At 70.1% G+C, this 57671-nt stretch carries 47 protein-coding genes and 3 pseudogenes (2 of these 50 cut by a window edge); 36 read left to right on the top strand and 14 right to left on the bottom strand.

Going from position 1 to position 57671, the window contains the following annotated elements:
- Positions 1–1245 carry the 5' portion of a DUF4978 domain-containing protein gene (locus tag ADK36_RS16710; protein WP_078942645.1) on the bottom strand. The gene continues 756 nt to the left of window position 1, outside the view, so 1245 of the gene's 2001 nt are visible here — the first part of the coding sequence; its start codon is at positions 1243–1245; its stop codon lies off the left edge, out of view.
- Between the two features lie 468 nt (positions 1246–1713).
- Between ADK36_RS16710 and ADK36_RS16715 the strand changes: the two genes are divergently transcribed.
- From ADK36_RS16715 to ADK36_RS51460, 8 genes are all read left to right on the top strand, one after another.
- Complete coding sequence (locus ADK36_RS16715; protein WP_159029103.1) at positions 1714–3525, top strand: RICIN domain-containing protein; 1812 nt, start codon at positions 1714–1716, stop codon at positions 3523–3525.
- 273 nt (positions 3526–3798) lie between these two features.
- Positions 3799–4827 (top strand): LacI family DNA-binding transcriptional regulator, encoded by a 1029-nt coding sequence (locus ADK36_RS16720; RefSeq protein WP_048580133.1) that lies wholly within the window; start codon positions 3799–3801, stop codon positions 4825–4827.
- 552 nt (positions 4828–5379) lie between these two features.
- Entirely contained in the window at positions 5380–6693 is a 1314-nt protein-coding gene (locus ADK36_RS16725) for an ABC transporter substrate-binding protein (RefSeq protein WP_048580054.1), read from the top strand.
- A 55-nt stretch (positions 6694–6748) separates the two neighbouring features.
- Complete coding sequence (locus tag ADK36_RS16730; protein ID WP_048580134.1) at positions 6749–8809, top strand: beta-galactosidase; 2061 nt, start codon at positions 6749–6751, stop codon at positions 8807–8809.
- Between the two features lie 32 nt (positions 8810–8841).
- The gene (locus ADK36_RS16735; protein WP_048580055.1) at positions 8842–9753 is read left to right on the top strand and encodes a carbohydrate ABC transporter permease; all 912 of its coding nucleotides are present in this window, start codon (positions 8842–8844) and stop codon (positions 9751–9753) included.
- 1 nt (position 9754) lies between these two features.
- A complete protein-coding gene (locus ADK36_RS16740) occupies positions 9755–10651 on the top strand; it encodes a carbohydrate ABC transporter permease (RefSeq protein WP_078916069.1) in 897 nt (298 codons plus the stop codon).
- A 151-nt stretch (positions 10652–10802) separates the two neighbouring features.
- Entirely contained in the window at positions 10803–10940 is a 138-nt protein-coding gene (locus ADK36_RS51455; protein WP_425315465.1) for a hypothetical protein, read from the top strand.
- A complete protein-coding gene (locus ADK36_RS51460) occupies positions 10937–11218 on the top strand; it encodes an alpha-galactosidase (RefSeq protein ID WP_425315286.1) in 282 nt (93 codons plus the stop codon). The genes ADK36_RS51455 and ADK36_RS51460 overlap by 4 nt, the downstream gene beginning before the upstream one ends.
- A 246-nt stretch (positions 11219–11464) precedes the next feature.
- On the opposite strand, the gene ADK36_RS16750 is transcribed toward ADK36_RS51460, so the two are convergent.
- The 3 genes from ADK36_RS16750 to ADK36_RS48870 form a co-directional block, all read right to left on the bottom strand.
- Positions 11465–12649 (bottom strand): ROK family transcriptional regulator, encoded by a 1185-nt coding sequence (locus tag ADK36_RS16750; protein WP_048580056.1) that lies wholly within the window; start codon positions 12647–12649, stop codon positions 11465–11467.
- Between the two features lie 250 nt (positions 12650–12899).
- Entirely contained in the window at positions 12900–13187 is a 288-nt protein-coding gene (locus ADK36_RS48865; RefSeq protein ID WP_159029104.1) for a hypothetical protein, read from the bottom strand.
- 33 nt (positions 13188–13220) lie between these two features.
- A complete protein-coding gene (locus ADK36_RS48870) occupies positions 13221–13361 on the bottom strand; it encodes a hypothetical protein (RefSeq protein ID WP_159029105.1) in 141 nt (46 codons plus the stop codon).
- 18 nt (positions 13362–13379) lie between these two features.
- Here ADK36_RS48870 and ADK36_RS16755 point away from each other — a divergent pair.
- From ADK36_RS16755 to ADK36_RS16765, 3 genes and pseudogenes are all read left to right on the top strand, one after another.
- Positions 13380–14582, top strand: a pseudogene (locus ADK36_RS16755) (alpha-N-arabinofuranosidase); the annotation flags it as partial.
- Between the two features lie 73 nt (positions 14583–14655).
- Positions 14656–16161 (top strand): RICIN domain-containing protein, encoded by a 1506-nt coding sequence (locus ADK36_RS16760; RefSeq protein WP_048580057.1) that lies wholly within the window; start codon positions 14656–14658, stop codon positions 16159–16161.
- A 277-nt stretch (positions 16162–16438) separates the two neighbouring features.
- Positions 16439–18406, top strand: a complete 1968-nt coding sequence (locus tag ADK36_RS16765; protein WP_234329783.1) for a glycoside hydrolase family 97 protein — start codon at positions 16439–16441, stop codon at positions 18404–18406.
- A gap of 150 nt (positions 18407–18556) precedes the next feature.
- On the opposite strand, the gene ADK36_RS46300 is transcribed toward ADK36_RS16765, so the two are convergent.
- Positions 18557–18949: a MarR family transcriptional regulator gene (locus ADK36_RS46300; RefSeq protein WP_234329784.1), complete on the bottom strand. Its 393-nt coding sequence runs from the start codon at positions 18947–18949 to the stop codon at positions 18557–18559.
- A gap of 359 nt (positions 18950–19308) precedes the next feature.
- Between ADK36_RS46300 and ADK36_RS16770 the strand changes: the two genes are divergently transcribed.
- Entirely contained in the window at positions 19309–19782 is a 474-nt protein-coding gene (locus tag ADK36_RS16770; RefSeq protein ID WP_053198084.1) for a DNA repair ATPase, read from the top strand.
- Here the strand turns inward: ADK36_RS16770 and ADK36_RS16775 are convergent.
- The 3 genes and pseudogenes from ADK36_RS16775 to ADK36_RS47950 all read right to left on the bottom strand — a co-directional run bounded on the left by ADK36_RS16775 (position 19770) and on the right by ADK36_RS47950 (position 21769).
- A complete protein-coding gene (locus tag ADK36_RS16775; protein ID WP_048580058.1) occupies positions 19770–20678 on the bottom strand; it encodes a pirin family protein in 909 nt (302 codons plus the stop codon). The two genes, ADK36_RS16770 and ADK36_RS16775, sit on opposite strands and share 13 nt — an antisense overlap.
- A gap of 123 nt (positions 20679–20801) precedes the next feature.
- Positions 20802–21313 (bottom strand): annotated as a pseudogene (locus tag ADK36_RS16780) (pirin family protein); the annotation flags it as partial.
- Positions 21314–21421: 108 nt separating this feature from the next.
- Entirely contained in the window at positions 21422–21769 is a 348-nt protein-coding gene (locus ADK36_RS47950; protein WP_048580059.1) for a hypothetical protein, read from the bottom strand.
- Between the two features lie 670 nt (positions 21770–22439).
- Between ADK36_RS47950 and panD the strand changes: the two genes are divergently transcribed.
- The 3 genes from panD to ADK36_RS16800 are packed head-to-tail and all read left to right on the top strand — an operon-like array spanning position 22440 to position 23898.
- Positions 22440–22862: an aspartate 1-decarboxylase gene (gene panD, locus ADK36_RS16790; protein ID WP_048580060.1), complete on the top strand. Its 423-nt coding sequence runs from the start codon at positions 22440–22442 to the stop codon at positions 22860–22862.
- Between the two features lie 53 nt (positions 22863–22915).
- The gene (locus ADK36_RS16795) at positions 22916–23260 is read left to right on the top strand and encodes a GNAT family N-acetyltransferase (protein WP_048580061.1); all 345 of its coding nucleotides are present in this window, start codon (positions 22916–22918) and stop codon (positions 23258–23260) included.
- Positions 23260–23898, top strand: coding sequence for an aspartate/glutamate racemase family protein (locus ADK36_RS16800; RefSeq protein ID WP_048580062.1), 639 nt, complete (start codon positions 23260–23262; stop codon positions 23896–23898). Before ADK36_RS16795 ends, ADK36_RS16800 begins: the two co-directional genes overlap by 1 nt.
- A 349-nt stretch (positions 23899–24247) precedes the next feature.
- On the opposite strand, the gene gndA is transcribed toward ADK36_RS16800, so the two are convergent.
- Positions 24248–25687, bottom strand: coding sequence for an NADP-dependent phosphogluconate dehydrogenase (gene gndA / locus ADK36_RS16805; RefSeq protein ID WP_053198085.1), 1440 nt, complete (start codon positions 25685–25687; stop codon positions 24248–24250).
- Positions 25688–26034: 347 nt separating this feature from the next.
- On the opposite strand from gndA, the gene ADK36_RS16810 reads away from it, so the two are divergent.
- Positions 26035–27252, top strand: a complete 1218-nt coding sequence (locus tag ADK36_RS16810) for a transglycosylase family protein (RefSeq protein ID WP_048580139.1) — start codon at positions 26035–26037, stop codon at positions 27250–27252.
- On the opposite strand, the gene ADK36_RS16815 is transcribed toward ADK36_RS16810, so the two are convergent.
- Positions 27242–28414 carry a DMT family transporter gene (locus ADK36_RS16815; RefSeq protein ID WP_053198086.1) on the bottom strand — a complete coding sequence of 391 codons (1173 nt, stop codon included), beginning with the start codon at positions 28412–28414 and terminating at the stop codon, positions 27242–27244. The two genes, ADK36_RS16810 and ADK36_RS16815, sit on opposite strands and share 11 nt — an antisense overlap.
- A gap of 210 nt (positions 28415–28624) precedes the next feature.
- Here ADK36_RS16815 and ADK36_RS16820 point away from each other — a divergent pair, with 210 nt between their 5' ends.
- From ADK36_RS16820 to ADK36_RS16850, 6 genes and pseudogenes are all read left to right on the top strand, one after another.
- Positions 28625–29395 carry a (2Fe-2S)-binding protein gene (locus ADK36_RS16820; RefSeq protein ID WP_048580065.1) on the top strand — a complete coding sequence of 257 codons (771 nt, stop codon included), beginning with the start codon at positions 28625–28627 and terminating at the stop codon, positions 29393–29395.
- Between the two features lie 41 nt (positions 29396–29436).
- On the top strand, positions 29437–30597 hold the full coding sequence (glgA, locus tag ADK36_RS16825) for a glycogen synthase (RefSeq protein ID WP_048580066.1): 1161 nt from the start codon (positions 29437–29439) through the stop codon (positions 30595–30597).
- 51 nt (positions 30598–30648) lie between these two features.
- Complete coding sequence (gene glgC / locus ADK36_RS16830; RefSeq protein ID WP_048580067.1) at positions 30649–31869, top strand: glucose-1-phosphate adenylyltransferase; 1221 nt, start codon at positions 30649–30651, stop codon at positions 31867–31869.
- Positions 31870–31953: 84 nt separating this feature from the next.
- Positions 31954–32920: pseudogene (locus tag ADK36_RS46320) on the top strand (hypothetical protein); the annotation flags it as partial.
- A 145-nt stretch (positions 32921–33065) separates the two neighbouring features.
- A complete protein-coding gene (locus ADK36_RS16845; RefSeq protein ID WP_048580068.1) occupies positions 33066–34403 on the top strand; it encodes a wax ester/triacylglycerol synthase family O-acyltransferase in 1338 nt (445 codons plus the stop codon).
- Positions 34404–34526: 123 nt separating this feature from the next.
- Entirely contained in the window at positions 34527–36044 is a 1518-nt protein-coding gene (locus tag ADK36_RS16850; RefSeq protein ID WP_048580069.1) for an SDR family oxidoreductase, read from the top strand.
- A gap of 103 nt (positions 36045–36147) precedes the next feature.
- Here ADK36_RS16850 and ADK36_RS16855 read toward each other — a convergent pair whose 3' ends face one another.
- Together ADK36_RS16855 and ADK36_RS16860 are read right to left on the bottom strand one after the other, a co-directional pair.
- Positions 36148–36948, bottom strand: a complete 801-nt coding sequence (locus ADK36_RS16855; RefSeq protein WP_053198088.1) for an SDR family oxidoreductase — start codon at positions 36946–36948, stop codon at positions 36148–36150.
- 25 nt (positions 36949–36973) lie between these two features.
- Entirely contained in the window at positions 36974–37369 is a 396-nt protein-coding gene (locus tag ADK36_RS16860) for a hypothetical protein (RefSeq protein WP_053198091.1), read from the bottom strand.
- A 474-nt stretch (positions 37370–37843) separates the two neighbouring features.
- Here ADK36_RS16860 and ADK36_RS47955 point away from each other — a divergent pair, with 474 nt between their 5' ends.
- The 4 genes from ADK36_RS47955 (at position 37844) to ADK36_RS16880 (ending at position 40465) form a co-directional block, all read left to right on the top strand.
- Positions 37844–38017 carry a hypothetical protein gene (locus tag ADK36_RS47955; RefSeq protein ID WP_107086874.1) on the top strand — a complete coding sequence of 58 codons (174 nt, stop codon included), beginning with the start codon at positions 37844–37846 and terminating at the stop codon, positions 38015–38017.
- Positions 38018–38082: 65 nt separating this feature from the next.
- A complete protein-coding gene (locus ADK36_RS16870) occupies positions 38083–38565 on the top strand; it encodes a GNAT family N-acetyltransferase (RefSeq protein ID WP_048580073.1) in 483 nt (160 codons plus the stop codon).
- A gap of 101 nt (positions 38566–38666) precedes the next feature.
- Positions 38667–39245, top strand: a complete 579-nt coding sequence (locus tag ADK36_RS16875; protein ID WP_048580074.1) for a TetR/AcrR family transcriptional regulator — start codon at positions 38667–38669, stop codon at positions 39243–39245.
- Between the two features lie 23 nt (positions 39246–39268).
- Positions 39269–40465, top strand: coding sequence for a GDSL-type esterase/lipase family protein (locus ADK36_RS16880; RefSeq protein ID WP_053198092.1), 1197 nt, complete (start codon positions 39269–39271; stop codon positions 40463–40465).
- Here the strand turns inward: ADK36_RS16880 and ADK36_RS16885 are convergent.
- Positions 40462–41841, bottom strand: coding sequence for an amidase (locus ADK36_RS16885; RefSeq protein ID WP_048580076.1), 1380 nt, complete (start codon positions 41839–41841; stop codon positions 40462–40464). The genes ADK36_RS16880 and ADK36_RS16885 overlap by 4 nt on opposite strands.
- 248 nt (positions 41842–42089) lie before the next feature.
- On the opposite strand from ADK36_RS16885, the gene ADK36_RS16890 reads away from it, so the two are divergent.
- The 3 genes from ADK36_RS16890 to ADK36_RS16900 are packed head-to-tail and all read left to right on the top strand — an operon-like array spanning position 42090 to position 46643.
- The gene (locus ADK36_RS16890) at positions 42090–43928 is read left to right on the top strand and encodes a family 20 glycosylhydrolase (RefSeq protein ID WP_053198095.1); all 1839 of its coding nucleotides are present in this window, start codon (positions 42090–42092) and stop codon (positions 43926–43928) included.
- A 10-nt stretch (positions 43929–43938) separates the two neighbouring features.
- Entirely contained in the window at positions 43939–45480 is a 1542-nt protein-coding gene (locus ADK36_RS16895) for an alpha-L-fucosidase (RefSeq protein ID WP_053198097.1), read from the top strand.
- A 56-nt stretch (positions 45481–45536) separates the two neighbouring features.
- Entirely contained in the window at positions 45537–46643 is a 1107-nt protein-coding gene (locus ADK36_RS16900) for a serine hydrolase domain-containing protein (RefSeq protein ID WP_048580079.1), read from the top strand.
- Positions 46644–46686: 43 nt separating this feature from the next.
- On the opposite strand, the gene ADK36_RS16905 is transcribed toward ADK36_RS16900, so the two are convergent.
- Positions 46687–47733 (bottom strand): LacI family DNA-binding transcriptional regulator, encoded by a 1047-nt coding sequence (locus ADK36_RS16905; RefSeq protein ID WP_048580080.1) that lies wholly within the window; start codon positions 47731–47733, stop codon positions 46687–46689.
- Positions 47734–47950: 217 nt separating this feature from the next.
- Between ADK36_RS16905 and ADK36_RS16910 the strand changes: the two genes are divergently transcribed.
- The 7 genes from ADK36_RS16910 to ADK36_RS16940 all read left to right on the top strand — a co-directional run.
- Complete coding sequence (locus ADK36_RS16910; protein ID WP_048580081.1) at positions 47951–49243, top strand: ABC transporter substrate-binding protein; 1293 nt, start codon at positions 47951–47953, stop codon at positions 49241–49243.
- Between the two features lie 6 nt (positions 49244–49249).
- Entirely contained in the window at positions 49250–50143 is an 894-nt protein-coding gene (locus tag ADK36_RS16915) for a carbohydrate ABC transporter permease (protein ID WP_048580082.1), read from the top strand.
- Positions 50140–51051, top strand: a complete 912-nt coding sequence (locus ADK36_RS16920; RefSeq protein WP_048580083.1) for a carbohydrate ABC transporter permease — start codon at positions 50140–50142, stop codon at positions 51049–51051. Before ADK36_RS16915 ends, ADK36_RS16920 begins: the two co-directional genes overlap by 4 nt.
- Before the next feature lie 65 nt (positions 51052–51116).
- On the top strand, positions 51117–52373 hold the full coding sequence (locus ADK36_RS16925; RefSeq protein WP_078916074.1) for a glycoside hydrolase 5 family protein: 1257 nt from the start codon (positions 51117–51119) through the stop codon (positions 52371–52373).
- The gene (locus ADK36_RS16930) at positions 52370–54385 is read left to right on the top strand and encodes an endo-beta-N-acetylglucosaminidase (RefSeq protein WP_053198099.1); all 2016 of its coding nucleotides are present in this window, start codon (positions 52370–52372) and stop codon (positions 54383–54385) included. The genes ADK36_RS16925 and ADK36_RS16930 overlap by 4 nt, the downstream gene beginning before the upstream one ends.
- A gap of 35 nt (positions 54386–54420) precedes the next feature.
- Positions 54421–57438: an alpha-mannosidase gene (locus ADK36_RS16935; protein WP_053198101.1), complete on the top strand. Its 3018-nt coding sequence runs from the start codon at positions 54421–54423 to the stop codon at positions 57436–57438.
- Between the two features lie 97 nt (positions 57439–57535).
- On the top strand, positions 57536–57671 hold the start of the coding sequence (locus ADK36_RS16940) for an N-acetylmuramoyl-L-alanine amidase (protein ID WP_048580087.1). The gene runs 680 nt beyond the window's last position; 136 of the gene's 816 nt are visible here — the first part of the coding sequence; its start codon is at positions 57536–57538; its stop codon lies beyond the right edge, outside the window.

The following is a 57671-nucleotide window of genomic DNA, read 5'->3' on the forward strand; positions in this document are numbered from 1 at the left end:
GTGGATCTTGTTCAGCGCGTGATTGAGCCGGGCGACCTTGTCCGAGACGGCCTGGCGGGTGACGACCTTGGTGGTGGGGTTGAAGTCGTACAGGCCATGGTCGCTGCTGCCCGTGCTGGAGTCCGGGTCCAGGGCGGCGTACAGATTGTGGGCGGTGTTGCCGGCGATGGCGTTGAACTTCTCGACGTCCGCTGCCGGGGTTCCGCCGAAGTTCTCCATGATCATGGGGAAGTTCTTCCCCTGGGCCCAGATAGAGTCCCTGCCGTAGTTGTAGAGCGTGTCGAGGCCCGTGGTGTACGGGTCCTTCCCGAAGAAGTCGATGGTCGCCGTCCCCTGAGCCCTGAGGACCTCGTTCTCGGCGACCGGCACCGTGTCCCCGCTGCCGGCGATGTTGGTCCGGGTGTACACCGAGTGGTCCGACTGCTTGATCACCTGTCCCAGCTGGGTCAGGTAGTTCAGCAGCACGTCCTTGCGGAACTTCGTCGCGTCGGTGTATCCGCCGCTGTTCCACAGGTTGGTGCTGTAGGTGCTGTAGCTCCGGTCGATGGACTGGCCGCCCTGCTGCTTCGACACGTTCGGTTCGTTCAGCACCTGGACGCCGATGAGGGTGTGAGCGGTGTCGACGGACGCGATGTGGGCCATGAGTTGACCGAGCACATGCTTCTCCCTGGCGAGCATGTTCGGATCGGTCTTGTCCAGGAGAGGGTTGCCGTTCAGGGTCAGCTTGGTGCCGTCGGACCTCACCACGGCCTGGTAGTCGTTCATCACGTAGGCCGGCATCCGGGCCGCCAGGGACGAACCGGTCGATTCATGGCTGAACCACAGGATTTCCAGCTTGAGGCCGTACTCCCCGCACCAGGCCAGGTACTTGTCGATGTCGGTGAAGTCGAAAACATCCTTCGAGGTCTCCACCTTGGACCACCAGATCGGGATGTTCACGACGGTGAACCCGTCGTCGCGGATCATCCCGAGCACCGGCTTCAACTGGGCGTCCGTCCAGCCGAACGTGTACTTGTGCTTCTCGTACCGGAACTGGACGCCACTGTGGAAGAAGGGCTTCCCGTCGACCATCAGGGCGATCTTGTCGTACGTGGACCTCGATGTGTCGACGTAGGACACCACACTGCCGGCCGCGGCGGCCCGCGGGAGGCCGCCGACGAGGTTCAGCGCCATGCCCCCGAGGGCTGCCGCCCCGCTCGTGGCGAGGAATCTGCGGCGCGACCAAGGGCCGGTGTTGGACTTCATTGCACTACCTCCGTGTCAGGCGGACTTGCCGGATAGTGAACGATCACGATTGAGGGTCGATGGCGTCCGTCAGGAACCTTCGAGACAGGGGCGTCGGGCGCAGCGCGATCGAGCCGACAGGCGATGGCGGGGCCCTGGTGATCGGCGGTTGACTGAAACCAACGATGGCGCACATAAGACTGTCTGAAACGCTTGTGTGTCAATGGCGTGAACGGGGGCAGTTTCGTCGCAGCCCAGGGCGGGTGGGCTCCGGTCGTGCCGGTGGGACTCCCGTGAAGTGAACGATCACCCGCAGACCTCTTGACCGCCAAGGTGAACGATCACTACGTTGCCCCTGCTGTTGTCGGACACCTCATCCTTCCCGGTACTTCGTGGATTTCTGTGCGGCCCTCGGGCCGAGCTGCGGCCGGGATCCCCCTCTTCCCCGCCGGGCACCGCTCGGTATCACCAGAGATCAAGGGAGATCACGTGTATACGGTCATGCGCAGAACGGGCCGTCGGCCCCGAAGATGGGCCGGCTCCCTGGCCGCCGGCATCCTGCTCCTCGCCCCCTTCCTCGCAGCTCCGGCCGCCTCCGCCGCCGAAACGCCGGGCGCGACGTTGATCAACGAGACGTTCGACGCTCAGACGACCCCCGCGAACTTCGGTTTCCCGGTCGGGGCCGCCGTCGGCAACGGCGTACTGGATGTCACGAAGGGCATGGGCAACTACACGACGTCCGTGCGGCCCTTCGCGTCGTCGATCTCCCAGGAGAAGACACTCGACCTGCGGTTCGACTGGAAGACCGCTATCAGCAGCACCGGGATGAAGACCGGTCTGGAACTGCGTGACAGCGCCGGACGCCTCGTCTTCGGCATCGCCGCGACCGGCGCGGAATTCCGCTACGCCGCGACGGGCCCCGACTCGGACTCCACTTCCGCCCCGGATTCACTCAATCCCACCTGGACCAAGATCAGCTTCGACCGGACCAAGTGGTACACGGTCGACCTGCACATGGACTTCACCCTCGGCACCGCCCAGTACACGGTCACCAGCAAGGAAGCCGCGCCGAAGGTGCTGGTCTCCGCCACGAAAAGCATCACGGGACAGAACCTGGCGAAGCTCGTCGCCTGCAACTACTACGGCACCGGCGTGCAGTCGATCGACAACTTCCGCCTGACCCGCCCCGCGAACCCCGCCTACGGATCCCTCGCCGGCTCGTCCGTCTACGCCTTCGGTGACAGCATCGTCTACGGGCACCAGTACGCGCGCAGCTTCGTGAACTTCGTCGCCGAACGTGAGGGCATGACGCTGACGAAGTACGCGCGCAACGGCGCGACCGTGGGCCCGGCGCCCACCGCCATCGGTGGACAGATCCTGAACCAGGTGAAGTCGGCGAGCGCGCAGGCGCCCGACTTCGTCGTCTTCGACGGCGGCACGAACGACGCGATGGAGATCCACGACTCGCACACCTACGAGGTCGGCACCGTCAGCGGCTCGCAGGACCCCGCCACCCTCGACCCCGGCACCTACGCGGGGGCACTCGAAACCACCATCCACACGATGCGGCAGAAGTGGCCGACCGCCCAGCTGGTCTACGTGGCCGCCCACAAGATGGGCTCGCGCGACTGGGACACCCAGCTCGCCCTGCGCCAGGTGCAGTTGCAGGCCGCCCAGAAGTGGGGGGTAGCGGTGGCCGACGTCTTCGGGGACGCGACGCTCGACACGCGCGTCGACGCCCAGCGGGTGGTGTACACCTTCGACGGACTCGTGGGCGGCTACCCGGGCAGTGGCGGCAGCGGCACGCATCCGAACATCGCCGGGATCACCGACTTCTACGTCCCCGTGCTCTCGTCGGAACTGTCCCGGCTGGCCGACACGACGACGCTCAAGGCGCGGCACTCGGCCAAGTGCGCCGAGGCGGTCGGCTCCTCGGCCACGGCCGGGGCAGCGATCGAACAGGCCGGTTGCTCGGGCGGCGACGACCAGCGGTGGCAGCTGCACGAAGTCGGCGGGGGCTACTACCAGATCCTCTCCCGGCACTCGGGACTGTGCCTCGACGTGACCGGCTCCTCCACGGCGAACTCGGCCGCGATCGTCCAGCAGACCTGCGACGGCCGCACCAGCCAGCAGTGGCGGCTGAGCGACACCGGCACCGGCTACGTCGAGATCATCGCCCGGCACTCCGGCAAGTGCCTCGACGTGGACCGGGCCTTGACGACGGACGGGGCGCGGCTGCTGCAGTACACCTGCTGGAACGACGAGCAGCACACGAACCAGCACTGGACTCTGCAGGTCTGACATGAGGAACGCGTGCCGCCCGGTGACGGCGGACTCGGCGGCCGGCCGCACGGCCCGGACAGGGACCATGCGGCCGGCCGGGCCGGACGATCAGCGGGACGGCCGGGCTCGACCGGCCGATGCGGTCGGCTGCGGCGAGACGGCAAGAGGAAAGGGCCCGGCCTGTCATGGAGAACTCGGCAGTACAGTACCGATGGGCGTGCGGGGCGTGGAGATGCGGCGGGGGGCGGCACGGTGGACGCGGACACGGGACCGGAGAGAGCGGAGCGGGACGTGAAACGGCCGAAACCGCCGTCCAGAAAGCGTCCCACCATCCTCGACGTCGCGGCGCACGCGGGCGTGTCGCATCAGACCGTCTCGCGCTTCCTTCGGGGCAACGGTGGCATGAAGCCGCAGACGGTGGCCCGCATAGAACAGGCCGTGGCCGAGCTGGACTACCGGCCCAACCTGGTGGCGCGGTCGATGCGCACCCGCAAGTCCAACCGCGTCACCGTGGTCCTGCCGGCCATGACGACCTTCGTGCCCTCGCAGATCCTGCGGGGAGCGTCCGCCGAGGCACAGGCGGCCGGCTACCAGCTGGACATCGTCGGCCTGGAAGGCGACGAACGGGTCAGGGGGGACCGTGTCCGTGCTCTCCTCGACTCCGGTCAGGCAGACGGAGTGCTGACCTTCACCCCCATCGGCGACCTGGAGAAGCTGGGGCTGGACCACACTCCGACCGTCGTCATAGGTGAGTACGACGACCAGATGCGGTCCCACGGGATCACGGCTGACGGCGAGCCCGCGGCCATGATCATCGATCACCTCGTCTCCCTGGGCCACCGGCGTTTCGTGCACGTCGCCGGCAGTACGGACTGGATGTCGGCACGAAAACGACGCGAGGTCTATCTGCGGACGGTCGCCGAGCGGGGCCTGGAGAACTACGCCGTCATCGACGGTGACTGGTCCGTGCGGTCCGGATACGACGCGGCCCAGGGCCTGTCGGCGGACTCCGGTGTCACCGCGGTTCTCGCCGCCAACGACGACGTCGCCATGGGCGTCATCCGTGGCTTCCAGGACCGCGGGTGGCGGGTCCCCGAGGACGTGAGTGTCTTCGGCTGGGACAACCAGGAGTTCACCGCGTACTTCAATCCGTCCATCTCCACCGTGGATCTCGACCGCGAGGCCATGGGCCGGCGGGCCATGCAGGCCCTGCTCGCCCGCATCCGCGAGGAGACCGAGCCGGAACTGCATCTGGACCTCGACTGCCGCCTCGTGCTGCGCGAGTCGTCCGGACCGGCGAGGACGAACCACACCCTGTAGCTCGTCGGCCCCACCAACCAGCCGTCGCGCAACGGGCGTTCGGGCGGATCGGAGCACCCGGACGCCTCGTCCACAGCCGGCGGAACGCGCCGACCCGGCATGTTCCCGCGCGGTCCGTGCCGCTCCCGTACCGGCCCGGAACCAGTGAAGTCTCACTAAGCACCCAAGTGTTACCTACAGAACCCTTGACCGAGATGTGGTCGATAACTACGCTCGCCGCGTGAACGTTCACTATTGCTGACGCACACAGCCCCGCAACTCGGTGCGATGCTCGCGGTCAATCCCGCGGATCAGCTCGGCACACCGACCCAAGGCTCCAGCGTACGTTCACAAAACCCCTGTCAGAGCCGCTGCAGCCCACCCGGGATCCCGATGAGCCGGGCCGGCTGCCAGCACCCGGACCGCAGGTAACTTTCGCGGCCCGCAAAGCAGCCGAGTTGTGCAGTCCGCCGCCACGCGGCGAGACGGGCCGGCGCGCACGTCGGCTTCTTGAGACGAAGTTTCCCTCCGTCTGGGCGCACCGCCCAGTGATGGCAGCAGAGGAGCCCCAACATGAACCACTCGTCCCGTCTGAGCAGACGCTCTCGACTCCGGGCGGTCGGGCTGACCTGTTCGGTCTTCGCCCTCGCCCTGACCGCGGGCTGCGCCGGAGACTCCTCCGGGAGCAACGGCGGCAAGACCGTCATCCGGTTCAACTGGTGGGGATCGGACTCCCGGCACGAGATGACCAAGCAGATGATCGCGGTGTTCGAGAAGGAGCACCCGAACATCGACGTCCAGCCCGAGTACTCCAACTGGGACGACTACTGGAAGAAGCTGTCGACCAGCGCGGCCGCCAGTGACATGCCCGACGTCCTGCAGATCACCGACCCGTTCATGTACTCGTACATCGACAACGGGCAGCTGATGGACCTGAAGAAGGTCAAGGACGTGCTGCACACGGACAAGCTGCCCGCGAACTCGATGGCCATGACGACCGTGAAGGGCGGCCTCTACGGCGTCCCGGCGGGCGACAGCGCGTTCGGTATCGCCGCGGACCCGGCGGCGTTCAAGAAGGCCGGTGTGCCCATGCCGGACGACACCAAGTGGTCGTGGGACGACTACGTGAAGGTCTCCAAGGCCATCTCCAAGACCAAGGGCCTGGTCGGCACGGTGATGCCGCTCTACCCCAACGACCTCGGTCCGTGGCTGCGGCAGCACGGCGAGGACTACTGGACCGAGGACGGCAGCCAGATCGGCTTCACCGAGGGGACCATGGCCGCCTACTGGGAATGGGTCGTCAAGCTGCGTGACAGCGGTGGCACGACCAGTGCGGACGCGGCGGTCGAGGCACTGTCGTCAGGAGCCGGGGTCGAGCAGAGTCTGGTCGCCCAGCACAAGGCGGCCATGACCGACGTGTCCGTGACCCAGCTCGGTGCGCTCGAGGGCGCCAGCGGACGTGCGGCGAAGCTGCTCCTCTTCCCCGGCGAGAAGGGGGCTTCCCAGGTCGGCGCCTACACCAAGCCCGGCATCTTCTTCGGCGCCTCCGCGCGGACCGAACACCCCAAGGAGGCCGCGGAGCTGCTCGACTTCCTGGTCAACTCGCCCGAGGCGGCCAAGATCCAGAAGTTCGACCGCGGCGTTCCCAACAACCCTGACGTGCTCAAGGCGATCACGCCGGAGCTGTCCCCCGCGGAGAAGCGGATCGCCGACTACCTGGGCCGTGTCAACGCCCTGAAGCCGACCGCTCTGCACATCCCCAACGCGAAGGCCGGTCCCGCTGTCCCCGAGATATTCCAGCGACTCAACGAGGACGTGCTGTTCAACCGTCTGTCGCCGAAGGCGGCGGCCGAGAAGTTCATCTCCGAGATCAAGTCCCAGCTCTGAGCAGTCACGCGTAGCAGCAATTTCGAAAGGAGTCCCCGCTGTGTCCGATCCGCGCATGAGCACCTTTCGCCGTCGACTGCCGGGAGTCGTCTATGGCGGGGACTACAACCCGGAGCAGTGGCCGAGGGAGGTGTGGCAGGAGGACGTCCGGCTCATGCGGGACGCAGGAGTGCGGCTCGTGAGCCTGGGCGTCTTCTCCTGGTCCGTGCTGGAGCCGGCCGACGGCCGGTTCGACTTCTCCTGGCTCGACGAGATCATGGACCTGCTGTGGGCGAACGGCATCCACGTCAACCTCGCGACCCCGAACGCCGCACCGCCGCCGTGGCTCGCCACGGACTTCCCCGAGATCCTGTCGGTCGACCGGCAGGGGGCGCGGCACGGCATCGGGAGCCGGGGGCACTTCTGCCCGTCCTCCCCGGTCTACCGGGACCGCAGCCGGCGCATCGCCACCGAGCTTGCCGAGCGGTACCGGAAGCATCCTGGTCTGGCCATGTGGCACATCGGCAACGAGTACCACTCCGACTGCTTCTGCGACCGGTGCGACGACCGCTTCCGTGCGTGGCTGCGGCAGCGGTACGGCACGCTGGACGAGCTCAATCACCGGTGGGGGACGGCATTCTGGAGCCAGCGCTACAGCGACTGGTCCCAGGTGCACCTGCCCCAGCCCGTGCGCGGCTGGGTCAACCCCTCCCGTGAGCTGGACTTCTCCCGCTTCACCTCCGACAACCTGCTGGAACTCGTCACGCAGGAGCGTGACCTGCTCCACGCGATCACCCCCGATGTGCCGGTGACCACCAACTTCTTCGGCTGCCGGCTGACCGACAGCCACCGGTGGGCGAAGGAACTCGACGTCGTCGCCTTCGACTGCTACCCCGACCCGGGCAAGCCCCACTCGCTGGCCGTCGCCGCCTTCCAGTACGACCTGATGCGCTCGCTCGGCAACGGCCGGCCCTGGATGCTGATGGAACAGGCGGCCGGTGCGGTGAGCCAGTGGAAGACCAACCAGGTCAAGCAGCCCGGCCGGATGCGCCTGGGCTCCTACCAGGCCGTCGCGCACGGCTCCGACGCGGTCATGTTCTTCCAGTGGCGGGCCTCGCCCCAGGGCCAGGAGAAGTTCCATTCAGCGATGCTCCCGCACGGAGGTGAGAAGACCCGTACCTGGCAGGAGGTCAAGGCGCTCGGCAACGAGTTGCGGGCCATCGACGAGGTCGCCACGGCACACACCGGCGCGCAGGTCGCGATCGTGTGGGACTGGCAGAACTGGTGGGCCGTGGAAGGCTGCGCCCACCCCGACAACGCCTTCGACTACCGGGACACCGTGGCCCGGCACTACCGGGCCCTGTGGCACAGTCAGGTCGCCGTCGACGTCGTCACCCTCGACGACGACCTGTCGCCCTACCGCGTCCTGGTCGTCCCCAACCAGTACCTGATGACACGCCGGCACAGCACGGCGGTACGGAAGTTCGTGGAGGACGGCGGTCATCTCGTCGTCTCGTACTTCTCCGGGATCGTCGACGAGGACGACCGGATCCACGAAGGCGGATACCCGGGCGCCCTGCGCGAGATCGTCGGCGCGCACGTCCAGGAGTTCTCTCCGCTGCCCGCCGAGGCCGCGGTGCCGGTCCAGGCGCCGGCCGAGAAGACCGCGCTGAACGGATTCTTCGCGACCGCCTCGGTGTGGCAGGACGACCTCGAAACGGAAACCGCCCGACCGCTCGCCGTCTACCGCAAGGGCCATCTCACCGGCAAGGCGGCGGTGACCGAGCACGAACTCGGCCGGGGCCGCGCCGTGTACATCGGCACACGTCTGGACGACGACGCGTTCGAGGCGCTGGTGCAGCACGTCCTGGACCTGGCCGGGGTGCGACCGGTGCACGCCGCACCGCGGGGTGTCGAGGTCACCGAGCGACGAACTCGGACGAGCGTGTACCTGTTCCTGCTGAACCACCGGCAGGACAAGGCGACCGTCACCCTCGACCGCTCCGGCACCGATCTGATCACCGGACGCCGCGTCGAGGCCGGGGAGTCGCTCGTCCTCGACGCGGCGGACGTCGCCGTCGTGCGCAGCTCACCGGCTACGTCGCATCCCTCCGAGCCGCCGTCGGGCGACTCCTGATTCCCGCACCCGCTCCAAAGAACCCGAGGACGATGACTGTGCTTCGCAGACCCCTGAGCCGGGCGGCCAGAAAAGAAGAACGGACCGCATGGGTCTTCCTGTTGCCGTGGTTCGTCGGCATGGCCGGCGTCACGCTCGGTCCGATGATCGCCTCGCTGTACTTCTCGATGACGGACTACAACCTACTGAGCTCTCCGAAGTGGGTGGGCTTCGAGAACTACAGCAAGATGCTCGACGACCCCCGGTTGCGCCAGTCCCTGAGCGTCACGTTCATCTACGTCGCTCTCAGCGTGCCGCTGCTGCTCGCGGTCGCCCTCGCCCTGGCGATGGTCCTCAACCGGGGCATCAAGGGACTGGCCTTCTACCGGTCCGTCTACTACCTGCCCTCGCTCCTCGGCGCCTCGGTCGCGGTGGGCATCCTGTGGCGGCAGGTCTTCGGCACCGACGGCCTGGTGAACAAGTTCCTCGGACTGTTCGGCGTCCACGGCCCCGGCTGGATCTCCAACCCGGACACCGCGCTGTACAGCCTCGTCATCCTGCACGTGTGGACCTTCGGTTCCTCCATGGTGATCTTCCTGGCCGGCCTGCGGCAGATCCCCGAGCAGTACTACGAAGCCGCCGCCCTCGACGGCGCCGGCCGCCTGCACCAGTTCCGGCACGTCACCCTGCCGCTGCTCACTCCGATCATCTTCTTCAACCTCGTTCTCCAGGTCATCAGCTCCTTCCAGTCCTTCACCCAGGCGTTCGTCGTCAGCGGCGGGACGGGAGGCCCTTCGGACTCGACCCTCTTCTACTCGCTGTACCTGTACGACGAGGGCTTCGGCCGGCTTCACATGGGCTACGCCTCGGCCATGGCATGGCTGCTCGTGGTCATCGTCGGCTTCCTGACCGCGATCAACTTCTACTTCAGCAAGAGATGGGTGTTCTACGGTGACGGTAAGTGAGATGACACCCTTGAAGGCGGATGCCGCCCCTTCGCCCGCTCCGGCGCCTGCCGCGTTCCGACACAGGAGGGCGGCCCGTATACGGGCCAGGCTCAAGCACGTCGTGCTGATCACCTTCGGGCTTGTGATGGTCTACCCGCTGTTGTGGATGATCGCCAGCTCGATCAAACCCGACGCCCTGATCTTCCGTGATCCCTCGCTGCTGCCCACGAAGACCGACTTCGGGCACTACTCCGACGGCTGGAGCGCGCTCTCGCACCCGTTCGGGCTGTACCTGCTGAACTCGGCGATCGTCGTGCTGGGTGCGTTGCTCGGCAACCTGGTCAGCTGCTCCATGGCGGCCTACGCCTTCGCGCGGCTGAAGTTCCGGGGGCGGGCGTTCTTCTTCGGCATGATGATGCTGACCCTGATGGTGCCGGTCTACGTACTCATCATTCCGCAGTACGTGATGTTCTCGAAGATCGAGTGGGTCAACACGTTCCTCCCGCTCATCGTCCCCAAGTTCCTGGCCACGGACGCTTTCTTCATCTTCCTCATGGTCCAGTTCTTCCGGGGTCTTCCCACCGAGCTCGACGAGGCGGCCAAGATCGACGGAGCCGGGTACTGGCGCATCTACTTCCGCATCCTGCTGCCGATCTCGCTGCCCGCCCTGGCCACCACCGCCATCTTCACCTTCATCTGGACGTGGAACGACTTCCTGAGCCAATTGATCTACCTGACCAAACCCGAACTGCAGACGGCGCCCGTGGCCCTGCGCAACTACGTCGACGCCACCAGCGGAGCTTCATGGGGATCACTGTTCGCGATGTCCGTCGTCACCCTGATCCCGGTCTTCATCGTCTTCCTCGTCGGCCAGCGCTACCTGGTCAAGGGGATCGCGACCACGGGAATGAAGTAGCCGCAGCGCGCACGACCCGGGGCGGCTTTCCGCCCTCAGGGACTCCCGGCCCGCGTCTCTCCCTCAACGAAGAACGACACGACCATCGGCCGCCCAGGCCGACCACGCTGCCGCGAGTCCCGACCACTTCCCCCTCCTCTTGGAGAGCCGCGTGTTCCGCAGCGTTGCACGAAGATGGACCAGGCTCATCACCGCCCAACTCATCGCCGCCGGACTCACCGTCGCCGGCGTGGCGTCCCTCGACCGCAGGAGCCCTCGGCACTCCTGTCCGTCGAACCGGCCGCTGTGAGCACCAGTCAGATGGGCGTCGCCCCAACGCCGATGGGCTGGGCGTCCTGGAACAGCTTCTTCAGCGACATCGACCACAACGTGATCAAGCAGCAGGCCGACGCCCTGGTCTCCTCCGGCATGGCGGCGGCCGGCTACAAGTACGTCAATCTCGACGACGGCTGGTGGCAAGGCCGGCGCGACGCGAAAGGCAACATCGTCGTGGACGAGACCCTGTGGCCCTGCGGTATGAAGGCGATCGCCGACTACATCCACAGCAAGGGCCTGAGGCCGGCATGACCGCTGGGCGGCGGCGTCCGGCCCCACGCCGTAGGCGGCGCGAAGACCGGGGTGAGGGTGGTGGCGGGATCGGCGGCAGGCCGAAGGCGGGACAGGGCTGTGACGCGCCTGTCGCGGGCCGGACTGCGCCTCTCATGCCACAGGGTCGATCGCCGTCCCGCATGCTCAGCCCTCCTTTGCGCAGATGCGGGACCCGGCACGCCCGGGGGTTCTGTCCTCCAACCGGAGCTGCTCACAGCAGGAGTGTCAGGACAGGAATCCTTCCAGGACGAGGGTCGCCGCGCCGAGGCTGACCGGGTTGCGGTCGATGGGGCAGAGACTGATCTCGGTGCCTTCCCAGGGTTCGGCGAGTGCGTAACGGGCGGCGGTGGCGCGCACGTGCGGCAGGACGGCGCTTCCCAGTGTGTCGGCGACCCAGCCGGTGAGCACGATGATCTGCGGGTTGCACAGGTTGATCAGGTTGGCGATGGCGATGCCGAGGTAGCGGCCGGTCGTGGCGATCACCTGCTGTGCGGCGGGGTCGCCGGCCGCGTGGGCGGTGGCCAGGGCGTGGATGGTGGCCGTCTGGTCGTCCGGGTGCAGGAGCGGGCTGTCCGGGTCGGTCTCCACGAGGTGCTGCATGATGCCGGGTGCGCCCACGTAGGTCTCCACGCATCCGACGCATCCGCGGCGGCACTTGCGGCCGTCGATGACCAGGTTGGTGTGGCCCCATTCGCCGGCCGTGTTCGTGGCCCCGCGGTAGAGCGCCCCCTGGACGGCCAGGCCCGCGCCGACGCCGGTTCCCAGGGTGAGGACGGCGACGTCGTCGTGGCCGCGGGCGGCACCGAACCACAGTTCGGCGACGGTGCTCGCACGCAGCGGGTTGTCGAGGAGGATCGGCACATCAGGGACCCGGTCGGTGAGCAGGGCCAGCAGTGGCACATCGGTCCACTGCCAGTTCGGGGCGAAGACGGAGGCCGTGCCGTCCGGCCGTACCTGGCCGGGAATGCTGACGCCGATCCCGAGAATCCTGCCGCGCTCCACCTTGGCCTGCGCGATCGCGTCGTCGACTCCGCGGACGATGTGGTCCACGACGTAGTCCGGCGAGTTGGCGTGCGGGTGCAGTTCGTACTCGGCTCTGGCCAAGACCCGCAGAGCGGGATCGAAGACCTCGACGTGGACGTAGGTCTCGGCGATGTCGACGCCGATGAGCCGGGGGCCCTCGTGGGCGGGTGCGAGAAGGTTCCGCGGGCGTCCGCCCCCCGAAGCCTGCTGTCCGATCTCGGCCAGAAGCCCCAGCTCGTGCAACTCGCTGACGATGTCGGAGGCGGTGGCCACCGACAGGCCCGTGGCCGCGGCGATGTCGCGCCTGACGACGGGCGCCGTGGCGATGAGATGCCGCATCACCGCGAAACGGTTGGTCCGACGGATGTCCTGGTACGTCCGCTTCAACGGCGTCGTCCTGTGCTCGATGGGGCTGGGCGTCTGATCGTAGCCACGTGGGGCACGTCGTTGGAAATGCCATGCACAGACTTTTTCTGGCTTGTTGACGAAGGGGTGTAGCACGCATAACCTGCGTCTCGCTCCGTTCGCTGCAACCCCGTCAGCGGCAGGAATTTCCCCTTCCGATTGCGTGCCCCTCACCCCGCGGGCTTCGCGTCGCGCTCTCCCCGGCCGCACTCCGCGGCCGTCCACAGCGTCATCACCCGCCGTCGCGGCCCCGCCGCCAAGGCCCGGTCCCACGCCCGTTCTTCACAGCAGAGGTGGCCATGTCCCCTGAGCAGAACCCCAGCAGATCGTTCGGCCGCAGGTCCTTCCTGCGCGCCTCCGGCACCATGGCGGCGGCGGGATTCCTCGCCGCGTGCGGCGGGAACACCGGTCGCGGCGGCGGCTCCACCGGAGGTAAGGCGGCGATCAGCCAGTGGTACCACCAGTACGGCGAGGCGGGCACCCAGCAGGCGGCGCTGCGGTACGCGAAGGCGTACGGCAAGGCCGACGTGTCGGTGCAGTGGATCCCCGGTGACTACGCCTCCAAGCTCTCCAGCGGCCTGGTCTCCAGCAACGGCCCCGACGTCTTCGAGTTCCACCCCGACGTCCAGATGGCCAAGTCCGGGCAGATCGTGCCGCTGGACGACATCATCGCGGACGTGAAGTCCGACTTCACGGAGAAGGACCTGGCCGCCAACTCGGTCGACGGGAGTTCATGCGCTTCGCGGCCAAGGCCGATGTCGAGCCGATGCAGGCCGTCAACCTCGGCACCCGCGGCCTGCAGGAGGCACTCGACCTCCTGGAGTACACCAACCACCCCGCCGGCACGGCCTTCTCCGAGCTGCGCCGCTCGCACGGCGTGGACAAGCCGCACGGCATCCGGCTGTGGTGCCTGGGCAACGAGATGGACGGCCCCTGGCAGCTCGGCCACAAGAGCGCCGACGAATACGGCCGCCTCGCCGCCGTCACCGCCAAGGCCATGCGCGATGTCGACCCCGGTCTGGAACTGGTCGCCTGCGGAAGCTCCAACCGCTCCATGCCGACCTTCGGCGCCTGGGAGGCGACGGTCCTGGAGCACACGTACGACCTCGTCGACTTCATCTCCTGCCACGCCTACTACGAGGAGAGCGACGGCGACGTCGACAGCTTCCTCGCCTCGGCCGCAGACATGGAAGCCTTCATCGAAGGGGTGGTCGCCACCGCCGATCACATCGGGGCCAAGCGCCGCTCCGGCAAGCGGATCAACCTCTCCTTCGACGAGTGGAACGTCTGGTACCAGAGCCGGCCGGTCAACAACACCGACACCCCGGACTGGAGCGTGGCGCCGCGCCAGCTCGAGGACGTCTACAACGTCACCGACGCCGTCGTGGTCGGCAGCCTGCTGATCACCCTGCTGCGCCACTGCGACCGCGTCACCGCGGCCTGTCTCGCCCAGCTGGTGAACGTCATCGCCCCCATCATGACCGAGCCCGGCGGCCCGGCCTGGCGGCAGACCATCTTCCACCCCTTCGCCGACGCGGCCCGCCACGGCCGCGGCCAGGTGCTCCGGCTCGCCCTGGACGGCCCCGTCCACGACACCGCCCGCTACGGCGAGGTGCCCCTGCTGCACGCGACCGCCGTCCAGCAGGAGGACGGGTCGCTCACCGTCTTCGCCGTCAACCGGGACACCACGAGGCCGCTCGAACTCACCGCCGACCTGCGGGCGTTCAACCCGGTGACCGGGCAGGTGACGCACACCGCCCTGGCCGACCCCGACCGCCACGCGGCCAACACGCTCCAGCATCAGGACCGCGTGACGCCCAAGCCGGTGACCGGCACCGTCACGGACGGCGGACGGCTGAGCGCCCTGCTGCCACCGATGTCCTGGAACACCATCACCATCCCGCTCGCCCCGTGAGCGGCCCCAGGATCCACCGCTCGACCCGCATCCCCCCTGCACAATCCCTGAACCTCGACGGAGAGGTGACACTATGTCCGACACCACATCACACCGCACAGCGCCACCGCGCGCCCGATGGCGGACCACCATGGCCGCGGTCCTGACCCTGCTGGGCAGCCTCGCTGCCCTGCTCGTGCCCGCCACGCAGGCACACGCGGCCACGGTGACCTTCACGACGGGCGCCGCACGAACCGACCAGAACGGCAACGCCCTGCAGTTGCACGGGCTCGGCATCGTCAAGGTCGGCGACACCTGGTACGGCTTCGGCGAGGACAAGACCGGCAAGACGTCGGCGGACACGTCGTTCGAGGACATCACCTGCTACACCTCGACCGACCTGGCGAACTGGAGCTACCGGGGCCAGGCCCTGAGCAGGCAGAGCAGCGGGGATCTGGGACCGAGCCGGATCGTGGAGCGGCCGAAGGTCATCTACAACAAGTCGACCAGCACGTACGTGATGTACATGCACATCGACAGCACCAACTACGCCGAGGCCAGGGTCGGTGTGGCCACGAGCAGCACGCCGTGCGGCCCGTACACCTACCGGGGCAGCTTCCGGCCGATGGGCAACCTCAGCCGGGACATCGGCCTGTTCCAGGAGACCGACGGCACCGCCTACCTGATGAGCGAGGACCGCAACAACGGCCTGCGCATCTACAAGCTCTCCGCCGACTACCTCTCCGTGGACAGCGCGGTGGCGGTGCTGGGCAGCGCCGGCAGCAGCGGCAGTGTCGAGTCGCCCGCCATGGTGAAGATCGACGGGATGTACTACGTCCTCGGCTCCCGCCTGACCGGCTGGAGCCTGAACGACAACGTCTACGCCACCGCCACCTCGCTGAGCGGCCCCTGGTCGGCGTTCCGGAACTTCGCCGCCCCCGGCACCCGCACCTACGGCAGCCAGACGGCGAACATCATCACGGTCCAGGGCACCTCCGGCACCACGTACATCTACGCGGGCGACCGCTGGGACACCTCCAACCTGGGCGCGTCGAAGCTGATCTGGCTGCCGCTGACCATCCGGGGCACGACGGTGAACCTCGGTCAGTACCCGACCTGGTCCCTCAACGTGGACGCGGGCACATGGACGGCCGGCAGCGGGATCCCGTCGGAAGGGGTCCACACGCTGAAGAACGTCGGCAGCTCGATGCTGATGGACGTCGCCAGCGGCTCCACCGCGACCGGCGCCAAGATCATCCAGTGGCCGTCCACCGGCGGTACCAACCAGCAGTGGACCCTCACCCGGGTGGCGGACAACATCTTCACGCTCAAGAGCGTCAAGAGCGGCCTGTGCCTGGACGTCCCGAGCCGGTCGACCACCGCCGGCGTCCAGTTGCAGCAGTGGACCTGCAACGGCGGGACGAACCAGCAGTGGGCCCTGGACCTGACAGGCAGCTACACCGGCAGCAACTACATGCTGGTGAACATCGGCAGCGGCCTGCACATCGGCGTCGCGGGCTCGACCACCCAGGGAGCGGCGGTAAACCAGGAGCTCGGCGGCAGCGCGAGCGCCAACAGCGAGACCTGGACTCTCTCCTGACCGCGTGCCCCGGCGACCCCGCCATCAAGGGGGGCGTCGGGGCACTGCCCGTACACCGAAGTGATGCGGCGCCATTCGTGACAGGCAACGGGTGGGCAGTGGGTCGCCACGGGGTCGCCCGTTACGACCCGCCGCAGCCGGCCTCGCCGGATACGAAGGCGCGGCCCGATTCGGACACCCCCATAACTTTCCCGACACCTTCAAACGTCTACGACCGGTTGGTTCTATTCGATGTGTGGTCCGCTGTCATGCGGTCCTCAAGGAAGAGGCCCCACTCATGATGCGTAGTGCAGGCGAGCAGGAAGAGCCCGGTGCGGGTTCCGTCGAGAACCCGGCGACCGTCTCCCGCAGGGGAATACTCAAGGGCGTGATCATCACCGCCGGAACGGCGGCGGGGCTGGGGGCGACATGGCCCGCCTACGCCGCGGACGCCTCCGTCAGGGCGACCTCGCCGGACGGCAGGACGGTCCTCACCTTGTCGGTGGTGGGCGGAGCGCTCCAGTGGTCCGTCCTGCGCAGCGGCACCACTGTGATCGCCACCTCGCCCCTCGGTCTCAGGCTGAGCAACAGGACGACCCTCGGCAGCAACGTGGCGGTGACCCAGAACCAGCACTGGACCACCAACACCACCTGGAATCCGGTCTACGGCCGCAACTCGACCGTGACCGACCACTACCAGGAGCAGCGCTGGAACCTCCAGGACACCGTCTCCGGGGTCCGCTTCAGCGTCCAGGCCCGCGCCTACAACGCCGGCGTCGCCCTCCGCTACGTCCTGCTCGGCGCAGGCACCGCCACCATCTCCGACGAGCTGACGACATTCACCTTCCCGGACAAGACGCTGGTCTACAGCGCCCGTGACGAGGCCGACTACATCCCGCTCGCCCCCGGTTCCATCCCGGTCACCGGCACCTCCGGCACGGACAACGGTCCTCTGACCGACCTGCCGCTGACCGCGACTCTGCCCAGTGGGGTCATCGCGTGCGTGTGCGAGTCCTCCCGGGTGAACTTCCCCCGGATGATGCTCAGTTCCGTCTCGGGGCAGCCGGGCGCCCTGTCCGCCTTCCTGATGGAGCACACCGCACGTGGCAGCGGCCCGGTCGCGACGACCTCCACCGTCACCACGCCGTTCGCGACGCCGTGGCGCGCGGTGGTGATCGGGTCGACCCACGCCGAGCTGGTCGACAACGCCGACCTGGTGCTCAACCTGGCCCCGCCCAACGCCCTCGTCGACACCTCGTGGATCAAGCCCGGCAAGGTCTTCCGCTGCGAGCTCACCACCGCCGCCGGCATCCAGGGCGTCGACTTCGCCGTCGCGCGCGGCTTGCAGTACATCGAGTACGACGGCGGATGGTACGGACCGGTCACCTCGCCCGCCAGGCAGCCGATTCCCGAGATCGACCTTCCTTCGGTCATCTCCTATGCCACCGAGCGCGGCATCGGAGTCATCCTCTACGCGGACCGCGCCGCGCTGGGCGACGTGGACTCCCTGTTCGCGCTCTACAAGAGCTGGGGCGTGGCCGGCGTCAAGCTGGGTTTCGTCCTCGACGGCACCCAGGCCATGACAAACCAGATCACCGGCTGGGCGAAGACGGCCGCGAAGTACCAGCTGCTGATCGACATGCACGACAACATCCGCCCGTTCGGCTACGAGCGCACGTACCCGAACTTCCTCAGCATGGAAGGCGTCCGGGGCAACGAGCAGTTCCCGACCGCCACCCACAACGTGACTCTGCCCTTCGCCCGCAACATCGGCGGCCCGCTGGACTACACGATCTGCTACGGCCAGTCCCGCAACAAGACCACGAACGCCCACCAGATGGCGATGGCCGCGGTGTACTACCAGCCGCTGAACTTCCTCTTCTGGTATGACAAGCAGACGTCCAAGTACGCCAACACCGCCAACTGGCCGGGACTGCCCTGGTTCAACGCCGTCCCCACGACCTGGGACGTGAGCCGAACCCTGGCCGGATCGATCGGCCAGTTCGTCGCCGTGGCCCGTCGGCGGGGGACCACCTGGTATCTGGGGGCGATGACCAACGAGACGGCCCGGACGCTGTCGCTCCCGCTGTCGTTCCTGGACAGCGGTGTCAGTTACACCGCCACCGTCTACGCCGACGGCACGCCGGGCACCAGCCCGTACCAGACCCCGGTCGTGGTCAGTACCCGAACAGTCACCTCGGCCACCACGCTGGACGTGGCCATGGCCCCCGCGGGCGGCCAGGCGATCATCCTCAAGCCGAGCTGACAGGCCACCCCCTGAGGGCGTCGGCCTCGTCACGCCCGCTGCCGGGCCTGGGGTTCTCCGTTCGGGCCCGGCAGTCGCTGAGGAGCTCCTACGCCCTGTCGCACACGAAGGCACTCCGCCCGCTGATCGACTTGCCGACGATCAGGGTGTTCATCTCCTGGTGGGATCACCGGACTGACCACTTCCCCTGCCGGGAGAAGCCACGGCGACGCCGACGTACAACCGCATCCGGTGACGGGTTTGTCGAGGGGGCCTGCCGGTTGCACCTGTCGTATCGCGTCGGTCACCTGATGGAGAAGCGCCTTCAGTTGGCTGTCCTTGGCGCCGAGCTTCTCGGTGATCTGCTGTTCGATCTCCGCGATCACGGCGTCGGCCTTGCGTAGGGCGTCGCGGCCGGCGTTCCAGTTGGCCCCGGCCCTCCAGTCGGGTCACCAGGGAGGCCACCGCCTGCGGGGTGACGTTCAGGCGGCGGGCCAGTTCCGCTCCGGCCAGGCCGGGATCGACGTGGACGGCGATGAGCAGCGAATAGTGTGCCGCCGCCATGCCCAGCGAGCGCCGTCCGTTGCTCCTTCAGGGCTGTCACGGCCAACTCCGCCCGCCGCAGTGCCCAGGTCACCCGGTCCAGTGCGTCGGCGCCGACGGGGCCCTTCGCGTATCACCCCCCGAATGCGGCGGAGCCGGTGAAGCACCAGGACGGCGGTGGCAAGCTTCACGTCGCCGCCCGGCGAACCGAGGACGGCCGGCGATTCACGCGGGTCCGTCTCAAGGTTGTCTTCACTCAAGGGGATCCCATGAGTGTCCACGTCTAAAAGGGTGCGCGATCGACTCCTTTACCATGCGGGGTCTTGAAAAAGAGGAGCCGGCAGGACCTAGTCCGACGCCGGAGCACCGCTCGGTCGGAGGTGAGCACACCGGTCGGCCGCCTGACGACGTCCACCCGCCGAACCGAGGAGATCGCCTCCACCTCGCTGGAGCTGACGAGCACCGAGCGGCTGCGCACCGGGCACAACCGCATCCCGCGCGACATCGTCCCCGTCGGCGACACACTGCTTTTCGGCGGCAACGTCTTCCTCGCGCTCAAGCCGGAGACGGTGGTCGGTGACGACTTCGCGCTGTCCGACCGCGACCCCAACCGGCTGCCTGGGGACGCCGTGCCGAGCCTGCTCGACGACCCGGCCTTCGACCGGCCTTCGACCGGGAGCTCGCCGCCGCCCGCTTCCGGCTGCAACCGCCAGGCCCGCAGACCAGCCGGGGTGGCGTACACAGCAGGCAGGGCCGGAAGCCGGCGACCGCCGATTGGCCGTGCAGCGGGGTGCACGCGAAGTGGCGGAGCCGCGCCCCCCCCGCTGTCGCACATGTCCGGTCATCGGTCGTAGGCGAGGCGGGTTTGGCGGGGCACCGGGCCGAAGGCGCCGGCGTGGAAGTCGGCGAACGCCTTGGTGATCTCCAGCTTGGTGTTCATGACGAACGGGCCGCCCATGGCGACGGCTTCGTGGATGGGCGTGCCGCTGTAGACCATGACGCGGGCGGGCCGTTCGGGGTCGGCGGCCGCCAGGTGCAGCAAGGTGGCCACCGGAGTACCGCCGTCATCCTCGCTCCTCCCCGTGACGGGGTCGGACCAGCCGGTCTGCCCGGCGTGCAGTTCCCGGCCGCCGATCAGCAGGCGCCCGTTCATGACGTGGGCGAACAGCCGGTGTTCGGCGGGGACTTGCAGGTCGTAGAAGGCATCGGGGTCAAGGGTGGCGACGACGCCCTGCACCGGGTGATGGGTGTCGGTCGCGCCGGTGACGCCGCCGACGCTCCCGGCGTGGACGTCGATCGTCACACCCGGCGCGTGCACGCGCGGCATGGCGGCCTTGGTCAGGTCCTGGTAGCGCGACGGCGTCAGCTTCTTCTCGGCGGGCAGATTCAGCCACATCTGCAGCACGTGCGCGTGCTCGTCGCGGTAGGCGAGCTCACGGTGGATGATGCCGCGCCCGGCGGTCATCCACTGCACCTCACCGGCCTGCAGGGCCCCGGCGTGGCCGAGGTTGTCGCCGTGTTCCAGGACGCCGTCCACGACGGTGGTGACGGTCTCCAGGCCGCGGTGGGGGTGCCACTCGAAGCCGGGGGTGGAGAACCGGTCCTCGACCAGGGCGAGGAAGGGGTCGGTCAGGGCCGGGTCGGTCGGCACGAAGACCAGTGCCTTGTCGTCGACCTGCGCGTCGGGGCCCAGTTGCTGCTTGGTGGTGATGCGGGTCAGTGTGCGCTCACCCGTCAACTGTGCGGTCATGGTTGCTCCGTGATGCCGATGCCCGGCTCTCGAAAGGAGACGGGGTGATAAAGGGGGGACGGACAGGGTTCAGGCGACGCGCAGGGCGATCTTGCCGCGCGTGTGGCGGGTCGCGAGGGCTTGGAGCGCCGCCTGGCTGCCGCGGATGTCCTGGTATCGGGGAGGGACCAGCTTCTTCGCCCGGGCAGGTTGACCCACAGCTGGGTGCCGTGGACCACGCCCCCGCTCATCACCAGGCTCTCCGGCGGTGCCTCGATGTGCAGGATGCCCGCCCCGGCGGTCATCCACTGGGTGTCGCCGTCGGCGATCCGCCCACTGTCACCGTTGGAGTCCTGGTGGTCCACGATGCCGTCGATGACGTACGTGACGGTCTCGAAGCCACGGTGCGGATGCCAGGGAGTCCCCTTGGGCTCACCGGGGGCCAGGTCCACTTCGCCGAGGTGATCGAAGTGGACGAATGGATCCAGTTCGGACAGTGGCACGTCGGCGAACCCGCGGCGTACCGGGAAGCCCTCACCCTCGTAGCCGCGCGGTGCGGTGACCAGCCGGCGCACCTCACGGGTCCGGGTCCTGGCAGGGGTGAGCGTGGGCAGGCGGGGCAGGACGAGGACGTCCTCGACGGTGATGGCGGGCATGGTGCTCCTCCCTGTACAGACGCTGCCGGTGATCAGGCGAAGGGGTACGGGCCAGCTCCCGATGCGTCTGCGCTCCGGTCGTGCCAAGAGCCCGGCCGCCGTCGAGGGCTACCCGGCCGGGCACACCAGAAGTTCTGGCACGGGGCCGCTCGCGCGGGCGGCCGCGGCCGCGAGCCCCTGCGGGACCATGCCGCGCGGAAGCAGGAGGGAGAGCTCGTGGTGGGGCTCGACCGCGTCGAAGGCACGCGCGAGGTCGCTGTCCCACACCAGCAGGTCATGAGGGCCGACGGCCACCTCGCCGTCCCCGTACCGGCACACCAGCCGGCCGCTGAGGTTGATCAGCACCCCGATGCGCGCACGCCGTCCCTCGGCGCTGTCGGTCCGGCCCGCGTAGCGTCCGCCCCGGAACTCGGCGACGGTGAGTTCGTCCAGGTCGCTCCGGTCTGGTACGCACACGCCGAGTACTGGCCGAAGAACGGCGACCCGATCCCGCGTGTGTTCGGCGGGCACCCGAGTGCGCACGGCGTGTCCCGTACGCAGTACTCGCGGATCAACGCGGTCTACGGGCTCATGCTCGTCACCTCGGTGCTGAAGTTCTTCGACGTTGAGCTGAAGCGGTAGGGCGAGCGGCACCATGCCAAACCGTCGCCTCGCGCCCGCCTGCCAGCCACTTCGGCCACCACGTTGGCCACCGCCTTGAGTGACACCTGGAACACTGCCGCGACATCCTTGCGAGTCCGGCCCACCACCCACGCGGTCACCGCCCGCAACCGAAGAGCCTCCTGCGCCGACGGCGACAACTGTTGTGTGGCGCCCACCAGCTCACTTTGCGGCCGATACCTCGCACTTGCTTGCTGAGTGGCCGCCCATCTGCCTGATGCATCATCAGGTAACTCGGCAACTGATCAGCATCAGTCTCCGAACATTCCGAAACGGCTGTCCGAACAGATGCCATATCAGCGCTGTCACGGCAGCCAGGCTCTCGTAAAAGTGCAGGTAGAGAGCCTTGTCGTGAGAGTCAACCGATGTTCCTCGACATCTTCGAGTCCGAGGTGTGTCCGTGTACAGTGAACGACGCCCCTGACCTGCAGAAAGCTGGCGGGGAGCCGTCTTTTAGGAGTCCAAAGTGCTGCGTACTTTGTTCAAGTCCAAGATCCACCGCGCCACCGTCACCCAGGCCGACCTGCACTACGTGGGATCGGTGACCATCGACGCGGACCTCCTCGACGCCGCCGACCTGCTCCCCGGCGAGCTCGTCCACATCGTCGACATCACCAACGGCGCCCGCCTGGAGACGTACGTCATCGAGGGGGAGCGCGGCTCGGGGGTCATCGGGATCAACGGTGCCGCCGCCCATCTCGTCCACCCCGGCGACCTGGTGATCATCATCAGCTACGCTCAGATGACCGACGCCGAGGCGCGGCAGTTCGAGCCCAGGGTCGTGCACGTGGACGGTGCCAACCGCATCGTGGCCCTGGGCGCCGACCCGTCCGAGCCGGTGCCGGGCTCCGACCAGGAGCGCAGCCCGCAGTCCGTGCCGGTGGCCTGACTGCACTCATCTTCGGCTCTTCAGCCTGACGACGGACCAGGAGCGTGCGTGGCATGAGCGAGACAGAGATCCGCGACGACCGGGCGGCGGGCCGCCTGGAGGCCCTCCAGGGGGACGAAGTCACCGGCCGCATCGAGTACTTCGTCCTCGAAGCCCCGGCACGCGCGCTCGTCCCCGTCCACACCGTCGTGGAACCCGCCCACGAGGGGAAGGGCATCGCGGGCTCCCTGGCACGCGAGCTGTACGGCATCGCGGCGCGCGAGGGAGTCGTCGTCGCGCCGCTGTGCCCGTACGTGGTGAAGTGGGCCGAACGCCACCCCGACGAGGCCCCGGCGGCCGACCCCGAGCTGCTGGAGGCGGCGAAGGACTGGCTGCGGGCGCACCCCGAGCGGTTCTGATGCTGGCCCTCCTGCACACCTCGCCCCTGCACATCCCGGTTTTCGACGCCCTGCGCGACGAGGACCACCAGGGCCTGCGCCTACGGCACTTCGTCGACGCGGAGCTGCTGGGCCGCGCCCGCCGCGAAGGCGCCGAATCCGTCACGGACGACGTCCGGGCGGCCCTCCGCCAGGCTGTCGCCCAGGGCGCGCGGGCCGTGCTGTGCACCTGCTCGACCATCGGCGGGATCGCGGAGGCGGCCGCCGCCGAGGCAGGCTTGCCGGTGCTGCGTGTGGACCGGCCGATGGCGGCGGCCGCCGTGGCCGAGGGAGCCCGGGTCGTCGTCCTTGCCACCGTGGAGAGCACGTTCGGTCCGACGGTCTCCCTGATCGAGGAGGAGGCCCGCCGTGCGGGGCGCCCCGTCGCGGTGCGGACCCGGCTCGTCGAGGGGGCGTGGGAGTGCTTCGACGCGGGTGACGTCGACGGTTGCGCACGTCTGGTGGCATCCGCGGCGGACGAGACCGAGGACGCCGACGTGATCGTCCTCGCCCAGGTCTCCATCGCCCCGGCTCAGCGGCTGACGACGACACCGGTGCCCGTACTGTCCAGCCCCCGCCCGGGGCTGGCCGCCGGAGCCGAGGCTCTGCACCCGCGGTAGGACCACCCGGCCGCCCGTGGTGACTCGGGTGAGTGACTGCCGGAGCGGCCCTCGGGTACGCGGGGGAGTAGTCCAGAGCCGACATGCACCGATGGGCTGGAGGACGCCATGACGACCCCGTACTCGGACCCGGTCCACCCGGACCCCGTCCATCCGAGCCCGACGCCGGGCCCACAGCCCCCCGAGCCCGGTCCCGGAGCCCGGCCCGTCACCGGTCCCGCCGGGACCCGAACCGGTACCGAACCCCGAGCCGGGACCGCCGCTCAGCCGATCCTGAGGTGGCAGCCGACGGTGAGGCCCCTCAGAGTGCCGCCCCCGGGGGCCCGCCCGTCGTTCCGCCGCGCGTCCCTCAGCCGGACACCTCCGACCGGTCCCCGCCCCACAGCGTGTGGAACGAGCCGTCCCGGTCGGTCCGCCGGTACGTGTGCGCTCCGAAGAAGTCCCGCTGCCCCTGCGTCAGCGCCGCGGGCAGCCGCTCGGCGCGCAGGGCGTCGTAGTAGGCGAGGGCCGCCGCGAAGCCCGGCGTCGGTACGCCCTGGCGGGTCGCCGCGATGATCACCTCACGCCAGTCGTCCTGCGCCGCGGCGATCTCCTGCGCGAACGTGTCGTCGGACAGCAGGCTCGGCAGATCGGCGCGCGCGTCGTACGCCGCGCGGATCCGGTCCAGGAACGCCGCCCGGATGATGCAGCCGCCGCGCCAGATCGCCGAGACGGCACCCAGGTCGATGTCCCAGTCGTACTCCGCGCGCGCCGCGTCGATCTCGTGGAAGCCCTGCGTGTACGACACGATCTTCGACGCGTACAGCGCCTGCTCGACCCGGTCGGCGAACGCCGCGGCCTCCGCCTCGCCCAGCGGCGTGGCCGTCGGGCCGGCCAGCCCGCGGGACGCGTCCCGCAGCGCCGCGTGCCCGGAGAGGGAGCGGGCGAAGACCGCCTCCGCGATCCCGGACACCGGCACGCCCAGGTCCAGGGCGATCTGCACGGTCCAGCGGCCCGTGCCCTTCTGCTCGGCCTGGTCGACGACCACGTCCACGAACGGCTTGCCCGTCGCGGCGTCGACGTGGGACAGCACCTCGGCGGTGATCTCGATCAGGTAGGAGTCCAGCCGGCCCCGGTTCCAGGTGCGGAAGATCTCCGCGATCTGGGCGGGCTCGTACCCGGCGACGTCCCGCAGCAGCTGGTACGCCTCGCCGATGAGCTGCATGTCGGCGTACTCGATGCCGTTGTGCACCATCTTCACGAAGTGCCCGGCACCGTCCGGACCGACGTGCGTCACACAGGGCGCCCCGTCCTGTGCCTTCGCGGAGATCTTCTCCAGCATGGGACCGAGAGAGTCGTACGACTCCTTCGGGCCACCCGGCATGATGCTCGGCCCGTGCAGCGCGCCCTCCTCGCCGCCCGAGACACCCATGCCGACGAAGTGGATGCCCTGCTCGCGCAGGTCACGCTCGCGGCGCCGGGTGTCGGCGAAGTGCGCGTTGCCACCGTCGATGATCATGTCGCCCGGCTCCAGCAGCGGCGCGAACTCCTGGATCACCGCGTCGGTCGGCTCACCGGCCTTCACCATGATGACCAGCCGCCGCGGCCGCTCCAGCGCCGCCACGAAGTCCTTGGCGGACTCGGCGGCGATGAACTCGCCCTCGCTCCCGAACTCCTCCACCAGCGCCCGCGTGCGCGCCGGCGTCCGGTTGTGCACCGCGACCGTGTAGCCGTTGCGGGCGAAGTTGCGGGCGAGATTGCGGCCCATGACCGCGAGACCCGTGACGCCGATCTGCGCCGAAGTGCTCATGCGTTGGCTCCTAGTGACCTCGATATAGCAGCGGTGCCGGTCATGCCCGCCAGTATTGCCCCATCGTCCATCCTGACGTGCCGGTTCTCCGGCCGCACACCCGGGGTGGCGCGATGTCGCGCAGGCAGATACGCACGGAAGGCCCCGGCGCACTCAGCCGTCCCGGAGCCCCTTTGAGCGCCGGGCAACGTGTGCCGGACACCGCGCGCCGGGCAACGTGCGCCGGGCAACGTGCGCCGGTTCCACGCCACTTGGCGTGAAGAGGCGGCCGAATTGCCGTCTTGTCATGGCCTGTTCGCAGCGCTTACTTTTGCCCCTCCTGACGCATGTCAATGGGGGGCTCCGTCATGGCCGTACGCGGTCGGCACCGCCGGTACCAGCCGAACAGGATCAACCGCGCCTCACTCACCGTCACCGCGGGCGGCGCCGGGATGGCGCTCCCGCTCATCGGCACCGGCACCGCACAGGCGGCCGACGTGAGCACCTGGAACAAGGTCGCCGCGTGCGAGTCGACCAGCAGGTGGGACGTCAACACCGGCAACGGCTACTACGGCGGACTGCAGTTCGCCCAGTCGACGTGGGAGGCGTACGGCGGCACGCGGTACGCGGGGCGCGCGGATCTGGCCACCAAGGACCAGCAGATCGCCGTCGCGGAGAAGGTGCTCGACGGGCAGGGGCCCGGCGCCTGGCCGGTGTGCTCGGTGCGGGCCGGGCTGACCCGGGGCGGGGACACGCCCGACATCCACCCCGCCGGCACCCGCGGCACCGACCGCAGCGCCCGGAAGACCTCGGTCCAGGACGTCCAGCCGCAGACCACGCCCCAGTCACGGGCCGGCACCGCCGAGATGTACACCGTGGTCCACGGCGACACCCTCTCCGGGATCGCCGAGTCACAGAAGGTCAGGGGCGGTTGGCGGGGCCTGTACGAGGCGAACCGCAAGACCGTCGGGGCGGACCCCGACCTGATCCTGCCGGGGCAGCGGCTCGCGGTGCGGGGGAAGTCCGCAGGGACGACGGCCCCACCGAAGTCCACCCCCGGGCCCTCGCCCGAGAAGACCTCTTCAAAGACGAAGACACCTTCAAAGACATCTTCGAAGACACCTTCGAAGACCTCTTCGGACCGGGACCAGAAGCGGCAGGAGCAGGCCACGACGACCAGCCGCTCGCTGGTCGCCCCGGTGAGCGCCGCTGCGGGCACCCCGTACCGCAAGGCCGGTTCGTCCTGGTCGAAGGGCTACCACACCGGTGTCGACTTCGCCGTCCCGACCGGCACGTCCGTGAAGTCCGTCGGGGCCGGGCAGGTCGTGAGCGCCGGCTGGAGCGGCTCCTTCGGCTACGAGGTGGTGATCCGGCACACCGACGGCCGCTACAGCCAGTACGCCCATCTCTCGGCGATCTCCGTCAAGGACGGGCAGTCGGTGGGGACGGGCCAGCGCATCGGACGGTCCGGGTCCACCGGCAACAGCACAGGCCCGCATCTGCACTTCGAGGTGCGGACGGGGCCCGGCTTCGGCTCGGACATCGACCCGGTGGCGTACCTCCGGGCCGGTGGCGTCAGGATTTGACGCGGATGCGGTGCCGGTCGAGGACCGGCGCGGGCACGTAGGGGCCGCCGTAGAAGGGGCCGTACAGGTTCGGCGGCCCGCTCGCGGGGTGCGGCGGCTCGCCGTCCTCGTAGACGCCCTCCGCGACCTGGGCCGGTATGAGGATGCCGTCGAGCCTGTCCGGTACGACGATCTCCTCCCGGTCCGGTACCAGGGCCTCCTCGCGGGGCATCGCGTCGGCCGGCGCCGGAAGGCCGTCGAGCAGTTCCCCGGCCGGCACCCCAGGCGTGACCGGCTCGGGCAGGGAGGTCAGGGGCCCCGCCTCGGGCAGAGCCGGCGCGGTCACCGTATCCGTGCGCGCGATCCGCTCCGTCGTCAGCAGGATCAGGCCACCCGCCGCCACCACACCGCAGCCCAGGGCGAGCACGGTGCCCGTGGTGCCGTAGCGGAAAGTCTCGCCGAACATCGTGATGCCGACCGCGGCCGCGACGACCGGGTTCACGACCGTGAGCGTGGCCAGCGGCGCCGCGAGTCCCGCGCCCCGGTAGGCGGCCTGGGACAGCAGCAGACCGGCCGTCGCGAAGACGCCTATCGTCGCCAGGGCGGGCACGTCGGCCATCGACACGCCGCCGTTCCAGTCCACCGCGACGACCTTCGTGAACACCGAGGACATGCCGAAGGCTATGCCGGACCCGGTCGCGAGCAGCATGCTGCGCACCGCCGGGTGACGGTGGGCCGCACGGCCCGCGACCATCAGCGTCACCACGATGGCGCCGGTCACCAGGGCCACGCCCGCCCGCTCGGCCGTGGCCAGCGACTGCGACTCCGAGGAGCCGACCAGGGACAGCAGGCCGGCGAGACCCACGGTCGCCATGATCGCGCCCCGCCACGCCGTCGACCCGGCCTTGCGGCCCACGAACAGCGCCGCCATCGGCAGCGCGAACACGATCGTCAGAGCACCCAGCGGCTGCACCAGACTCAGCGGTCCGAAAGCCAGCGCCACCACGTGCAGCAGCCCGCCGAGGCCGTTCAGCGCGACCGCCGCCCACCAGCCCGGCCGACGCATCGGCGCGAACTGCTGTCCCGGCGAGGACACCGCGACGCGCTCCTGTACGATCGCCCCGCCCGCGTACGCGACCGCGGAGACGAGCGACAGAAGCACGGACAACGCGAGGGCGCTCATGAGCTGCTCCTCTGCGTGAGGCGGGGGCGGTGACCCCGGCGTGGCGAACGGTCGGCCTTCATAATCAACACGATGCCTCGAAAAGCTCTTCCCGTCGTCGTACCAGAGCACGCACCTTGTCGTACTGCCGATGGAGTACTGCGGCGGCGGTCTCATCCCCCAGGCGGGTGACCCCGGGTGGAGACCCCCAGGTGAAAACCCCGACGGGCCTTGGTACTACTGCTCTTCGTGGACTTCGACCCCGATCTCGCCGCGCTCCGGCCGCTCGGCGGCTTCTTCGTACTACGCACGGCAGGGGCAGCTCTTCGGCCACTCCCGACCCTGGCGCAGGCATACGGAGAACCCCCGTCGGACGCTTCCCTGTCGGACCCTCAGGGAAGTCCCCTGGGCTTCCGCGTCCGGAAAGTCGCGCACGCCCTGCGTGCCCCCGAGCCGCGGATCGCCGCCTCCGTCGCCCAGCAGGGCCTCGCGGCCCGGCTGTGGTCGGTGACGCTCGGCTGCGCCGTCCTCTACGGCCGCGTCCCCGACCTCGACCCGCGCCTGCTGCGCTGGGATCCCGACGGCAGCGCCCCCGACGACCTGTGGCTCACCGAGCTGCACCCGATGCCCGCGGACCCGGCGATCATCGCGGACGTCGTGCTGCACGCCCACCTGGAACCACTGACCGCCGCCCTGCACACCCGCTACCGGGTCGCCGCCGGCCTGCTGTGGGGCAACGCGGGGTCGGCGCTCGCGGGCGCGGCCCGGCAGCTGGACCAGTGGGCGCGCGCGGCCGGCCGTACGGACGCAGCCGCCCGCACCCGCGCCCTGACCGCGGAACTCTTCGGCCACTCCCTCCTCGCCGGCACCGGCACCCTCACCGGGACCGCGTTCCGGCGCCGCAGCTGCTGCCTCTACTACCGGGTACCGGGCGGCGGCGTGTGCGGCGACTGTTGCTTCACACGAGCACCGCGCTCTTCCCCACACGCCACATCTGGGTGACCATGAAAGGGCAACCAGCCGCTGAGAACAGGGGGTTCCGGGTGCGTGTGGGACTGCTGACCCGGGAGTACCCGCCGGATGTGTACGGCGGCGCGGGTGTCCATGTCGAGTTCCTCGCCCGGGAGTTGAGGGATCTCGTCGACCTCGAGGTGCACTGCTGGGGCGAGGGCCGCGCGGTCGGCGTGCAGCGCCACCGCCCCTGGTCCGCGCTCGACACCTCCAACGACGCATTGCGCACCTTCTCCGTGGACCTGGCCATGGCCGCCGGACTCGAAGGCTGCCAACTCGTCCACTCCCATACCTGGTACGCCAACCTCGCCGGCCACCTGGGCAAGCTCCTGTACGGCATCCCGCATGTGATGACCGCACACTCCCTGGAGCCCCTGCGCCCCTGGAAGGCCGAGCAACTCGGCGGCGGATACGCCCTGTCGAGCTGGGCCGAGCGCACCGCGATCGAGGCCGCCGACGGGGTGATCGCCGTCTCCGGGGCGATGCGCGAGGACATCCTCGGCTGCTATCCCGCGCTGGACCCGGCCAGGGTCCACGTCGTCCACAACGGCATCGACACCACTCTCTACCGGCCCGACCACCGCACCGACGTCCTCGCGCGCTTCGGCCTCGACGCCGACCGCCCGTATGTGCTGTTCGTCGGCCGCATCACCCGCCAGAAGGGCGTGCCCCATCTGCTGCGCGCGGTACGGGACATCGACCCGGCCGCACAGGTCGTGCTCTGCGCCGGCGCGCCCGACACCCCCGAGATCGACCAGGAGTTCCGCGACCTCTACCAGGAGCTGAGCCGGGTCCGCGAGGGCGTGCACTGGATCCCGCAGATGCTGCCGCGCCCGGAAGTGATCCAACTCCTCACCCACGCCGCCGTGTTCGTCTGCCCTTCGGTGTACGAGCCCCTCGGCATCGTCAACCTGGAGGCGATGGCCTGCGGAACTCCCGTGGTGGCCTCGCAGGTCGGCGGCATCCCCGAGGTCGTCGACGACGGCAAGACCGGTCTGCTCGTCCCGCTGGACGACGACGTCGAGGTATTCGAGGCCGGCCTCGCGCGGGCCCTGGACTCGGTGATCGGCGACCCGGAGACCGCCCGCCGGATGGGCGACGCCGGACGGGAGCGCGCGGTAGGGGAGTTCGGCTGGGACGCGGTGGCCCGGCGGACGGCCCTGCTCTACGGGGAGATCCTCAAACAGGCTTAGCGCGCGTTGCTCAGGGGCAGGCTGGGACCAACCAGGGTGAGGGGAGCGGCCATGCGTCGTGGCGGACCTTCGGTGCTCGGAATCGTACTGGCGGGCGGAGAAGGCAAGCGCCTGATGCCGCTGACCGCGGACCGCGCGAAACCCGCGGTCACCTTCGGAGGAACGTATCGCCTGGTCGATTTCGTCCTCTCCAACCTCGTCAACGCCGACATCCTGCGCATCTGCGTCCTCACGCAGTACAAGTCGCACTCGCTGGACCGGCACATCACCACGACCTGGCGGATGTCCAGCCTGCTCGGCAACTACGTCACCCCGGTCCCGGCCCAGCAGCGCCTCGGCCCGCGCTGGTACCTGGGCAGCGCCGACGCGATCCTCCAGTCCCTGAACCTGGTCTACGACGAACGCCCCGAGTACGTCGCGGTGTTCGGCGCCGACCACGTGTACCGCATGGACCCGCGCCAGATGCTCGCCCAGCACATCGAGAGCGGCGCGGGCGTGACGGTGGCGGGCATCCGCGTGCCGCGGGGCGAGTCGTCGTCCTTCGGCGTGATCAGCCCGGGCTCGGACGGCCTCACCGTGGAGCGCTTCCTGGAGAAGCCCGCCGACCCGCCCGGCCTGCCGGGCGACCCGGAGTGCGTGTTCGCCTCGATGGGCAACTACATCTTCACCACCAAGGCCCTCATCGAGGCGCTCCAGCGGGACGCCGAGGACGAGAACTCCGTGCACGACATGGGCGGTTCGATCCTGCCGCAGCTCACCGGCCGGGGCGAGGCCCAGCTCTACGACTTCAGCGCCAACCACGTCCCCGGCGAGACCAACCGGGACCGCGGCTACTGGCGGGACGTCGGCACCCTGGACGCGTACTACGACGCCCACATGGACCTGATCGCCGAGCGCCCCGCCTTCAACCTCTACAACCGCAGCTGGCCCATCTACACCCACTCCAACCAGCTCTCCCCGGCCCGCTTCAACGCGGGCGGCATGGCCAGCGAGTCCATCATCAGCGCCGGGTGCCTCATCCGCGGCCAGGTCACGCGGTCCGTGCTGTCGCCGGGGGTGGTGGTCGACCCGGGGGCCGTGGTGCAGGGGGCGGTGCTGCACGACAACGTGCGCATCGGGCGGGGCGCGGTGGTACGGGGAGCCGTGCTCGACAAGAACGTCGAGGTGCCCCCGGGCGCGACGATCGGCGTCAACCCGGAGCGGGACGCGGAGCTGTACACCGTCTCCAAGGGCGGGGTGATCGCGCTGGGGAAGGGGCAGCGGGTCCCGTAGCAGGCGCGAGGTGACACAGAGACCGGCGTGAGTCCCGTCCCGTCGTGGGGCGGGACTCTTGTCGTGCGCCTCTTGTGACGCCCCGGCAAGCGCCTGAAGCTGAACTTCGGCGCCGTCGACTGGCGGGCCGAGGTGTACGTCAACGGCACCAAGGTCACCGAGCACACCGGCGGCTACGACAAGTTCGGCGCCGACAGCACCGACGCGCTGAAGCCCGGCCGCACCCAGGGGCTGATCGTCGGCGTCTACGACCCGACCGACGCGGCTAACGGCGAGAACCCCCTGCTCGGCAAGCAGCGCCTGGACCCGAGCGGCATCTGGTACACCCCGTCCTCCGGCATCTGGCAGACGGTGTGGCTGGAGCCGATGGCCCCGGACCATGTGGACGGGCTCAAGCTCACCCCCGACGTCGGACGGCCGCTGACCCTGACCATCCCCGATCCGCACCTGTGGTCGCCCGACGGCCCCTTCCTGTACGACCTGAAGGTGACTGTCGGCACCGACCGCGTCGGCAGCTACTTCGGGATGCGCTCGATCGCTGTGGAGAAGGTGAACGGCGTGCCGCGCACCGTCCTCAACGGGAGCCGATCTTCCTGATGGCCACTCTCGACCAGAGCTTCTGGCCGGACGGCCTGCCCGGCCCGGTTGTACCAGCTGCGGTCGACTGGAGGACCCTCTGCGCCAAGCCGGACCGCTGGTTCCACTGGGCCGACCGGCTGGGCCTGCTGGTGTGGCAGGACATGCCCGCGATGACCGCCGGGGTGGACCCGGGCGCCGAGGCGCGTGCCTCGTCGACCCCGCGACCTACTCCGACGACTACCTCACCAAGTTCGACGAGGTGCGCGCCGCCCTGGTCTGCCGGGACGGCAAGGGTGCCGTGTACACCCAGATCACGGACGTCGAGGATGAGCCGAACGGGCTCCTGACCTATGACCGTGCCGTGCTCGAACCGGACGCGGAACGGCTCAGGTCCGCTCATGAGGCGCTCATCCGTGACGCCTCCCGGGTGACACCGTCGGGATGCCCGGTGCCGCTACCCGTGCTGAAGTGACCTCATATGCACCATGAGTCCCGCCCCTTTCGTAAGGGGCGGGACTTAATCTGCCGTTAACTGAGCGTAGCTTGATCGTACTTGACTGTAATCGCCAGAGGGCGATTGACTGCTGGTCCACCCTTCGTCGACGCGAGGCAAGCCATTGACTTCCGACCTGCTCGCACCTCTCGACCTGGCGTTCTGGAACATCGAGTCCGCGGAACACCCCATGCACCTGGGCGCGCTGGGCGTCTTCACCGCGCACTCGCCCACCGCCGGCGCCCACGCGGCCGACCTGCTCGCCGCGCGCGCCGCCGCTGTGCCAGGACTGCGGATGCGGATCCGGGACGCCTGGCAGCCGGTCGGCCTCCTCCAGCCGTTCTCGTTCGGCGGTGCCACCCGCGAGCCCGTCCCCGACTTCGATCCGCTCGACCATGTGCGGCTGCATGCCCCGACCGCCGACTTCCAGGCGGTGGCGGGCCGGCTCATGGAGCGCCCGCTGGAGCGCGGCCGGCCGCCGTGGGAGGCTCATGTGCTGCCGGGGGAGGACGGCGTGTCGTTCGCCGTGCTCTTCAAGTTCCACCACGCCCTCGCCGACGGACTGCGGGCGCTGACCCTCGCCGCCGCCGTCCTGGACCCCATGGACATGCCGGCGCGCAAGCCTCGCCCCGAGGCGCCCCGGGGCGGCCGCCTTCCGGATGTGCGCAGCCTGCCGGGGCTGGTGCGGGGCGCCCTGTCCGACGTCGGCCGCGCCCTCGACATCGGCGCCTCCGTCGCCGTATCGACCCTGGGGATGCGCTCGTCGTCCGCGCTGACCGCCGAGCCGAGCGGCACCCGCCGCACCGCCGGAGTCGTCGTCGACATCGATGACGTGCACGTGGTCCGCAAGGCTGTCGGCGGCACCGTCAACGACGTCCTGATCGCCGTCGTCGCGGGTGCCCTGCGCCGCTGGCTCGACGAGCGCGGCGACGGCAGCGAGGGCGTCGCGCCGCGCGCCCTGATCCCCGTCTCCAAGCGTCGGCCCCGCACCGCGCACCCTCAGGGCAACCGGCTCTCGGGTTACCTGATACGGCTTCCGGTCGACGACCCCGATCCGCTGCGCCGCCTCGCCACGGTCCGTACGGCCATGGACCGCAACAAGAACGCCGGCCCCAACCGGGGCGCGGGCGCCGTCGCCCTGCTCGCCGACCACGTCCCGGCGCTCGGCCACCGGCTCGGCGGACCGCTGGTCGGCCAGGCCGCCCGGCTCTGGTTCGACATCCTGGTCACCAGCGTGCCGCTGCCCGGTGTCGCCCTGAAGCTCGGCGGCCACCAGGTCACCGAGGTCTTCCCGTTCGCCCCGCTGGCCCGTGGCCAGTCCCTGGCGATCGCGATCTCGACGTACCGCGGGCGCGTCCACTACGGGCTCGTCGCCGACGCCGAGGCCGTACCGGATCTCGACGTGCTGGCCGCGGCCGTGACCGAGGAGGTGCGGTCCCTGATCGCCGCCTGCGCTCCCTGAGCCCCGCTTCTCCGGGATTCTTCGCCGGATTTTGGAGGAGTGGCCCGGCGCTCCGTAGAATTCCGCGTTCGAAAGCAGGCGCGGTCGGAGCGCCGCGCGGGTGATCAGGGAAGCGGCAGCGCGATGACGGTGACAGAGGAAGGCCCGGCGGCCACGGACGAGGTCGTGCACGAGGCCGGTGACGAGGTCGTCTACGGCCCCGGCATCGACCCGGAGCGGCTGGCCGTCTGCCTCAGTGTGCTCGACGAGCTCGACAAGCTGGAGGTCGACCACCCCGACGCGATCGCCGTGCGCCGGGCCACCGCCGGCGTCTACCGCACCGTCAAGCAGCGCCGCCGCCAGGAGCGCCGGGCCGCCAAGACCGCGCACGACAAGGCGGTCACGGAGGCCACGGCGACCGGCTCCGCCCAGCGCATCGACGACGAGACCGAGGGCCTCCTCCCGTCGTCGGCGACGGAGGAGGGCAGGATCGCGGGGATACTCCAGCGCCCGCGCTCCTGCTACACCTGCAAGACCCGGTACGTGGAGGTCGACTACTTCTACCACCAGCTCTGTCCGGACTGCGCCCGTGTGAACCGCGAGCGGCGGGACGTCCGAGCCGACCTCACCGGCAAGCGCGCCCTGCTCACCGGCGGCCGCGCCAAGATCGGCATGTACATCGCGCTGCGGCTGCTGCGCGACGGCGCGCACACGACGATCACCACGCGCTTCCCGAAGGACGCCATCCGCCGCTTCAAGGCGATGGACGACTCCGGCGACTGGATGCACCGCCTGGAGGTCGTCGGCATCGACCTGCGCGACCCGGCCCAGGCCGTGGCCCTCGCCGACCAGGTCGCCGAGGCGGGCCCGCTCGACATCCTCGTCAACAACGCGACGCAGACCGTACGCCGGCTGCCCTCCGCCTACGCCGCCCTGGTCGACGGCGAGAGCGCCCCGCTGCCCGCCGGTGAGCTCCCCGCCCACCACGTCATCGGCGCCTTCGGCTCCGGCGCGGTCGACGGCCTCGCCGCGCTGCCCCTCGGCACCAGCGGCCTCGACGCCCAGAAGGTCGCCGACCTCGCCCTGGTCGCGGGCAACGCGAGCGTCGCCCGGCACCTCGACGGCACGGCGATCGACGCGGGTGGTCTCGTCCCCGACGTCGTCGACAGCAACACCTGGGTGCAGACCATCGAGCAGATCTCCCCGGTGGAGCTCCTGGAGACCCAGCTGTGCAACTACACGGCGCCGTTCATCCTGATCAGCAAGTTGCGGCCGGCGATGGCCGAGGCCGCGAAGAAGGCGACGAGCGGGCGCGCGTACGTCGTGAACGTCTCCGCGATGGAGGGCGTCTTCGGGCGGGGCTACAAGGGTGCGGGCCATCCGAACACGAATGCCGCCAAGGCCGCGATGAACATGGTCACGCGGACCAGCGCGCAGGAGATGTTCCAGAGCGACGGCATCCTGATGACGTCCGTCGACACCGGCTGGATCACGGACGAGCGGCCTCACTTCGACAAGCTGCGGCTCGCGGAGGAGGGGTTCCACGCGCCGCTGGATCTGGTGGACGGGGCGGCTCGGGTGTACGACCCGATCGTGCGCGGTGAGGCGGGCGAGGATCTGTACGGGGTGTTCCTGAAGGATTACGCGCCGGGTAAGTGGTAGGCCCCTACCGGGGTGGGGTGATCAGGTCGGTGGGAGGGCGCGGGATGTTGGGGGCTGGTCGCGCCCACGCGGCGGAGCCGCATATCGATACAGCCCCGCGCCCCTAGGTCGGTCGGCGTGCCCGTAGGTGTTCATGCACCGTGTAGGCCTGGGAAGCGTGTGCACCCCGCACCCGCGTCCCCCCGTCCACCAGCAGATCCGCCCCCGTCACCCACTCCGCGGCGTCCGACGCCAGCCATACCGCCGCCCGCGCCACGTCGTCCGGCTCCCCGATCCGACCCAGCGGCAGCCCCGCCGCCACCTCCTCCTCACTCCGTTCCCATACGAACCGTGCCATCTCCGTGCGGACCAGCCCGGGGGAGACGGAATTGACCCGTACCTTCGGGGCCAGTTCCCCCGCCAGCTGCCGGGTCAGGTGGAGGAGTGCCGCCTTGCTGGTGCCGTAGGCGCCGATGTGAGGGCCGACGTGGGCGGCGCCCTCGGTGCAGACGTTGATCACCGCGCCGCCGTGTTCGCGCATCCAGGACCGCCAGGCGCACTGGACGAGCCGCAGCGGGGCCTCGACGTTCACGGTGAAGGCATCGCGCCACGCCACGGGGTCGACGTCCATGAGCGGGCCGTAGGGCAGGTTCGTCGCCGCGTTGTTCACGACCACGTCGATCCGGCCGAACTCGCGCAAGGTCAGGTCCACGATCGCCCGCAGATGATCCGGGTCGGCCACGCTGCCGGCCGCCCCGACCCCGCGCAGCTCGGCAGCCGTGCGCCGCACCTCGTCGGCGTCCCGCGCGGTCACGCACACGAGGGCACCGGCCTGCGCCAGGTGCTCGGCGACCGCTCGGCCGATGCCGCGCGTACCGCCCGTGACGACGGCGGCCCTGCCCCGGAGCGCGTACGACGACGTCATCGCCGTACCGTCTCATGACGGGCCGTCAGTCAACAGCCCCGAGACGCGAGTTCCGTGCCGCCACCAGTTCCAGGACCGTGCGCCAGTCCTCCAGGACCCCGGCGTCGAATCCGGTGGCCCGGCTCTCCTCGATCGCGAGGCGCAGGCGCAGCGCGTCCTCGTCGGTGCCGGGGTCGCGGCGGCGCACGAGGCGGTGGACGCGTTCGCCGAGCAGCGGCCGTACGGCTTCGGCCGCGTGCTCGGTGCGGCGGATGTCGTCGCCGGGGCACAGCAGCTGCCCGATGTCGTGCACCAGGCCCGCCACTTGGAGTTCCTTGTCGGCGGGGCGGCTGCGGCGCAGCAGCGCGGCGGTCCGTAGCGCTGCCGCGTGCGGGCAGGCGTACAGCAGATCCATCAGCTCTTCGACACTGCGCAGCTCCATGCGTCAGTCCTCCCGCCGGACAAGCCGTTGCCGTCTGTCAGCAGATCATGGCCGCCTTGCGAATCGGCCAACGGGACTTGAACTGCGCGGCGTGCCCGTGTCCTGCGCCGGGCGCGGGGCGGCTGTTGAGCTGAACGAGTGACGAGTAAATGCCGTAATTCATAGTAAAGAAGGGCATGTGAGGCAGGTGAAAACCGGTCGACTCCGGATAGTTACACCTTGTTTGCAGCCCCATCGAGCGGGTACCCGCTCATTTGGTTAATCTGTAGCGGACGGACAGCACTACAGGGTCCCAACCCACACCCATGGTCCGTCCCGGGACATGCCGGTGCACAACGGCCTGCTCTCCGACCAGTACACCGGCGCCACCGCGTCCGAGCCGACTTTGAGTAAGACCCGAGCGGGCGTCAGGTACCGGACCGCAGACTGGACCGGCCCCGCCCCGAGGGTGATCCGACACATAAGGAGTGCGCGGTGACACCTGAGAAGACGAATCGCGAGCAGCGCCCCAAGGAACGCACGGAGCGCGCGGGCCGCCGGTCCAAGGAGATCGGCAGTCTCGATGTGTGGGCCAGGTCCGCCCCCATCCGCCTGGCCGGCTACGAGGACGACCTCGCCGAGCCCCACATCCTGCCCAGCGTCGACTGACGGGCCGACCGACGGGGCAGACCCTTCGCGATCGCCGAAAGCATGGGCGTGCGAGACTCGCGCCCATGCTGATCAGAGAAGCCGCGGCCGACGACTGGCCGCGGATTTGGCCTTTCTGGCACCGGATCGTCTCCGCCGGCGAGACCTACGCATGGGATCCGGACACCTCCGAGGACGCCGCCCGGGCGTTGTGGATGAACCCGGCCAAACGCGTCTACGTCGTCGAGGACGACGCCGGAAGGGTCGTCGCCTCCGCCTACGTCACCCCCAACTACGGCGGCCCCGCCGCCCGTATCGCCAACGCCGGATTCATGGTCGACCCCGACCACGGAGGGCGCGGCATCGGCCGTGCCCTCGCCGAGCACCTGCTGGCCGCGGCCAAGGCCGACGGCTACCGGGGCATGGTCTTCAACGCGGTCGTCGAGACCAACCCGGCCGTCGGACTGTGGACCTCCCTCGGCTTCACGATTCTCGGCACGGTCCCGGACGCGTACGACCATCCCCGGCACGGGCGCGTGGGTCTGCACATCATGTACCGGGCACTCTAGCCGGTTCGACTTCGGATTTAGCTGCCTCCCTTTACACCCTCCGTGTTTGCCTAAGTGGTTTAGGTGGATGCATAATCGCTTCTGGCGAACGGAGGACTACTGTGGCGCGCGTAGGACTGACCACGGAACGCCTGGTCCGGGCAGGTGCGGAGCTGGCCGACGAGGTCGGCTTCGAGCAGGTGACCGTGTCGGAGCTCGCCCGGCGGTTCGAGGTCAAGGTCGCGAGCCTGTACTCGCATGTGAAGAGCTCGCAGGACCTCAAGACGCGGATCGCCCTGTTCGCACTGGAGGAGCTGGCCGACCGGGCCGCCGACGCCATCGCGGGGCGGGCCGGCAAGGACGCCCTGGTCGCCTTCGCCGACGTCTACCGTGACTACGGCCGCGAGCACCCCGGCCGGGCCGCCGCCGCGCGGATGCGGCTCGACCCCGAGACGGCCGCCGCCAGTGCGGGCGTCCGGCACGCGCAGATGACCCGGGCGATCCTGCGCGGCTACGACCTGACGGAGCCGGACGCGACCCACGCCGTGCGGCTGCTGGGCAGCGTCTTTCACGGCTACGCCAGCCTGGAGGTGGCGGGCGGCTTCAGCCACAGCGCCCCCGACTCCCAGGAGACCTGGACCCGGATCCTCGACGCCCTCGACGCCCTGCTGCGCAACTGGCCCAGTGAGCCCACCCTTTGACGACAGGCTGAGGACACGGACACATGGACACCGAGCACGAGTGGATCACCACTCCCGTCACCGCCGGCCTCCTGCGCGGCGCCCTCGACATCGAGCAGAGCGAGCACGGAGTGCTGCCGCACCGGCTGCCCGCCCGGGCCCGCGCCCAGAACACCGACGGGCAGCTGGCCATGGCCGAGTCGCAGCCCTCCGGGGTGCGGCTGGTCTTCCGTACCCGGGCCACCGCCGTCGAGCTCGACGCACTGCGCACCAAGCGCGCCTATGTCGGCGCGCCGCCCCGCCCCGACGGCGTGTACGACCTGATCGTCGACGGTCGCCGCGCGGGGCAGGGCAGCGTGACCGGTGGCAATGTGGTGACCGTGGACATGACCGCCGGGACCGCCGAGCAGCGGCCCGGCCCGGCGGGCACCGTCCGTTTCACCGGGCTGCCCGACGGCGACAAGGACGTCGAGATCTGGCTGCCGCACAACGAGACGACCGAACTGATCGCCCTGCGCACCGACGCCCCCGTCGAGCCCGCGCGGGATCCGGGCCGCAGGGTATGGCTGCACCACGGCAGTTCGATCAGCCACGGATCCGACGCCGCGAGTCCCACCGGCATCTGGCCCGCGCTCGCCGCCTGGCTCGGTGGCGTGGAGCTGATCAACCTGGGCCTGGCCGGGAGCGCCCTGCTCGACCCGTTCACCGCCCGTGCCCTGCGCGACACCCCCGCCGACCTGATCAGCGTCAAGATCGGCATCAACCTGGTCAACGCGGACCTGATGCGGCTGCGCGCCTTCGGTCCCGCGGTCCACGGCTTCCTCGACACCATCCGCGAAGGCCACCCGACGACACCGCTGCTGGTCGTGTCGCCCATCCTGTGCCCGATACACGAGGACACGCCCGGACCCTGCGCGCCCGACTTCAGCGGCATGAGCGCCGGACGACTGCGGTTCGTCGCCATGGGCGACCCCGCTGAACGCGCGAGCGGCAAGCTGACCCTGGGCGTCATCCGCGACGAGCTGTCCCGGATCGTGAAGCAGCGGGCGGCCGACGACCCGAACCTGCACTACCTCGACGGCCGCGAACTCTACGGCGAGACCGACTCCGCCGAACTGCCCCTGCCCGACAACCTCCACCCCGACGCCGCCACCCACCGCCGCATCGGCGAGCGCTTCGCCCGTTTGGCGTTCACCGAGGACGGGCCCTTCGCGGACGGGCCCAGCGCGACGACGGCCTAGGCGTCCTGCCCGGACGGGTCCTGGTCCAGCGGCGCCGTCCGCCGCCAGGGCCGCAGCTTCTCGATCTGCTCCGCCAGGCCCAGCAGCTCCGCCTCCGAGCCCGGACGCCCCACCAGTTGTACGGCGCTCGGGGCGCCGGACGGCAGCGTGCCGCACGGAACCGACATTGCGGGCCAGCCGGTGAGGTTCCACGGCGGGGTCATGGGCGAGTAATTGGTGTTGGCCATGACGTTGCGCAGCCAGCCCCGCTCGTGCCAGGGCTCGGACCTGGGGGAGCGGCGGGCGAGGGCCGGGGTGAGCAGCACGTCGTACTCGGCGAAGAACGGCTCCAGACGCCGACGCAACTCCTCCCGGCTCTCACCGCCCCGCACCCGGCCGACGAAGCGCTTGCCCACAGCGGCGTGGACCCGGGTCCGGCGGGCGAGTTGCCGGAGGTCGAGGCCCCGGGCGTCCTCGGCGGTGCCCGCCGTCCAGTGGGTCAGCGTGGTGACGCCCAGCGACATCGGATACGGCGGGTCGGCGCGCCGCACCTGGTGACCGGCCTTCATCAGCAGCCCCGCGGCCTCGCGGGCGGCTGTCGCGTACGGCTTGCTGATGGCGACCCCGGCGATCGGGCTGCGCAGGGACACCGCGATCCGGTGGGTGCCGGGCGCGTCCGGTCGTACGGCGTCGGCGTCGGTGTAGGTGTCGGCGAGGACCGACAGCATCAGGCGGGCGTCCTCGACCGTCGTGGCCAGCGGGCCGTTCTCCGACATGCCGAACCAGTCGCCGTCGCTGACGCCGGCCGGGACCACGCCGGTGCCGGGCTTGATGGTGACCAGGCCGCAGTTGGCGGCGGGAATGCGCAGGGAGCCCATGCCGTCGTTGCCGAGGGCGATCGGCACCATGCCCGCGGCGACCGCGGCCGCGCTGCCGCCGGACGAGCCGCCCGCCGTGCGCGAGGTGTCCCACGGGTTGCGGGCGGTGCCGTGCACGCCCTCCGTGGTGCCGAAGACGCAGAGCTCCGGCACGTTCGTCAGCCCGACGACCACCGCACCGGCCGCCCGCAGCCGGGCCACGGTGACATGGTCGTCGTCGGCCGGGGTGTCCGGCGTGGCCGCGGAACCGATCCGTTTGGACTCGCCGCGGACCGCGAGGTTGTCCTTCACCGCGACCGGCACGCCCGCCAGGGGCAGTTCGGCGAGGTCGGCACGCGCGGCCACCTCGTCGGCCTCGGCGAGCGCAGCCTCGGCCCGCACCACCCGGAACGCGCCGACGCGGCCGTCCAGCCGCTCGATACGGGCCAGGTGCTCGGCCACCACCTCCCGGGGCGTGGCCTGCTTCTCGCGTACGGCGGCGGCGATCTCGGCGGCGGTTCGGCCGACCCAGCTGGTCACGGCTGCTCCTCAGGGCTTACTCGCGAGTATGTAGGAGAACTCTGCCGGGCGGCGGGCCCGGCGTCGAGAGGCGCCACGCTTGGATATTCGGGAGGGTCTTCTTGGACTTTTCACGGCATCACTTCTCGACTCCGCCCCGCTGACCTGCGCATCATCCGATCAATGAGCCAACTCTGCTCCCTTCGCGTCCCATTGACAGCCCCTGGGGCCAGCCCAATCATCAGACATCCGATGAATGGGGGTGCCTCATGAGGAGACGCTGGAGAGCAGCCGGTGTCCTGGCGGCGCTGACGCTGTTGCTCGCGACGCCGCTGCCTGCGGTCGCGGCGGAGGGGCGGGCGGCGCCGCCGGTCACGGTGCCCGCCCTGGCCGACTGGACCCCGGCACCCGGCGGTTACACCTACGAGCGCTCCGCCCGCCTCGTGGCCGACGGCGCCGACGAACGCCGGGTGGCCGACACCCTCGCCGACGATCTCCGCGACGCGGGACACGGCATGGTTCCCGTGGTGCGCGGCGGCGCCCGACCCGGTGACATCGTTATCGACGTCCAGCCCTCCCGGACCGCCCTCGGCACGGACGGCTACGAACTCCGCTCGGGCAACCGGCTCTCGATCACCGCTGCGACCGAGACCGGCGCCTTCTACGGCACCCGCACCCTCCTCCAGCTGCTCGCCCAGGGCGACCGGATCCCCGCCGGCCGCACCGTCGACGTACCGCGCTACAAGGAGCGGGGCGTCGGTGTCTGCGCCTGCTACATCCACGTCTCGATGCCGTGGCTGGAGAACCTGGTCCGCGAGATGGCGTACCACAAGCTCAACCAGCTGCTCCTCGAACTGAAGGTGAAGAGCGAGGCCCACCCCGAGGCCAACACCTGGGGCTACTACACCAGGGACGAGATCCGCCGCCTGGTCGCCCTCGGCGAGAAGTACCACGTCGAGATCATCCCCGAGATCAACTCACCGGGGCACATGGACCCCTGGATCGAGAACCGCCCGGACCTCCAGCTGACCGACTCCGACGGCAACAAGCAGCCCTCGCGCCTCGACATCACCCGCCCGGAGGCCTTCGCCTACTACACCAGCCTGATCGACGAGTACGCACAGGTCTTCACCGCCACCTCCTGGCACATGGGAGCCGACGAGTACATGCTCGGCTCCGACTTCGCCAAGTACCCGCAGGTCCTGAAGTACGCGCGGGACAGATACGGCCCCGACGCCACACCCCAGGACGCCTTCATCGACTTCGTCAACCGCGTCCACGCCTACGCGGTCGGCCAGGGCAGGAGACTGCGCATCTGGAACGACGGCCTGACCGGCGCCAACACCGTCCCGGTGACCGCCGGAACGACGGTCGAGCACTGGCTGAACGTGGCGGTGAAGCCGAGCCGACTCCGGGCGCAGGGCTACCCGTTGATGAACGCCGCGTACGCCCTCTACCTGGTTCGCGGCGGCTTCCACAGTGACACCAAGGGGCTCTACGACCAGAGCTGGGACCCGCGCAGCTTCGAGGGCGAGAAGCTCACGTCCTCCGACGGCATCACCGGCGCGAAGATCAGCCTCTGGCCCGACAACGGCCGGGGCGAGACCGAGAACGAGGTCGCCGTCGCACTGTGGCCGGCACTCCGGCACATCGCCCAGGCGACGTGGGGCGACCCGCACCCGGACGCCACCTACGCCGAGTTCGCGGCGCGCGGCACGGCCGTGGGGCACGCCCCCGGGTGGCGGGAGCTGACCCGCGTGCCGGTGGCGGACGGGTCGTACACCTTCCGCACGCCCGGGTACCCGGCCCTCACCGCCGAGGTGCGGCGCACGGCCGACGGCTACGCGACCGTCCGCACGGCCGACGGCTGCCTGGAGGTGCGTGGCGGAAAGCTCACGCTCAACGTGCCCCTCCAGCCCGGAGTCGAGGCGGCGCCGCAGACGTGCGATCCCGGAAACACCCTCCAGCGCTGGCAGTTGGAGCCCACGGCCGGTGGCTACCGGCTCGTCAACGCCATCACCCGGATGACGGTGAGCGTGACGGACGACGGCCGGCTCGTGCAGTACCCGCCGGACGTGCGTACGCCCGCCGTATGGCACCTGACCTGAGGAGCCCTTCATGGCCGTATCCCGACGCGTCTTCGTCGCGACAGCCGCCGTCCTCGCCGCGACCGGCGCCACAAGACCCGCCCTCGCGGCACCCGCAGCCGCAACAGGGGACCGCCACCGCATCCCCGTCAGCCCCGACGACACCGAGGCCGACCTGGTCCGCAAGGCCTCCCAAGTGCGCCCCACCGCACGGCAGATCGCCTGGCAGCGCCTGGAACGCACCGCGTTCCTGCACTTCGGCGTGAACACCTTCACCGGCCTCGAATGGGGCACCGGCGACGAGGACCCGGACGTCTTCCAGCCCACCGGACTCGACACCGACCAGTGGGCGCGCGCCCTACGCGACGGCGGCTTCAGACTCGCCATCCTCACCGTCAAGCACCACGACGGCTTCGTCCTCTACCAGTCCCGCTACACCGGCCACAGCGTGGCGTCCAGCAGTTGGCGCGACGGCCGGGGCGACGTCCTGCGCTCCTTCGCCGACTCCATGCGCTGGTACGGCATCAAGGTCGGCGTCTACGTCTCGCCCGCCGACGAGAACCAGTACCTCCACGGTGTCTACGCCAACGGCAGCGCTCGCACCGACCACACCATCCCCACTCCCGTCGACGGCGACGACCGCACCCCGCCACGGTCGTTCACCCTCCCGGCCACCGACTACGGCGCCCATATGCTCAACCAGCTCCACGAGGTCCTCACCGAGTACGGCCCGATCGACGAGGTCTGGTTCGACGGCGCCCAGGGCCGCATCCCGCCGGACAAGGTGGAGAAGTACGACTGGGACAGCTGGTACACCCTCGTCCGCTCACTCGCCCCCGACGCCGTGGTCGCCGTCTCCGGCCCCGACGTGCGCTGGGTCGGCAACGAGGGCGGGCTGGCCCGCGAGGACGAGTGGAGTGTCGTACCGGTACAGGAGAAGGACTACGGCCGGACGGACTACGCCCTCGCGTACGACGCCCCCGACATGGGCAGCCGCGACGCGCTCGTCAAGGCCCGGCCCGTGGCCGACCACCTCCAGTGGTGGCCGGCCGAGTGCGACGTGTCGATCCGCGACGGCTGGTTCTACCACGCCGACCAACAGCCCAAGAGCGTCGAGCAGTTGACGGACATCTACTTCCGTTCCGTGGGCCGCAACTCGGTGCTCCTGCTCAACATCCCGCCGGACACGGACGGACTGCTGCCGGCCGCGGATGTGGCACGGCTGCGGGAGTTCCGCGAGCGCGTGGACCGTGAACTCCCGGAGGACCTGGCCCGCGACGCGCGCCGGGTCACCTCGCCGGGCGGTGTCACCGTCGACCTCGGCCGGGAGCGCGACGTGGACCGGATCAGGCTGGCGGAGGACATCCGGCACGGTCAGCAGGTGGAGAGCTTCGTCGTCGAGGCGTGGCGCGACGGTGCCTGGACGGAGGTGACCCGGGCGGGGGCCATCGGCGCGAGCCGGATCCTGCTACTGGGGGCTGCGGTGCGGGCCCGGCGGTGGCGGGTGCGGGTGACCGGTTCGCGGGCCGAGGCGCGGCTCGTGGAGTTCGGGCTGTACCGGTCGCGGCTCTGATCCGCGGGCCGAAATCCGGTTGACCGGGGTGGGGCCGCGCGGGCTGGATAGGGCACATGGCCGACATCCAGGGCTCGTACGACAACCTGTTCAGCGCCGTGCCGAACGCGCTGGCCGACATGCTGGACGCGGGGGACGCGGGCGGTTCCGTCGCGGTCTACGTGGACGGTGAGCCCGTCGTGGACGTCTGGGGCGGTTTCGTGGACGCCGGCCGCACCCGCCCGTGGGAGCGCGACACGATCGTCAACGTCTGGTCGGTGACCAAGACGATGACGGCGCTGTGCGCCCTGGTCCTCGCCGACCGCGGCGAACTCGACCCGGACGCGCCGGTCGCCCGGTACTGGCCGGAGTTCGGCGCGGCGGGCAAGGACAAGGTCTTGGTGCGGCACCTGCTCGCGCACACCGCCGGGCTGCCCGACTGGGACGGGCCGGTCGAAGAGCTCTACGACTGGCCCGCCGCCACCGCACGGCTCGCGGCGCGGGCTCCCCGATGGGAGCCGGGCACGGCGGCCGGATACCACTCGCTCACCCAGGGCTTCCTGGTCGGCGAGGTCGTGCGCCGGGTCACCGGCCGCGGCGTGGGCGAGTTCCTCGCCGAGGAGGTGACCGGACCGCTCGGTGCGGACTTCCACATCGGGCTGCCCGCCGAGCACGACCACCGTGTCGCGCGCACGATTGCGCCGACCGGGCAGGGCGAGGACTACGCGGCGAGCGCGCCCGGCAACCCGGAGGGCTCCGAGGCGGGCAACGGCGTACGGGTCCGGGACGGCAACAGCCCGGCCTGGCGCCGCGCGCAGATCCCCGCGGCGAGCGGCTACGGCAACGCCCGCTCGGTGGCCCTCGTCCAGTCCCTCCTGGCCTGCGGGGGAGAGGTGAACGGGGTGCGGCTCCTGTCCCGCGCCGGCTGCGACCGTGCCTGGGAGGAGCAGTTCGACGGCGACGACCGGGTCCTGGGCATGCCGATGCGATGGGGCCTGGGATACGGCCTGTTCGGCACCGCGTACGGATGGGGCGGCTGGGGCGGTTCCCTGGTGATGATCGAGCCCGACAGCCGACTGGCGGTGGCCTACGTGACGCAGCAGATGCGCGAGCCCGCGGAGGACACCCGGGGGATGGAGATCGTGACGGCGGCCTACGAGGGGCTCCAAGGGCTGCGCGGCTAGCCCCGCGAGCCCTCCCGTGCCCTGCACACGCCCCGCGTGCCGGTCACACGCCCCGCGCCACCCCCGTGCTCCCCCGCTCCACCAACCGCGGCACCGGCACCCGCACCGCCCGCGCCGATCCCCCGTCCACGAGTGCGGTCAGTTCCCGCGCCGCCGTACGCCCGAACTCCGCGCTGTCGCGGGACAGCGCGGACAGCCACGGCTTGACCATGCGGCACAGTGCGGAGTCCTCCCAGGACACCACCGACACGTCCGCCGGTACGGAGAAGCCGAGTTCGGCCGCGGCGGCGGCCCCGGCGACGGCCATCACGTCGTTGTCGTAGATCAGCGCGGTCGGGGGAGCCGGGTCCTCCAGCACCCGGCGGGTGACCGCCGCGCCCTCGGCGTCGGAGTAGTCCGTGGTCACCGACCTCACCTCGGAGAGGCCTCGGCGCCCGGCCTCGGCGCGCAGTGTGCGGATGCGGCGCTCGGTGTGGGCGAGCCCCGGCAGGCCCGCGATATGCACGATCCGCCGGTGACCGAGTGCGTACAGGCCGTCCACGACCGACGCCATCGCGCCCGCGTCGTCCGCCCACACGGTCGAGAGTCCGGGGTGGCGTTCGTCGGGTGCGCCGCCGATCACCACGGCGGGCAGGCCGAGTTCGTCGAGGAGGTCGGGGCGGGGATCGTCGGTGCGGGGGTCGACGACCAGGACGCCGTCCACGCGGTGCTCGGCCCACCAGCGCCGGTACACCGCGCACTCGTCGGCCACGTCCTCCACCACCTGGAACAGCAGCCCGAGATGGCGCTCCGCCAGCACCTCCTGGATGCCCGAGACGAGTTGGAGGAAGAAGGAGTCCACCCCCAGCGTGTCGGCCGGACGCGCCAGCACGAAGCCGACCGTCGCCGCGCCCTCCCCGGACAGCGCGCGTGCCGCCGTACTGGGCCGCCAGCCCAGCTCCTCGGCCACCTGCCGCACCCGGTCCCGGGTGTCCTCAGACACGCCCGGCCGGCCGTTCAACGCGAAGGAAACCGCGCTCTGCGAGACCCCGGCGTGCCGCGCTATGTCCTTCATCGTCGGCCGACGGGCCGGCGAGCGCTTGCCTGACATGGTGATTCCCCATTCCGGCGAAACATTCCCGAGCAGTATGCACTAATGCGGTTCAGGTCAGTGAGCACCGGCGAACCTAATACGGTTCAGCTCGGTGATCCTAATGCGCATTAGTCACTAATGAAATTAGCAGCGCGAGAGCCATTGACGGGCCCGTGGAGCGGCGTGCAGGGTCTGCCTCGTCTACCAACCCGCCCGCAAAGGAGGCCGGTTCACGGTGCCCACATCCCGTAGAGCCCTCGTTGCCGCATTCGCCGTCTGTCTCGCCCTGCCGCTCAGTGCCTGCGGCTCCGGAGGCGACGACGGCGGCACCGCCGACGCCTCCGGCAAGGTCGAGGGCGACATCACCTTCCAGACCTGGAACCTCCGCGCCAACTTCAAGGACTACTTCGAGGGCCTGATCGCCGACTTCGAGAAGAAGTACCCCGGCACCGACGTGAAGTGGATCGACCAGCCCGCCGAGGGCTACGCCGACAAGATCAGCGCCGACGCCGCGGGCGGCACCCTCCCCGACGTCGTCAACGTCTCGCCCGACCTGGTCGCCCCGCTCGCCAAGGCGGGCCTCGCACTCGACCTCGACAAGGCGGCGTCCCAGTACAGGAAGGAGTACCTGTCCGGTGCCTGGGCCAGCCATCAGATACCGGGCATGACGGGCACGTACGCCTTCCCCTGGTATCTCAACACCGGCCCGCTCTTCTACAACAAGTCCCTCTTCGAGCAGGCGGGGCTGGACGCCGAGCAGCCGCCGAAGACGTACGACGAAGTATTCGACGCCGCCCTGAAGATGGCGAAGGAGACCGACGGCAAGGTCGCCACCCTCGCCAACGTCCCCACCATCGAGGACTTCGGCCGCTACGGCGTCGAACTCATGAACAAGGAAGGCACCGCCTTCGCTTTCAACGACGCCAAGGGAGTCGAACTCCTCACCAGGTACAAGGAGTTGTACGACGCCAAGGCCCTCGACCCGCAGGCGCTGACCGCCACGCCCGAGTCGTCCGGCAAGAAGTTCCTCACCGGCGCCGTCGCCATGAACCCGGGCAGTGCGCTGGACCTCGGCAACTTCAAGAAGCAGGCGCCGAACCTGTACAGGAACATCGGGATCACCGACCAGATCACCAGCACCGGTCACGTCAACATGTACGTGATGGGCGTGATGGTCAACGCGCAGACCAAGCGCGCGCCCGCCGCGGTCGCCTTCGCGCACTACGTCACCGACGCGGCGCACCAGATGTCGTTCGCCAAGCAGGTCGCCATCTTCCCCAGCACCGCCGGTTCGCTCGATGACCCGTACTTCACCAAGGAGGACGGCACCGACGAGACGCGGGTACGGGTCGCCGCCGCCAAGTCGCTGAAGAACGCGGTCAACTACACGCCCGTGCTGTTCAGCGAGCAGATGAAGACCGAGCTGCGCAACGAGGTGGCCAAGGCGTTGCAGGGCAAAGAGAGCCCGAAGGAGGCCCTCGACAACGCTGTCAAGGCCTGCGACACGCTGCTTCAGCAGCAGGGGTAGCGCAAGATGGCCATGTCCACCGCCTCCCGGGTGCGGCGTCAACTGCCCACCAGTCCTTGGCTGTTCGCCGCCCCGGGGCTGCTGATCATCGGCGCCTTCATCCTGTACCCGTTCGTGTCCACCCTGGTCAACGCCTTCACCGACCGCCGCACCCTGATCCCGGGCCGGTTCGTGGGTCTCGCCAACTTCCGCGAGTTGCTCCAGGACGACATGTTCTGGGTAGGCCTGCGCAACAGCACGCTCTACGTCGTCGGCGTCGTCCCCGCCCTCGTCGTCCTGCCCCTGCTGCTCGCGCTCCTGGTGCAGAAGAACATCCCCGGTATCACCTTCTTCCGGTCCGCCTTCTACACCCCGGTCGTCGCCTCGATCGTGGTGGTCGGACTGATCTGGGTGTGGCTGCTCGACGAGCGCGGCCTGGTGAACTCCCTGCTGGAGACGATCGGCGTCGGCCGCGTCGGCTTCCTCAGCGACCAATGGCTGCTCCTGCTGAGCGCGATGGCCGTGACGGTCTGGAAGGGCCTCGGCTACTACATGATCATTTATCTGGCCGCGCTCGCCAACGTGCCGCGCGAACTGCACGAGGCGGCGGCCGTGGACGGTGCCGGAGCGATCCGCCGCTTCCTCACGGTCACCGTGCCCGCCGTCCGCTCCACCATGGTCCTCGTCGGGGCGCTGTCGTCGGTCGCCGCGTTCAAGGTGTTCTCCGAGGTGTACCTGATGGCCGGCCCGAGCGGAGGCCCGGCGGGCGAGGACACCACCCTCGTCATGCTCGTCCAGCGCACCGGCACCGGCCTGACCGGCCGGGTCGGCTACGCATCCGCCATCTCGGTCGTCGTCTTCGTCGTCACCGTCGCCCTGATGCTGCTCGTGCTGCGCGCGGACCGGAGGGACGAGTCGTGAGCGTCATGGAGAAGGTACGGCCCACCGCTTCGAGGCCCCGGACCGACGCCCGCGAACCCCGCGTCACCGACGAGAACGGCCGGCGCGTACGCGTGGGGGAGCTCGTCCTGCGCTACCTGCTGCTGCTCGCCGTACTCGCCCTCACCGTCGGTCCGTTCGTGTGGCAGCTGTCGACCTCGCTCAAGGGCCCCACCGAGGACATCTTCAGCTCCCCGCCGAAGTTCCTGCCCGGCGACCCCACCCTGCACAACTACGAGCGGGTCGCCGACACCATCCCCGTCTGGGACTACGCCCTCAACTCGCTGAAGGTGGCCGCCGCCAACGTCGCCACCAACTGCGTCGGCTCGGCCCTCGCCGGCTACGCCCTCGCCCGGCTGCGCTACCGGGGCCGCCGCGCGGCCACCCTGGCCTTCGTCCTCGCGATGCTCGTGCCCGTGGAGGGCATCATCATCGCCCAGTTCACCACCATGCGGGAGCTGGGCCTCAACAACACCCTCATCGGCGTCGTACTGCCGGGCTGCGTCAGCGCCCTGAACGTCCTGCTGATGCGCAACGCCTTCCTCAACCTGCCGTACGAGATCGAGGAGGCGGCCTACGTCGACGGCGCCAACGTCTGGCAGCGGTTCCTGCGGATCGCGGTGCCGTCCGTGAAGGGGACCCTCGCCGTCGTCGCGATCTTCGCCTTCATGGGCGCCTGGGACGACTTCCTGTGGCCGCTGATCGTGCTGAGCGACCCCTCCAAGTTCACGCTGACCATCGGCCTCAACTACCTGCACGGCACCTTCGCCAACGACGAACGCCTCGTCGCCGCCGGCACGATCATCGCCGTGGCGCCGCTGATCGCCCTCTTCGCCTGCCTTCAGCGGTACTTCTTCCGGGGCGTGGGCGAGGGCGCCGTAAAGGGCTGACCTCGCGCAGGGCCGACCCCGGCCGTCCGTCGCACCCCCCTCGCACCTCCCTCACAAGGACACGCATGCCTTCTGCCGTGCGCTTCGGCGTCAACTACACCCCGAGCGAAGGGTGGTTCCACCACTGGCTCGACTTCGACCTCGACTCCGTACGCGCCGACCTCGACTCCCTCGCGGCGCTGGGCCTCGATCACATCCGCGTCTTCCCGCTGTGGCCGTACTTCCAGCCCAACCGCACCCTGATTCGCCCCAGGGCCGTCGAGCACCTCGTCCAGCTCGTCGACGCCGCCGCCGAACGCGGCCTCGACGTCAACGTGGACGGTCTGCAAGGCCACTTGAGCAGCTTCGACTTCCTCCCCGCCTGGACCCGGACCTGGCACCGCCGCAACCTCTTCACCGACCCGGACGTCATCGACGGCCAGGCCGCCTACCTGCGCACACTCGCCGCCGCCCTGGCCGGCCGGCCCAACTTCCTCGGCATGACCCTCGGCAACGAGGTCAACCAGTTCTCGGCGGGCCCGCATCCCGATCCCGACCGGGCGACCGAGGCGGAGATCGACCGCTGGCTGACGCGCATGCTCGCCGCCTGCGAGGAGGGCGCCCCGGGGCGGGTGCACCTGCACGCCGAGTACGACGCCACCTGGTACCAGGACGACCAGCCGTTCACGCCGGCCCAGGCCGCCCGCCACGGCGCCGTCACCGCCGTGCACTCCTGGGTCTTCAACGGCACCGCCCAGCGCCACGGCCGTACCTCCGTGCCGACCGAGCACCACGCCGCGTACCTCGTCGAACTGGCCAAGGCATGGGCCGACGACCCGCACCGCCCCGTCTGGCTCCAGGAGGTCGGCGCGCCCGCGCCCCTGATCCCGCCCGAGCACGCCGCCGCCTTCACCGAGGCGACCGTCATGAACGCCTTGGACTGCCCCGACCTGTGGGGCATCACCTGGTGGTGCTCCCACGACGTCTCCCGTGAGCTGGCCGACTTCCCCGAACTCGAATACGGACTGGGCCTGTTGACCAACGACAGGAAGCCGAAGGACACCGCTCGGGTGCTGGAGCGGGCGGCCCGGGAGACCTCCCGGACGCCTGAGCCGCGTACGACGGCACTGGTCGTGCCCGCCGATCCCTCCAGGCGCTCGCTCTGTGCCCCGGGCGGCCCGGTCTTCGACGCCTATTTCCGGCTGGTCGCCGACGGCGTCCGTCCCACCACCGTCCTCGACGCGCGGGCCGGCGACCGGGAACACCTCGGCGCGCGCGGCATCACCGAGGTCGTCGCTCCCGATCAGGTACGCCCCGCCCCACCAGGAGGCACCCCCTCGTGAACCCCACCAGACGTACCGTCCTGCTTGCCGGCGCCACGGCCGCACTGCTGCCCTCGCCGCCGGCGGCGGCCGAGCCCGAGCGCGGTCGGACCGAAGCCGCCGCGCTCCAGCCGTACGCCTCCTACTGGTACCCGGACTCGCTGCCCTCCGGCAGCCCCGGCACCGGCATCACCTGGCGCAGCCTGAAGTCCTGGCGCCCGGCCGACGACCCGGACCTCGCCTTCAACGCGGCGACCGTCCCGCTCGCCCCGCGCTTCACCCCGACCCCGGTGAACACGACCGCTCGGGCGGGTCAGGCCCGTATCCAGTCCCTGGTCTCCTTCGGGCCCACCGCGAGCAACCCCTCGCAGGGCTCGGCCACCGCCGACTACTACGCCCCCACCCACTGGGCGTACATCGACGAGCTGGTCTTCTGGGGCGGCTCGTCGGGGGAGGGGCTGGTGCTCGCGCCGAACGCGCCGGTCGTCGACGCCGCCCACCGGCACGGGGTGCCCGTCCTCGGCAACGTCTTCCTGCCGCCCGTCGCCTACGGCGGGCAGTTGCAGTGGACCCGTGACCTGGTGCAGAAGGACGCGGCCGGGCGGTACCCGCTGGCCGAACGGCTGGTCGCGGTCGCGGAGGCGTACGGGTTCGACGGGTGGTTCGTCAACGCCGAGACCAGTGGCGGGAACGCCGCGCTGGGTGCGGACATGCTGGGTTTCCTGCGGGAGCTGAAGACGCGCGCCAAGGCCAAGGGGCAGCGGGTGACCTGGTACGACTCGATGACGGTGAACGGGAGCGTGAGCTGGCAGGGGGCGCTGAACTCGCAGAACGAGGCGTTCTTCCAGGCCGCCCACGACATGTTCGTCGACTTCCGGTGGACGGCGGCGAAGCTGACGTCGTCCGGGCGGTTGGCCGGGCAACTGGGCCGCAGCCGCTACGAGTTGTGGGCGGGCGTCGACGTCGAGGCGGGCGGCTGGAACTCGTCCGTGAACTGGGACGCGATCGTGCCGCGCGACAAGGCGCACGTCGTGTCGGTCGGTTTCTACCGGCCCGAGTGGACCCGCAATCACCTGCCGTCGGGCGGCCGGACTCCGGGGGCCTTCCATGCCGCCGACGACCGGTTCTGGACCGGGCGTTCACTGGATCCGTCGCGGCCGGACGGCACGGACAGCTGGCGGGCGCCGGCGGTGTCGGTCGCCGACCGGTCGACGGTCGCCTCGGTGCCGTTCGCGAGCGTGTTCAACACCGGGCACGGGCTGCGGTGGTACGAGGACGGGGAGGTGACGTCGGATACGCCGTGGAACCATCTCGGACTGCAGGACCGGCTGCCGTCCCGGCGCTGGGTCGTGCACACCGACGGGCAGCGCCCCGGTGTGAACTTCGACTTCGCGGACGCGTGGCGCGGCGGAAGCAGTGTGCTCGTCGAGGGTGAACTGGACGAACCCGCGATCGTGGAGGTGTACGCGAGCCGGCTGCCGGTGACGGTTGACACGGTTGTCGAGCTGACGCACCGGACCGACGCGGGCCGTGTGAACGTCGAGTTGGCGGTGGCCATGGCCGAGCCGAGCGGGCCGGGGGCGACACCGCCGTACACATATCTGCCGGTGAACTCGGTCAACGGCTGGCAGACCGCGACCGTCCCGCTCACCGGCCTGATCGGCACCGCACACGCGATCGGCATCCGGCTCACCGCGCCCGACGGCGGCCTAGTCCGCTGGCGGCTCGGCGGCCTTGCCGTCCGCAACGCCCGCCACACGCCGGGCGCTCCCTCCGGCCTCCGGATCACCGCGGCGGCGGGCGGCGACCTGCGCTTCGCCTGGAACCCGGCCTCCGGCGACGTACGCCACTACAACCTCCACCGCCTCCTCCCCGACGGCACCAGGCGTTTCCTCGGCGGCACCTGTCAGCGGGCGTTCTTCGCCGGTGGCCTGCGACCCGAACAGGGTGAACAGGCGGCGCGGTTCGAACTGCGCGCCGTAGGGGAGCTCTACACCACGTCGGCCCCCGCGACCGTCACCCACGCCTGGTAACCCGCCCCACCCCGAGACCTACGGAGTGCCCCCGCATGCATGACGACCGCAGCCTGGTCGAAGCCCGTCTCAAGCGCGTCCTCGACGAGCGTGTCCGACCCGCCGTGTACCCGGAGTCCGTGCCGCTGGAAGTCGCGGTGTGGCATGCGCCGGGCGAGCCGGTGCCGGTCGCCGAGGGGATCGCGGCCGAGCCCGAGCCGATCGAGGTGGGGGCGCGCTGGGGTGCTCCCTGGGGCACCAGCTGGTTCCGGGTCACCGGGACCGTGCCCGAGGAATGGGCCGGCCAGACGGTCGAGGCGCTCCTCGACCTCGGGTTCGACGAGAACATGCCCGGCTTCCAGTGCGAGGGCCTGGTCTACCGGCCCGACGGCACCCCGGTGAAGGGCCTCAACCCGCGCAACCAGTGGGTGCGCATCGGGGCCCCGGTGGCGGGCGGGGAGCAGGTCCGGCTGCACATCGAGGCGGCCTCCAACCCCGTCATCCTCGACTACCACCCCTTCCTGCCCACGCAGTTGGGCGACAAGGAGACGGCCGGCAGCGAACCCCAGTACACGCTCACCCGCATGGACCTCGCCGTCTTCGACGAGACGGTGTGGCAGCTCGTGCTCGACCTGGAGGTGCTCGGAGAGCTGATGGCCGAGCTGCCGGTGGAGTCGGCCCGGCGCTGGGAGATCCTGCGGGCGGTGGAGAAGGCGCTGGACTCGATGGACCTCCAGGACGTGGGCGGCACGGCGGCCCGCGCCCGTTCCCGCCTCACCCGCGTCCTCGCCGCCCCCGCCGTCCCGTCCGCCCACCGCATCAGCGCCGTCGGACACGCCCACATCGACTCGGCATGGCTGTGGCCGCTGCGCGAGACGGTGCGCAAGGTGGCCCGTACGACCTCCAACATGACCGCGCTCATCGAGGACGAGCCCGACTTCGTCTTCGCCATGTCGCAGGCCCAGCAGTGGGCGTGGGTGAAGGAGCACCGGCCCGAGGTGTGGGCGCGGGTGAAGAAGGCGGTGGCGGACGGGCGGTTCGTGCCGGCGGGCGGGATGTGGGTGGAGTCGGACACCAACATGCCGGGTTCGGAGGCGATGGCCCGGCAGTTCGTGCACGGCAAGCGGTTCTTCCTCGACGAGTTCGGCATCGAGAACGACGAGGCATGGCTGCCCGACACCTTCGGATTCGCCGCCGGGCTGCCCCAGATCATCAGGGCCGCGGGTGCCAAGTGGCTGCTGACGCAGAAGATCTCCTGGTCCCAGACCAACAAGTTCCCGCACCACACCTTCCAGTGGGAGGGCATCGACGGCACCCGGATCTTCACCCACTTCCCGCCCGTCGACACCTACAACTGCTCCATGAAGGGCAGCGAGATCGCCCACGCGGCCCGCAACTTCAAGGACAAGGGTGTCGCCCGGCACTCCCTCGCCCCCACCGGCTGGGGCGACGGAGGCGGCGGCACCACCCGAGAGATGGTCGCCAAGGCGGCCCGGCTCCGGGACCTGGAAGGCTCCGCCACCGTCGTCTGGGAGACCCCGGCGGCCTTCTTCCGCAAGGCCGAGGCCGAGTACCCCGACCCGCCCGTCTGGGTCGGCGAGCTCTACCTCGAACTCCACCGCGCCACCCTCACCAGCCAGGCGAAGACCAAGCAGGGCAACCGCCGCAGCGAACACCTCCTGCGCGAGGCCGAGCTGTGGGCGGCGACAGCCGCCGTACGGACCGGATTCCCCTACCCCTACGCGGAGTTGGACCGCATCTGGAAGACGGTGCTGCTGCACCAGTTCCACGACATCCTGCCCGGGTCGTCGATCGCGTGGGTGCACCGGGAGGCGCGGGCGACGTACGAGCGCCTCGCGGGTGAGCTGAACGCGATCATCGAGTCCGCCCAGCGTGCCCTGGCGGGCGAGGGCGGGACCGCGCTCGTCTTCAACTCGGCTCCGCATGCGCGCGAGGGCGTACCGGCGGGCGGCGCCCGCATCCCGGTGCCGGAGGGCCGGACGGCACGCACCGAACGCCCCGGCGGAGGGTTCGTCCTCGACAACGGCCTGCTGCGCATCGAGATCGACGCGCGGGGCCTGGTCGTGTCGGCGTACGACATCGAGGCCGACCGCGAGACGGTCGCGCCGGGCACGGCCGCGGGCCTCCTCCAGCTCCACCCCGACTTCCCGAACATGTGGGACGCCTGGGACGTCGACGAGTTCTACCGCCACACGGTCACCGACCTGACCGACGTGGACGAGATCACCCCCGGCGACGACGGGACGTCGGTGCGGATCGTCCGTTCCTTCGGTGCTTCCCGCGTCACCCAGGTGCTGTCGCTCGCGCCGGGGGAGCGGCGGCTGCTGCTCGACACGGAGGTCGACTGGCACGAGACGGAGAAGTTCCTGAAGCTGGCCTTCCCGCTCGACGTGCACGCGGAGCGGTATGCCTCCGAAACCCAGTTCGGGCACTTCCACCGTCCCACGCACACCAACACCAGCTGGGAGGCGGCCAAGTTCGAGGCCTGCAACCACCGTTTCGTGCATGTGGAGGAGCCGGGCTGGGGTGTCTGCGTCGTCAACGACTCCACGTACGGCCACGACGTGACCCGCACCGTCCGCACGGACGGCGATCGCGGCACGACCACCACCGTCCGCGTCTCCCTCCTGCGCGCCCCGCGCTTCCCGGACCCCGAGACCGACCAGGGCGCCCACCGCTTCCGGCACGCCCTCGTGCCGGGCGCGGGCATCGGGGACGCGGTGCGCGAGGGCTGGCGGATCAACCTGCCGGAGCGGCGGGTGACCGGCGGCGCCGAGGTCGCCCCGCTGGTGGCCGTGGATCAGGACGCGGTCGTCGTGACCGCCGTCAAGCTGGCCGACGACGGCAGCGGGGACGTGGTGGTGCGCCTCCACGAGGCCCACGGCGGCCGGGTACGGGCCACCCTGACGCCGAACTTCGAGGTCGCGGACGTCGCGGCGACGGACCTGCTGGAGCGCCCGCTGCCCGAGGCGCCGGCGTACGACGGCGCGCGCGTCGCACTGCGGCTGCGGCCCTTCGAACTGGTGACGCTGCGGCTGCGACGGGCCTCGTAGCCCGGACGGGGGACGGCGGCGCGCCGCCGTGGAAGGGTGCGCCAACTGCCCTCACACTCAAGGGTGTTGGCGTCCCCATCGCGCCTTGGAGGCACTCTTGAAGCTCGTCACGCGCGCCCAGCTCGGCTGGCCCTCGTCCGCCGCACCCACACAGACCTCGACCAAGGGCGTGAAGGTCCACTACGAAGGCGCCACGGTCAGCGTGAAGCTCCTCGACGACCACGACCTCTGCA

This window comes from Streptomyces viridochromogenes (genome assembly GCF_001270495.1).
Taxonomy (GTDB): domain Bacteria; phylum Actinomycetota; class Actinomycetes; order Streptomycetales; family Streptomycetaceae; genus Streptomyces; species Streptomyces viridochromogenes_A.

What these genes read in the sequence shown, in the direction of transcription:
- ADK36_RS16800 (WP_048580062.1), top strand. Translation starts at nt 23,260, where the DNA reads ATGCTGGCCCTCCTGCACACCTCGCCCCTGCACATCCCGGTTTTCGAC.
- ADK36_RS16765 (WP_234329783.1), top strand. Translation starts at nt 16,439, where the DNA reads ATGATGCGTAGTGCAGGCGAGCAGGAAGAGCCCGGTGCGGGTTCCGTC.
- ADK36_RS16890 (WP_053198095.1), top strand. Translation starts at nt 42,090, where the DNA reads ATGAGGAGACGCTGGAGAGCAGCCGGTGTCCTGGCGGCGCTGACGCTG.
- ADK36_RS16810 (WP_048580139.1), top strand. Translation starts at nt 26,035, where the DNA reads ATGGCCGTACGCGGTCGGCACCGCCGGTACCAGCCGAACAGGATCAAC.
- ADK36_RS16870 (WP_048580073.1), top strand. Translation starts at nt 38,083, where the DNA reads ATGCTGATCAGAGAAGCCGCGGCCGACGACTGGCCGCGGATTTGGCCT.
- ADK36_RS16725 (WP_048580054.1), top strand. Translation starts at nt 5,380, where the DNA reads ATGAACCACTCGTCCCGTCTGAGCAGACGCTCTCGACTCCGGGCGGTC.
- ADK36_RS16730 (WP_048580134.1), top strand. Translation starts at nt 6,749, where the DNA reads ATGAGCACCTTTCGCCGTCGACTGCCGGGAGTCGTCTATGGCGGGGAC.
- ADK36_RS16775 (WP_048580058.1), bottom strand. Translation starts at nt 20,678, where the DNA reads ATGACCGCACAGTTGACGGGTGAGCGCACACTGACCCGCATCACCACC.
- ADK36_RS16935 (WP_053198101.1), top strand. Translation starts at nt 54,421, where the DNA reads ATGCATGACGACCGCAGCCTGGTCGAAGCCCGTCTCAAGCGCGTCCTC.
- gndA (WP_053198085.1), bottom strand. Translation starts at nt 25,687, where the DNA reads ATGAGCACTTCGGCGCAGATCGGCGTCACGGGTCTCGCGGTCATGGGC.
- ADK36_RS16860 (WP_053198091.1), bottom strand. Translation starts at nt 37,369, where the DNA reads ATGGAGCTGCGCAGTGTCGAAGAGCTGATGGATCTGCTGTACGCCTGC.
- ADK36_RS16900 (WP_048580079.1), top strand. Translation starts at nt 45,537, where the DNA reads ATGGCCGACATCCAGGGCTCGTACGACAACCTGTTCAGCGCCGTGCCG.
- ADK36_RS46300 (WP_234329784.1), bottom strand. Translation starts at nt 18,949, where the DNA reads ATGGCGGCGGCACACTATTCGCTGCTCATCGCCGTCCACGTCGATCCC.
- ADK36_RS16795 (WP_048580061.1), top strand. Translation starts at nt 22,916, where the DNA reads ATGAGCGAGACAGAGATCCGCGACGACCGGGCGGCGGGCCGCCTGGAG.
- ADK36_RS16880 (WP_053198092.1), top strand. Translation starts at nt 39,269, where the DNA reads ATGGACACCGAGCACGAGTGGATCACCACTCCCGTCACCGCCGGCCTC.
- ADK36_RS16925 (WP_078916074.1), top strand. Translation starts at nt 51,117, where the DNA reads ATGCCTTCTGCCGTGCGCTTCGGCGTCAACTACACCCCGAGCGAAGGG.
- ADK36_RS16915 (WP_048580082.1), top strand. Translation starts at nt 49,250, where the DNA reads ATGGCCATGTCCACCGCCTCCCGGGTGCGGCGTCAACTGCCCACCAGT.
- ADK36_RS16740 (WP_078916069.1), top strand. Translation starts at nt 9,755, where the DNA reads ATGACACCCTTGAAGGCGGATGCCGCCCCTTCGCCCGCTCCGGCGCCT.
- ADK36_RS16850 (WP_048580069.1), top strand. Translation starts at nt 34,527, where the DNA reads ATGACGGTGACAGAGGAAGGCCCGGCGGCCACGGACGAGGTCGTGCAC.
- ADK36_RS16895 (WP_053198097.1), top strand. Translation starts at nt 43,939, where the DNA reads ATGGCCGTATCCCGACGCGTCTTCGTCGCGACAGCCGCCGTCCTCGCC.
- ADK36_RS16815 (WP_053198086.1), bottom strand. Translation starts at nt 28,414, where the DNA reads ATGAGCGCCCTCGCGTTGTCCGTGCTTCTGTCGCTCGTCTCCGCGGTC.
- ADK36_RS16735 (WP_048580055.1), top strand. Translation starts at nt 8,842, where the DNA reads ATGACTGTGCTTCGCAGACCCCTGAGCCGGGCGGCCAGAAAAGAAGAA.
- glgC (WP_048580067.1), top strand. Translation starts at nt 30,649, where the DNA reads ATGCGTCGTGGCGGACCTTCGGTGCTCGGAATCGTACTGGCGGGCGGA.
- ADK36_RS16855 (WP_053198088.1), bottom strand. Translation starts at nt 36,948, where the DNA reads ATGACGTCGTCGTACGCGCTCCGGGGCAGGGCCGCCGTCGTCACGGGC.
- ADK36_RS16905 (WP_048580080.1), bottom strand. Translation starts at nt 47,733, where the DNA reads ATGTCAGGCAAGCGCTCGCCGGCCCGTCGGCCGACGATGAAGGACATA.
- ADK36_RS16760 (WP_048580057.1), top strand. Translation starts at nt 14,656, where the DNA reads ATGTCCGACACCACATCACACCGCACAGCGCCACCGCGCGCCCGATGG.